We start from the raw sequence: 56,964 nt of genomic DNA on the forward strand, positions 1-56,964 counted from the left end.
GCCGCCGGCGGCACCGACCCCGTGATCGACGCGACCGTGTCCCCGAGCCGCGCGCGCCGGGGATCCCACGCGACGGGGGCGGCGGAGTCATCGTTGTGTGCACTCTCCGTGGACGCGGCGGCCCTGAGACCACGATGTGTGCACAGACCGGGGCCCCAGCGCACAGACCGGGCCCCCAGCGCCACGACGCCGTCATCTCCCCGCGCGAGTGACGGCAACCCGGCACACGCCTCGAACTGGACCCGGGCGCAGGCCCGCGTCAGGCCCCACCCGCACGTCGAACAGGCCCTCCACGGGCAGGGCGACGATGGCGTCGAGCGCCGTCCGGACGGGTCAGGGCAGGATCGCGTCCACGTAGCCGCCGTCGACCCGCACCGCGCCGCCGGTGGTGGCCGAGGCCAGCGGCGAGGCCAGGTAGACGCACATGTGGGCGATCTCCTCGGGCTCGATCAGCCGCTGCAGCAGGGACTGCGGGCGGTGCAGCCGCATGAACTCCCGCTGCGCCTCCTCCCACGGCAGGGCGCGGTCGACCAGCGAGTAGACGAAGTCCTCGACCCCGCCGGTGTGCGTCGGCCCGGCGATCACCGAGTTCACCGTCACGCCGGAGCCGGCAGCCTCCTTGGCGAAGCCGCGGGACACCGCCAGCAGCGCCGTCTTCGTGACGCCGTAGTGCACCATCTCGGCCGGGACGACGACCGCCGAGTCGCTGGCGATGTACTGCACCCGCCCCCAGCCGCGCTCCCGCATGCCGGGCAGGTAGGCGCGGGTCAGCCGGACGGCGGTCAGCACGTTGGTCTCGAAGTAGCGCCGCCACTCGTCGTCCGGGATCTCCAGCACCGGCTGCGCGCCGAAGACCCCGAGGTTGTTGACCAGGACGTCGACGTCCGGCACGGCGTCCAGCAGCGCGGCGGTGCCCTCGTCGGTGGTGACGTCGCCGGCCACGGTGCGCACCCGCGCGCCGTCGACGCCGCTGCGCACCCCGGCCGCCGCGGCGTCGAGCCTGGCGGCGTCCCGGCCGGTGAGGACGACGGAGGCGCCGGCGCGCGCCAGGCCGGTGGCGATGGCCAGCCCGATGCCCTGGGAGGAGCCGGTGACGACGGCCGTGCGGCCGCCGAGGTCGATGCGCACGCCGCTTCCAAGGCGGCCGCGCAGACCGGTGTTCCGGCGGCCGGGACGCCCGCCGGTCAGCTCCGGGCGCTCAGGTCGGCGCTGATCCGGTCGGCCGTCTCCACCAGCAGCGGGACCACCTCCCGCTCCAGCCGGGCGACCGTCGACCGGCCCGCGGAGGTGGACGACGCCAGCGCGGCCACCACCTGCCCGGAGCGGTCCCGGACCGGCGCGGACGCCGACAGCAGGCCGGCCTCCAGTTCCTCGTCGACGATCGACCAGCCCCGCTCGCGCACCCGGGCCAGCTCCGCCCTCAGCGCGGACGGGTCGGTCACCGTGCGGCGCGTGATCGCGCGCAGCGGCCGGCTGTTGAGCGCCGAGTCCACGACCTCCGTCGGCGCCCACGCCAGGAGCACCCGCCCCATGGAGGTGGCGTACGCCGGCACCCGGGTGCCCACGGAGACGTTGATGCTCATGATCCGGCGCACCGGTACCCGGGCCACGTAGACCACCTCGTCGCCGTCCAGGTTCGCCAGCGAGGCCGACTCGTGGGTCTCCTCGGCCAGCTTGAGCAGGTGCGGCTGGGCGAGGTCGATGAGCGCGTTGGACGCCGTGTAGTGCTGGCCGATGCTGAGCACGCGCGGCGTGAGCGACCAGCGCCCGCCCGCGCCGCGCACGTACCCCATCCGCTCGAGGGTGATCAGGAAGCGCCGCACCGCCGGCCGGGACAGGCCGGTCAGCTGCGCGAGCTCGGCGAGGGTCGGCTCGGGGTGGTCGGCGTCGAAGGCCAGGAGGACGGCGAAGCCGCGCTCGAGGCTCTGCACGACGTCACGGTCCCCGTTCGTGGAGTCGCCACCCTCGCCGGTCATCGCCATCACCCCCCATCTTCCTGCACGAGGGGGTTGACGGTCGTTCGTGACCCGGAGCACACTCCCTGAACGCTGAGCGGACAGCACGTACGCAGTGCGTACGCCATCCCGCGAGGAGGAGCACGGATGCTCGACTCACGCACGGTCCGCAACGCCTTCGGACGGTTCGCCACGGGCGTCACCGTCGTCACCTGCGCCAAGGACGACGGCGTGCCGCACGGCGCCACCGTCAACGCCTTCACCGCCGTCTCCCTCGAACCCGCGCTGTGCCAGGTGACGCTCACCCGCCAGTCGAAGGCGTGCAGGTACCTCGAGGGCGCCCCGTTCGCGGTCAACGTGCTGGCCAGCGGCCAGCTCGACACCGCGTGGCACTTCGCCGGCCGCCCGCAGGACCCCGAGCCGGCGTGGGCGGAGGGCCCCACCGCGCCGGTCCTGGTCGGCAACGCCGCCACGATCTCCTGTCGGCCGTGGCGCACCTACGACGGCGGCGACCACCTGATCGTCATCGGCGAGGTCGTCGACCTCGACGTCACCGACAGCGATCCGCTGCTGTTCTTCGGCGGCCGGTTCCGCGAGCTGGCCGCCCCGGCCACCGGCGTGCACTGGAGCGGCTCCCTCGACTGCCCGGAGCTGGGCTGGTTCGACGCCGGCTCGTCCTTCACCACCCTGCGCCCGCACCGCGCGGCGTCCTGACGCGCGCCCGGCCGCCTCCGCACCCCCTCTCCGTTCCACCGCACGGCCGCAGTCCCCTGCTCCACCGACGAAGGAGGGTCCCCTGTGACGCTCGAGCAAGAACGCGAAGTCCCCCGCCCCCGCGGTGCCGAGGGTGGCGCCCCCGACGCCGGGACGCCGACGGCGACGCGGCCGATGACCGGCGACGAGTACATCGAGAGCCTGCGCGACGACCGCGAGGTGTGGATCTACGGCGAGCGCGTCGCCGACGTGACGACGCACCCGGCCTTCCGCAACCCGGTCCGGATGACCGCCCGCCTCTACGACTCCCTGCACGACCCCGCCCACCGGGACGTCCTCACCACGCCCACCGACACCGGCTCCGGCGGCTTCACCCACCCGTTCTTCCGCGCCCCGCACTCGGTGGAGGACATGGTCCGCGACCGGGACGCGATCGCGACGTGGGCGCGCATGACCTACGGCTGGATGGGGCGCGCCCCCGACTACAAGGCCGCCTTCCTCGGCACGCTCGGCGCCAACAGCCAGTTCTACGACCCCTACGAGGCCAACGCGAAGCGCTGGTACAAGGAGTCGCAGGAGAAGGTCCTCTACTGGAACCACGCGATCATCAACCCGCCGGTCGACCGCAACCTCCCGCCCGACGAGGTCGGCGACGTCTTCATGAAGGTGGAGAAGGAGACCGACGCCGGGCTGATCGTCTCCGGCGCCAAGGTGGTGGCCACCGGGTCGGCGATCACCAACTACAACTTCATCGCCCACTACGGCCTGCCGATCAAGAAGAAGGAGTTCTCCCTCATCTGCACGGTGCCGATGGACGCACCGGGCGTGAAGCTGATCTGCCGCTCCAGCTACACGCAGCAGGCCGCCGTCATGGGCAGCCCGTTCGACTACCCCCTGTCCAGCCGCATGGACGAGAACGACACGATCTTCGTCTTCGACAAGGTGCTGGTGCCGTGGGAGAACGTCTTCCTCTACGGCGACCCCGAGAAGACCAACGGCTTCTTCCCGGTGTCCGGGTTCCTCCCCCGGTTCACGCTGCACGGCTGCACGCGCCTGGCGGTCAAGCTCGACTTCATCGCCGGCCTGCTCATGAAGGCCCTGGAGGCCACCGGCAGCAAGGACTTCCGCGGCGTGCAGACCCGCGTCGGTGAGGTCATCGGCTGGCGCAACGTCTTCTGGGCGCTGACCGACGCGATGGTCCACACCCCCGACGAGTGGGTCGGCGGCACGCTGCTGCCCAAGCTCGACTACGGGCTGACCTACCGCATGTTCATGATCCACGGCTATCCGCGGGTCAAGGAGATCATCGAGTCCGACGTCGCCAGCGGGCTGATCTATCTCAACTCGCACTCCGTCGACTTCAAGACCCCCGAGGTGCGGCCCTACCTCGACAAGTACGTCCGCGGCTCCAACGGCATCGACGCCGTCGACCGGGTCAAGGTCATGAAGGCGCTGTGGGACTCGGTCGGCACCGAGTTCGGCGGCCGGCACGAGCTGTACGAGCGCAACTACTCCGGCAACCACGAGAACGTGAAGGCCGAGCTGCTCTTCGCCGCCGAGGCCCAGGGCACGACCACCGCGATGAAGGGGCTGGCCGAGGCCTGCCTGGCCGAGTACGACCTCGACGGCTGGACGGTGCCGGACCTCATCGGCAACGACGACGTCTCCTTCTTCTCCCGTTCCCGTTGACCGCGACCCCCACCCACCTCGAGGAGCACGTGTCATGACCACGACCGACCCCAGCGCCCAGCAGGCCGGCATCCCCGCGGCCCGGGCCACCACCGAGCAGGCGTCGCCGACTGCGGCCGGCTCGGGCGCCAGCGCCACCGCCTCCTTCCGGACCACCGAGCAGTACCACTCGGGGTCGGCGGCGGTGTCCCCCGAGCGGGTCAGCGCCGTCGTCTCCGCCGTCCTGGCCGGTGTGCACCAGGCGATCCGCGACCACGACGTCACCTATCCGGAGTTCCAGGCCGCCAAGGCCTGGATGATCGAGGTCGGCGAGGGCGGCGAGTGGCCGCTGTTCCTCGACGTCTTCGTCGAGCACGTCGTCGAGGAGGTCGCCGCCCGCACCCAGACCGGCACCAAGGGCAGCATCCTCGGCCCCTACTACCTCCCCGGCCAGAAGCGCCTGCCGGCACGGGCCACCCTGCCGATGCGCGACGACGAGCAGGGCACGCCGCTGGTCCTCTCCGGCCAGGTCCGCGACGTCGACGGCACGCCCCTGGCCGGCGCCGAGGTCGACATCTGGCAGGCCGACCACCTCGGCTACTACTCCGGGTTCGCCCCCGGCATCCCCGACGGCAACCTGCGCGGCGTCGTCGTCACCGACGGGGACGGGAGGTTCGAGATCCGCACCATCCAGCCCGCGCCGTACCAGATCCCGACCGACGGGCCGACCGGCAAGCTCATCACCGCCGCCGGCTGGCACCCGTGGCGCCCGGCCCACCTGCACCTGCTGGTGCGCGCGCCCGGGCACCGCACGATCACCACGCAGCTGTACTTCGCCGGCGGCGAGTGGCTCGACAGCGACGTCGCCGAGGCGACCAAGCCCGAACTCGTCCTCGACCCGCAGGACACCGGCGACGGCACCCGGGCGGTCACCTACGACTTCGTGCTGGAGCCCGAGCAGCGGTCCGCGGCCGCCTGATCGCACCACCCGGGCCGTGCGGGTTCCCCCGCACGGCCCGGGTCCGTCCCTCGACCCCAGCAAAGGAGCCCCCGCATGCTCTTCCACGTGCGCATGGACGTCGCCATCCCCCGGGACCTCGACCCCGAGGAACGCACCCGGCTGGTGACCACCGAGAAGGCCCGCGCACTGGACCTGCAGCGCAGCGGCAAGTGGGTGCACCTGTGGCGAGTGGTCGGCGCGTACAGCAACGTCAGCGTCTTCGACGTGGAGGGCACCGACGAGCTGCACGACATCCTGTGGAACCTGCCGCTGTTCCCCTTCATGACGATCGCGGTGACGCCGCTGACCGAGCACCCCTCGGCCCTCTCCGCCAACCCGTGAGCTCCGTCGAGGAGCGGCTGCGACGGCTTGAGGACGTCGAGGAGATCCGCCGGCTCGACGCGGTCTACTGCCGGCTGCTGGACGACGGCGACTGGCCGGCCCTGGTCGCGCTGTTCACCGAGGACGGCGTGTTCGACGGGCTGTCCCGGGTGAGCGGCCGGGCCGACCTGCTGGCCTTCTTCTCCGGGCTGGCCGACGGCGGGCTGACCGCCTTCTGGCACCACGTCTCCAACCTGGAGGTCGAGGTGGCCGGCGACGCGGCCACGGTGCGCTCCCTGCTGTGGCAGCCGTGCGTCGTCGACGGCGTCCCGCACGTGGCGGCCGGGCGGTACCGCGACGAGCTGGTGCGCACCGGCGAGGGGTGGCGCTACCGGGTCAAGCAGGTCCGGTTCTCCTACTGGGCACCGCTGACGGTTGGATGGGACCAGCACCGGTTCAGCCTCGAGGCGGCTCGCGCCGCCGCCGTCCCCAGGGGAGTCCACCCATGACCGCACAGCTGTCCGCCGTCGTCGACGGCCCGGACGACGCCCCCGTCCTCGTGCTCGGCCCGTCGCTGGGCACCGACACCGGACTGTTCGACGCCCAGGCCACCGCGTTCGCCGGCGACTTCCGCGTGGTCCGTTACGACCTGCGCGGGCACGGCGGCTCGGAGGTCGTCCCGGGCCCGTGCACGATGGCCGACCTCGCCGGCGACGTGGTGGCCCTGCTCGACCGGCTCGGGGTCGACCGCTTCTCCTACGCCGGGGTCTCCATCGGTGGGGCGATCGGCCAGCAGCTGGCCCTGACCGTGCCCGAGCGGCTGGAGAAGCTGGCGATCATCGCCTCGGCGGCGCAGTTCGCCGACCCGCCGTCCTGGGCGGTGCGCGCCAAGCAGGTGCGCGAGCACGGCACCGAGACGCTGGTCGGCTCCCGCACCGGCACCTGGTTCACCGCGGCCTGGGCGGAGAAGAACCCCGACGAGGCGCTGCGGCTGCTGCAGATGCTGCGCGACACCCCCGACGAGGGCTACGCCGCCTGCTGCGAGGCGATCGGCGCCTTCGACGTCCGTGACCGGCTGGGCGAGATCACCGCGCCGACGCTGGTCGTGGCCGGCGAGGAGGACCCCGCCACGCCGCCGGACATGGTGCGGCTGATCGCCGACGGCATCGGCGGCGCCCGGTTCCTCGTCGTCACGGGTGCGGGCCACCTGCCCAACGCCACCGACCCGGAGACGGTGAACGCCGCGCTGCGCGGCCACCTGGCCTGAGCCGCTCGACCCTGCGCGAGATCGGCGATCTGGTGGCGATCAGCGGCTGATCGCCACCAGATCGCCGGTCTCGCGCCCGGGGTCAGCGGGAGTAGTACTCCACGACCAGCTGCTCCTCGCAGACCACCGGGACCTCGTCCCGGCCCGGCGTCCGCTCGTAGCGGGCGACCAGGTCGGCCAGCCGGACCTCCAGGTAGGCCGGCGCGGTGGCGTGCCCGCCGGACGCCGCGACGACGAACGGGTCCTTGGTGCGCGACTTCTCGGCGATCTGCACGACGTCCCCGGGCCGCAGCCGGTACGAGGGCCGGTCCACGCGCCGGCCGTTGACCAGCACGTGCCGGTGGGTGACGAACTGGCGGGCCTGGTAGATGGTGCGCGCGAAGCCGGCCCGCAGCACCGTGGCGTCCAGCCGTGACTCGAGGTCCTGGATCAGCGCCTCGCCGGTCTTGCCGCCGGCGCGCCTGGCCCGGTCGAAGGCCGCCCGCAGCTGGGTCTCGCTGATGTCGTACTGCGCCCGCAGCCGCTGCTTCTCCTTGAGCCGGGTGGAGTAGTCGCTGTCCTTGCGGCGCTTGCGGCCGTGCTCGCCCGGCGGGTAGGGACGCCGCTCGAAGTACTGGACGGCCTTCGGCGTGAGCGGGATGCCGAGCGCGCGACTGATCCGGATCTTCGGACGCGGGGTGTTCACGGGACCTCCTGGTTTGGTTAGGCTCACCTTACTCCCGCTCGACACCCCGACGTCCACCCCGAGGAAGCCATGACCGCTGGTCCCCGTCCCGTCCCCCGGACGCCCGCCGACGCCGGCTCCACCCCCGCGTCCGACGCCGCCGAGCGGGCCCGCACGGTCGCCACCAGGCCGGCCGCCTCCCTCACCGCGCTCGGCCTCGGCACCAGCCGGCTCCTGGCCGCCACGACCACCGACGACGGGGACGTGCTCGTCGTCGTCCCGCGCTCGGGCGGGCTGGCCGCCGCCGTCACCGCCGCGCCCGAGGGCGACCTGCCCGCGCGGGTCACGGTCACGTCCCGTTCGTCGCTCCCCCTGCGCAACCCGCTGCGGGCACGGCTGGAGCTGGCCGGCTGGCTCACCCCGGTGCCGGCCCGCGACGAGCCCGAGCGGGTGCTGGCCTTCGCCGCCGCGCAGCCCACCGACGTGCTGCTCGACGTCGGCCTCACCGCGACGCTCCTGCGCCTGGACCTCGCCGAGGTCCTGCTGCACGAGGGCGGCGGCTGCACCGAGATCACGCCGGAGGAGTACGCCGCGGCCCGCCCCGACCCGCTCGGGACGGTGGAGTCCGACCTGCTCGCCGACTCCGCCGGTCCCCTGGCCGAGCTGTGCGCCCGGGTGCGGGCGTGGACCGGGGACGACGACGTCCACCTGCTCGGCGTGGACCGCTTCGGCGTCGTGTTCCGCGTGGAGCACCGGCGCGGCTGCTACGACCTGCGGACGCCGTTCCCTGCACCGCTGGCCGGCCCTGGCGAGTTCGCCGCCGCCGTCGACCGCCTGCTGGCCTGCGCCCGGGCATGAGCACGCGCGAGACCGGCGGTCTGGTGGCGATCAGCGGTCGATCGCCACGAGACCGCCGATCTCGAGGAGGGGGCGGGTGCGTCAGGCCGCGGTGCGGGTCTCCTCGGCCAGCGCCCGCAGCGCCTGCTCGAAGCACTGCTGCGGCGGCTGGACCAGCCCGGCGCCGACCTGGCCGGTGCCGGCCACCCGGCCGGCCATGCCGGTGTTGATCTGCGGCAGCCAGCCCGAGCGCGCCACCTTGAGCACGTCGATGCCGGTCGGCGAGCCGCGGAAGCCGAGGATCGGCACCTGCATCGCGGGGTTCTCCGCCAGGGTCAGCTGGTACATCCGCTCGGTGGTGGCCAGCGCGTCGGGCACGGTGCCGCCGACGAACCGGACGATCGCCGGCGCCGCGGCCATCGTGAAGCCGCCGACGCCGTAGGTCTCCATGATCGCGGAGTCGCCGATGTCGGGGTTGGCGTCCTCGGGGCCGTAGTCGCCGAGGAACAGGCCCACCGGGGTGTTGGCGGGGCCGGTGAACCAGCGGTCGCCGGTGCCGGCGGTCTGGATGCCGAACTCCGTCCCGTTCCGGGCCATCACGGTGACCATCGACGAGCCGGGGATGTCGCGGGCGGCGTCCATGGCCAGCTTCGCCGTCGGCATGCCGAGGTTGAGGAAGAAGTGCTCGTTGCCGCCGGCGAACGTGAGCACCGCGGCGATGTCGGACGACGGCACGCCCTCCACCGCGACGATGGCCGGGGAGAGCTCGCGGAGGGTCATGAGCGAGCCGGCGCGGTTGCGGTTGTGCCCCTCGTCGCCCATCTGCAGCATCTGCGCGAGGATCGCCTTGACGTCCAGCGGCTCGGCCATCGACCGCACCGCCTTCTGCAGCACCGGGCCCAGCACGTCGCGCATCCAGCGCAGCCGGGTGATGACCTCGTCGTTGTAGGCGCCCATCCGCAGCACCTTGCCGAGGCCCTCGTTGAGGTTGGAGAACGCCTGGCCGCCGTGGACCGGGTCCTGCAGGCACCACATCCACATCGACGGGCTGGTCACCCCGGCCATCGGCCCGACGGCGCGGTGGTGGTGGCACGGGTCGAGGGTGATCTCGCCCGCGGCGAGGATCCGCTCGGCCTCCTCGACGGTGTCGGCCCAGCCCTCGAACAGGCAGGCGCCGATCAGCGCGCCGCGCAGCGGCCCGCTGGCGTCGGCCCAGCCGATCGGCGGGCCGGCGTGCAGCAGCATGCGGTCGGGCAGACCGAGCACCTCACGGGCCGGGCGGACGTCGACCAGCTGGGAGCCGGCGGCCATGACCCGCTCCACGGCGGTCCGGTTGGCGGCGGCCCGGCGGCGGTCGAGGGCGAGCGCGGCGAGGTCGGCGGGGTCGCCGAAGCCCGGCGGGCGCCAGTCGACGTCGTGCACCTCGGCGCCCTGGGCGCGCAGCGCGTCGGAGAAGACGTCGACGCCGGCCGCGACGATCGCCGGCGGGGCGGAGAGCAGGTCGGCGAGGCTCACGCGTCCTCCTCGCTGGCGCTCGTCGGACGAGAGAGCCAGGCTGCTCCGTCGATTGATGAGATCGCAAGCACGCTCATGATGCAGCTCCCAGCAGGTCGAGGGCGTGCCGCGTCGCCGCGGCGTTGGAGGCGAAGACGGCGGCGCCGGCGGCGGAGAGGGCGTCGGCCTGCCGGGCCCAGCCCTGCGGGTCGTCCTCGGTGCCGACCAGCGCGACCACGACCGGCAGCGGGGTGGCCGAGGCCTCGCGGGCGGCGGTCAGCGCCGGCACGAGGGAGGCGGCGGGGTCGCTGTCCGCCCCGTAGCCCAGGACGACGTCCAGCAGGAGGACGGCGGGCTCGTCGGCGGCGGCCACCCCGGCGAGGGCCTCCAGGCGCAGCGTCGGGTCGATCATCGGGTGGGCGCGGCCCACGGTCAGCGCGTCGTCCCCGAAGTCGATGACGACGTGGCCCGGGGCGGACAGGTCCGTACCGAGATCGAGCTCCGGGCGCAGCGGGGTGTTGGAGCGGATGTCGCCGAGTACGGGCGCGGCCAGCAGCATCGCCTCGTCGGCGAGGGTGCCGCCGGAGTAGAGGCCCTTGAGCACCGCGCCCGGGGCGGCGGCGACGCCGTCGCCGGGGCGCGACGGCCACTCCGGCACCGCGACGCCCATGTCGGCGAGCAGCGCCTCGACGGCGGCGGTGAGGTCGGGGGTCTCCGCGGAGAGGGCGGCGGAGCGGACCGGGACCGACAGCTGCGCCGCCGCCTCCGACACCGCGGCGGCCACCGACGGCGCCGGGGGCTTGGAGACCAGCAGCACCCGCTCGGTGGCCGGGTCGGCGTCCAGGGCGGCGAGCGCGTCGAGCGTGGCCAGGCCGCCGACGGCCTCGGAGAGGTCGCGGCCGCCGACGCCGAGCACGTGGCTGACCCCGATCCCGGCCATGTCCAGCAGGCAGGAGACCTGCTGGGCGCCGGTGCCGCTGGCGGCCACGAGCCCGACCGGCCCGGGGCGGACGACGTTGGCGAAGCCCAGGGCGACCCCGGAGACGATCGCCGTGCCGCAGTCGGGGCCCATGACCAGGACGCCGGCGTCGTGCGCGGCCCGCTTGAGCGCCACCTCGTGCTCGACGGGCACGCCGTCGGAGAAGACCAGCACGCTGCGGCCGGCGGCGATCGCGTCGGCGGCCTCGGCGACGGCGTACTGCCCGGGCACGCTGACGATGGCCAGCGCCGACCCGTCGGTGGACAGGGCGTCGAGGCCCGCGCCGATGGTGCGCGCCGGGATGGCGTCGGCGGTGGTGCCGGCCCGCTCGCGCGCGGTGAGGGCGGCATCGACGGCGGCGACCGCGGCGCCGAGCACGTCGTCGTCCACGGCGGTGATCGCGATGAGGAGCTGGTCGGGCGAGACGTCGCCCTCCGGGGCGAGGCCCATGTTCCGGGCCAGCTCCAGGTTCAGCGGGGTGGCCATCGCGACCAGGACGGCGGAGACGCCGTCGCGGGCGCCGATGTCACGGCTGACCTGCATCAACTTGACCGAGTCGGCGTAGACGCCGCTGCGGAGGGAGACGTGCCGGGCTCCGGCGTCGGATGGGGCGGTCACCCCGCGAACCGTACCCGCATGTTGCCTCAGCGTTAAGACATCTCGTGCAATAACGATTTAGCACTGAGGTACTTCCGCCGGCTGACCTGCGGTGACACATTGGCGCCCAATCTGGTGCCGGGGCACGCCATCATCCGGTTGCCGGCCCGGTCTGTGGTGCACATCGAGGAGGCACTCATGGCGTTCAGCTGGAAGCTCTACGGGGACGGCAAGACCCCGCCACTGGGGGAGGCCGTCGCCCCTGACGAACGGCTGTCGTGGCCGCTCACCATCGGCATCGGCGCGCAGCACGTCGTCGCGATGTTCGGTGCGACCTTCGTCTTCCCGCTCGTCATGGGGCTGGACGCGAACCTCGCGATCATGATGAGCGGCGTCGCGACGATCATCTTCCTGCTCATGGTCAGCGGGAAGGTGCCGAGCTACCTCGGCACCAGCGCCTCGTTCGTGGGCGGCGTCGTCGCGGTACGCGCGGCCGGGGGCGACTCCAGCGACGTCGTGGGCGCGATCCTGGTCTCCGGCGTCATCCTGGCCCTCATCGGCGTGCTCATCCACTTCGCCGGCGTGCGGTTCCTGCACGCGATCCTGCCGCCTGCCGTCACCGGCGCCGTGGTGCTGCTGATCGGCTTCAACCTGGCGCCGGTCGTCGCGGGCATCTACTGGCCGCAGGACCAGTGGGTCGCGCTGGCCACGATGGCCTTCGTCATCGTCGCCTCGCTGGCACTGCGCGGCTTCTGGGCCCGCATCTCCATCCTGCTGGGCCTGATCTTCGGCTACCTGCTCTCGTGGCTGCTCGACGTCACGGCCGGTCCGATCACCTCGGTGCTCGGTGGCGCGACGGAGGCGACCACCCACGACCGCCTCGTGAACATCGCCGCGGTCGGTGACGCGCCGTGGATCGGGCTGCCCGACTTCACCGCACCCAGCTTCTCGCTGAACTTCAGCCTGCTGGTGCTGCCCGCCGTCATCGCGCTGGTCGCCGAGAACACCGGTCACGTCAAGGCGGTCGCCGCGATGACCAAGCGGGACCTCGACCCGGTCATGGGCCGCGCCATCGCCGCGGACGGTGTGGGCACCGTCGTCGCCTCGGCGGTCGGGGGTTCGCCGACGACGACCTACGCCGAGAACATCGGCGTCATGGCGGCCACCCGCGTCTACTCGACCGCGGCGTACTACGTGGCCGCGATCGTGGCGATCCTGCTCGGCCTCTGCCCGAAGTTCGGCGCCCTGATCAACGCCATCCCCGGTGGCGTGCTCGGCGGCATCACCGTCGTCCTCTACGGGATGATCGGCCTGCTCGGCGCGAAGATCTGGAAGGAGAACCGGGTCGACTTCGCCAACCCGATCAACCTCGTGCCGCTGGCCGCCGGGATCATCATCGCGATCGGCAACGTCACGATGGTCTTCAGCGACAACTTCTCACTCGGCGGGATCGCCCTCGGCACCATCGTCGCCGTGGCCGGCTGGCACATCGCCCGCGCGATCGCACCGGCCGAGATGAAGGAGGCGCTGCTCCGGGAGGGTGTCCACCCGGCTGCCGCCTCCACCTTCGGACACGTGCACGGCGACGAGGTCACCCCCGACCCGTCGTCGGTGGACGAGGTCGGCCGCCCCGGGATCCCGGGCTCGCGCACCCCGGGCGAGAACCGGATCGAGAAGTGACGCCGGCGCCGGGTCCTGAGCACCCGGCGCCACCGCTCGACGGAGGGGACCTCGCCGGTTGCCGGCGGGGTCCCCTCCTCGTTCGCGGGCTCCTCACAGGAGGGGAGACAATTTAGCGCTGAGGTACTTCCGTCCCGGCTGACCACGTGAAACATTCGGATCTCCGGCCAGCACCGCTCCTGAGCGGCACCTCCACCCGGACCCGTACGACAGAGGAGGCACTCGTGGCGTTGCACCAGACGTCGCACCGCGGTCGCGGTCAGGGAATCGGCGCCCGGTGAAGCCCGCCCCGTTCCGGTACGCCGACCCGCGCACGCTGGAGGAGGTCCTCGAGGTCCTCGCCACGGAGGACGGCGCCAAGGTCCTCGCCGGCGGCCAGTCGCTGCTGCCGCTGCTGTCGATGCGGCTGGCGGCGCCGGCCACGCTGGTGGACATCAACCGGGTGCCCGGCCTCGACGCCGTCGAGGTCACCGGGGACGGCGTCCGGGTGGGCGCCCTCGTCCGGCACGCCACCCTCCTGCACGACCACGCGGCCGCGGGCGTCCAGCCGCTGCTGGCCCGCGCCACCGCGAACGTGGCCCACCCCGCGGTCCGCAACCGCGGGACGACGGTCGGCTCGATCGCGCACGCCGACCCCTCCGGCGAGATGACCTCCGTCCTCGCCCTCACCGACGGCTCGGTCACCGTGGCCACGCCCGGCGGTGTCGAGACCGTGCCGTGGCGCGACTTGTTCGTCGGACCGCTGGAGACCTCGCTGTCCGGGCCGTCCCTGGTCACCTCCGCCTTCTTCCCGGCGCTGCCCGAGCGCTCGGGCACCGCCTTCGCCGAGGTCGCCCGCCGCAAGGGCGACTACGCGGTCTGCGGCGCCGGCGTCGTCGTCACGCTCGACGGCTCCCGTCGCGTGTCGGCCGCCCGCGCGGCCTACATCTCCGTCGGGCTGGTGCCCGAGGTGCACGACCTGACCGACGCCGTCACCGGCCAGCCGGTGGAGAAGGCCGACTGGTCCGCGGCCGGCGAGCTGGCCCGCACGCTGGTCGAGCCGGACGGCGACCTGCACGCCAGCGCGGAGTACCGACGCCTGCTGGTCGGCGTGCTGACCGAACGAACCCTGGGCCAGGCCGCAGCCGAGGCAGCCGAGAGGACCGACGCATGACCGTCTCCGTCGACACCGAGCGGACCGTCACGATCACCGTCAACGGGGTGCCGCGTAAGGCGACCGTGCCGGTGCGCCGGCTGCTGTCCGACGCGCTGCGCCACGACCTCGGGCTGACCGGCACCCACGTCGGCTGCGAGCACGGCGTCTGCGGGGCGTGCACGGTGCTGGTGGACGGCGCCCCGGTGCGCTCCTGCCTGGTGCTCGCCGTCCAGGTCGACGGCGCCGAGGTGGAGACCGTCGAGGGGCTGGCCCGCGAGGACCACCAGGGCGGGCAGGTGCTGCACCCGGTGCAGGAGGCCTTCCGCGAGTGCCACGCGCTGCAGTGCGGCTTCTGCACGCCTGGCTTCCTCATGACGATCAAGGCGGGGCTGGAGAACCGGGACGCGTCGGCCGAGCTCACCGAGGAGGAGGTCGACGAGATGGTCGGCGGCAACCTCTGCCGGTGCACCGGCTACGCCAACATCAAGAAGGCCGTCCGCCACGCCGCCGCGGCCATGGAGGGTGACCGGTGACGACGAAGCTGTTCGGCGAGCCGGTCCGCCGGCGCGAGGACGCCCGCCTGATCACCGGCAGGGGCCGCTACCTCGACGACATCGGGCACACCGCCCTGGCCGCCGCCTTCGTGCGCAGTCCGCACGCGCACGCCCGTGTCGTCGACATCGACGTCGAGGCGGCCCTGGACGTCGAGGGCCTGGTCGCGATCTACACCTACGAGGACCTCTCCGGCCCACTCGCCGAGCCGTTGCCGGTGCTGATCCCCCACCCGCAGCTGACCGCCCCGCGCACCGGTTACCCGCTGGCCAACGGCGTGGTGAACCACGTGGGCGAGCCGGTGGTCATGGTGGTGGCCACCGACCGGTACGTGGCCGAGGACGCCGCCGAGCGGATCGTCGTCACGTACGAGGAGCTGCCGGTCGTCGTCGGGGTGGACGCCGCCCGCGAGGCGAGGGTCGCCGTCCACGCCGACGTCCCGGACAACGTGGCCGCACGCCACCACCAGGAGACCGGGGACGTCGAGCCGGCCCTGGCGAAGGCCCCGCACACGCTGTCGTTCACGCAGTACATCGAGCGCAGCGCCTGCATGCCGATGGAGGGCAAGGGCGTGCACGCGCGGTGGGACGCCGCCGACCGCTCGCTGCGGGTCTACACCAGCACCCAGGCCTCGACGTCGGTGCGCGCGGCGATCGCCGCCAAACTGCAGCTGCCGCTGGACAAGGTCGAGGTCGTCGCGCCCGACGTGGGCGGCGGCTTCGGCGTGAAGATCGTGCACCCGTGGCCGGAGGAGCTGCTGGTGCCGATGGCCGCGATCGCGCTGGGCCAGGAGGTGAAGTGGGCCGAGGACCGGCGCGAGCACTTCATCTCCAGCGCGCACGAGCGCCAGCAGCGGCAGGAGATCACCGTCGGGTACGACGACGACGGCCGGATCACCGCCCTCGACGTCCACATCTGGCACGACAACGGCGCGTACACGCCCTACGGGATCATCGTGCCGATCGTGACGGCGACCCAGCTGGTGGGCCCGTACGTGATCCCGGTGTACCGGGTGATCGTGGAGAGCGTCTTCACCAACACCGTCATCGTGACGCCGTACCGCGGCGCCGGGCGGCCGCAGGGCTGCTACGCGATGGAGCGGACGATGGACCGCATCGCCGACGCGCTCGGCCTGGACCGCGCGCTCGTGCGGGAGCGGAACCTCATCCAGCCCTCGCAGTTCCCGTACGACCACAAGCTGACGTTCCAGGACGGCCGGCCGGTCATCTACGACTCCGGCGACTACCCGGGTCTGCTGGACAAGCTGCGCACGCTCGTGGGCTGGTCGGAGGCGGAGTCGCTGCGGGCGGACGCCGAGGCCCGCGGCCGGCTGCTCGGCGTCGGCATGGCGCTGTACGTCGAGGGCACCGGGCCCGGCCCGTACGAAGGCGGGCACGTGCAGGTGCTCGGCAGCGGCAAGGTGCTGGTCTCGACCGGGCTGACCTCGCAGGGACAGGGCCACGAGACCGCGTTCGCGCAGATCGTCGCGTCCGAGCTCGGGGTGCCGATCGAGGACGTCGAGGTGACCACCGGCGACACCCGGCGCTTCGGCTACGCCGTCGGCACGTTCGCCTCGCGGGCGGCGGTGATGAGCGGCAACGCGATCGCCCTGGCCGCGCGCGGCGTCCGCGAGAAGGCGCTGCGGATCGCCGCCGACGTCCTGGAGGCCGACCCCGGCGACCTGGAGATCGAGGACGGCGTCGTCCAGGTGCGCGGCACCCCCGGGGCGTCCATCCCGCTGCGGACGGTCGCCGTCCTGTCCAACCCACTGCGCTACGCGTTCGACGAGGCCGCCAAGCAGGCCACCCAGTTCGCCACGCACGACGACACGAAGCCGCCGGTGGCCGAGGGCGACGCCCCGGGCCTGGAGCACCGCGACTACTACTCGCCGATCCGGTCGACCTTCGCCTCCGGCGCGCACGCCGCGATCGTGGAGATCGACCCGACGACGTGGGAGATCGACGTCGTGAAGTACGCGGTGGTCCACGACTGCGGCAACATCGTCAATCCGATGATCGTCGAGGGCCAGGTGCACGGCGGCGTCGCGCAGGGCATCGGCGGCGCGCTGTACGAGCGGATGGCCTACGACGACTCCGGGCAGCTGCAGAACGCCTCGTTCATGGACTTCCTGATGCCGTACGCGTCCGAGATCCCGGACGTGGTGATCGACCACCAGCAGACGCCCTCACCGCTGAACCCGCTGGGCCTCAAGGGCGCCGGCGAGGCCGGCGTCATCCCGGGGACGGCGGCCATCGCCTCGGCCATCGAGGACGCGACCGGACGCCGCATCGCGGCGATGCCGATCTCGCCCACCCAGCTGTACGACCTGATGCGATCCCCCGATTCGGAGAAGACCGCTGCGGCCGCGCGCCGGGCGAGGACAGGAGTGTCTGCGTGAACCTCGACGGCTCTGCGGTGCTGCACGCCGACCCGGAGAAGGTGTGGTCGGTCATCACCGACCCGGCGGTGCTGGCGCGCACGATCCCGGGGTGCGAGTCGCTGGAGCGCACCGGGGACGACGAGTACCGGATGAACGTCTCGGTCGGCGTCGGGGCGATCAAGGGCACCTACGCCGGCGAGGTGCGCCTCTCCGACCAGCAGCGGCCGACGTCGTACGTGATGCACGCCTCCGGCGCGGGGGCGCCCGGCAACGCGCGGGCGACGGTGACGATCAACCTCGAGCCCGCCGACTCCGGGACGACGACGCTCACCTACTCCGCGGACGCCGTGATCGGCGGGCCGGTGGCGGGCGTGGGCCAGCGCATGATCAGCGGCGTCGCCAAGCGGATGGCCGGGCAGTTCTTCAAGGCGATCGACGACGAGCTGACCGGGGTGGCCGCTCCCGCGCCGGCGGCTGCCGCTCCTGCCGCTGAGGCGCCCGCTCCCGCTGCCGGGGTGCCCGCCGTCGCTCCCGCGGCTCCGGCCGCCGCACCCACCGTCTTCGCGGGCCGGGCCGCGGCTGCGGCTCCGGCCGCCTCCGACGTCCGCACGCTCGTGACCGGGGCGCTCGGCGGCGCCGGGCTGACCCTGCTCGGTGTCCTCGTCGGCTGGCTGCTGGGCCGCCGCCGGGGCTGACGCTCACCCGGACACACGGCGAGGGCCCCCTCGATCGGGTCGAGGGGGCCCTCGGCGTGTGTCCGTCACGAGGCGCGGGCCTCCGCGCGCAGCTGCACCGCGGCCAGCAGCTCCCAGCGGATCGCGGAGCTGCCCGGCCGGATGACCTGCCAGTAGCGGGCGAAGCGCCGCCGCGCGGCCGGATCGGTGGCCACCACGCGGGTCTCCGAGCTCAGCTCCGTCCGCCGCGGCACGGCGTCAGCCGGAAGTCCATCGCCGCCTTCACCCAGCCCGGCTCGTCCGGCGCCGCCCCCGGCCGGGACCGCACACGCACTCCCGGTACCCACCTGACCGTCAGGCCACGATCTTCCAGTAGGAGTCCTTGCGCCGGATGCGACCGTCCGGCGCGAGGTCGAGCAGGTCGCAGCCGCGGACGCGCACCTTCTCGCCCTCGGTGGTCGTGCCCGTCAGGAGCCAGCGGGAGACCGCGTGGTCCCCGCACGTCCAGTGCTCGTCCTCGCCGTAGTGGACGTCGGGGATGCCGGTGAACCGCGCCGTGAGCCCCTCCCGCACGGCCGCCCGGCCGCTGTAGCGCGTCCCCCACGGGTCGGGGCCGCGCGGGGTCTCCAGCACGCAGTCGTCGGAGAAGAAGTCCATGATCCGGTCGAGGTCGTGCGCGTTGAACGCCGCCACGAACTCGCGGAGCCCTGCCTCGTCGGTCATGCGGGCAGTGTCCGCCGGGAGGGCGGCCGGGACGAGGGTCCACCCGCGCGTCGTGGGTCAGCCGGCCTTGAGCGTCGGGTAGTCGGTGTAGCCCTCGGCGCCGGCGGCGTAGAAGAGGTGCGGCTTCGGCTCGTTCTCCGGGTGCTCGCCGGCCCAGCGCTCGACCAGGTCGGGGTTGGCGATCACGGGCCGGCCGACGGCGACGGCCTCGGCGTGCGCGGCCTCGATGAGGGCGACCGCCTCCTCGCGGGTGGTGACCGACCCGAAGCCGCTGTTGGCGATCAGCGGGCCACCGAAGCGCCGGCGCAGCTCCTGCACCAGGTCACCGGCGGGCTCCCGGTGCAGCACGCTCAGGTAGGCCAGGCCCAGCGGCGCCAGCTGGTCGAGGAGCGCGCCGTAGGTGGCGAGGACGTCGGCGCGGTCGGTCTCGAACGCGTCCTGGATGTTGTGCTCCGGGGAGATGCGCAGCCCCACCTTGCCGGCGCCGATCGCCGCGGCCACCGCCGTCACCACCTGGACGACGAAGCGCGCGCGGTTCTCCGGGGAGCCGCCGTACTCGTCGGTGCGCTCGTTGGACGCGGGCGAGAGGAACTCGTGCAGCAGGTAGCCGTTGGCGCCGTGGATCTCCACGCCGTCCAGCCCGGCCTCGACGGCGCGGCGGGAGGCGGAGACGAAGTCCTGCACCGTCGCGCGGGCCTCCTCGACCGTCAGCGCGTGCGGCACCGGGTAGGCCTGCTTGCCCTTCTCGGTGTGGCCCTCGCCGTCGATCGCGACGGCGCTCGGGGCGACGACGCGGCGTCCGCCGTTGACGTCGGGGTGGGTGACCCGGCCGCCGTGCATGACCTGCATGACGATGCGGCCGCCGCGGGCGTGCACCGCCTCGGCGACCCGGCGCCAGCCCTCGACCTGCTCGTCGGTGACGATGCCGGGCTGGCCGACGAACGCCTGCGACTCGTGGTTCGGGTACGTGCCCTCGGTGATGATCAGGCCGAGGCCGGCGCGCTGCCGGTAGTGCTCGACGACGAGGTCACCGGGGACGCCGGACGCACCGGAGCGCATGCGGGTCAACGGGGCCATGACGACGCGGTTGGCGAGCTCGAGGTCGCCCAGGGTCACAGGGGAGAACAGGTCCACGGAGGGTTCCAAGGACCTGCGCCGGGCAGCCCATTCCGGAACGCGACGGGCATCACGGCGAGAAGGCGCTCGACTCCCCGTGCCTGCATGCCGACAGCCCGCACGAGATCGACATGAGATGTGGGGAGCGATGAGGCCCTGGCTCCTGGCGCTCCGGGGAGCCGCCCTCCTCGGACACTCCGGCCCTGCGCCCGCCGGAGGGGCACCTCCACGCACGCTCGTGCTCTGCCCACCATCGTGGGCAGAGCACGAGCTGCCGCAGAGGGCGGCGCCCGGCGAAGCGGTGCTGGTGGGTACGGGGTCAGCCGGAGTGTCCGGCTCAGGCGGCGACGAGGGACATCGCCTCGGCGGTGAGCTCGACCGAGCGCAGCCGGCCCTCGGTGCCCGGGAACTGGTGGGCGACGATCAGCTCGTCGGCCTCGACCGAGCGGGCGAAGCCGGTGAGGTACTCGCGCACCTCGGCGGGGGTGCCGACGGCGGTGTGGGTGAGCATCGTGTCGACGTGCAGGCCCGCGCCGCCGTCGAGCAGCAGCTGGGCCTCGTCGTCCGACAGCGACCGACCGCGGCCGAACAGGCCGACGGCGAGGGTGCGGCGGACGGCGGCGAGCGCGGCCTCGGCCTCGGCGCGGGTGTCGGCGGCGACCGCGTTGACCCCGGCGATCACGTACGGGGCGTCGAGCTGCTCGGACGGCTTGAACTCGCGCCGGTAGACCGCCACCGCGGGCTCGAGCATCGCCGGGGCGAAGTGCGAGGCGAACGCGTACGGCAGGCCGAGGGCGGCGGCCAGGGAGGCGCCGAACATCGACGAGCCCAGGACGTACAGCGGGACGTTCGACCCCTTGCCCGGGATCGCGTCGACACCCGGCACCCGCGTCGAGCCGGCCAGGTAGGCCTGCAGCTCGAGGACGTCCTGCGGGAAGCGGTCGGCCGAGCGCGGGTCGCGGCGCAGGGCGTACATCGTGTTCTGGTCAGAGCCGGGGGCGCGGCCCAGGCCCAGGTCGATCCGGCCCGGGTACATCGCGTCGAGGGTGCCGAACTGCTCGGCGATCGTCAGCGGCGAGTGGTTGGGCAGCATGACGCCGCCGGCGCCGAGCCGGATGGACGACGTCTGCGCGCCGACGTGCGCGATGAGCACGCTGGTCGCCGACGAGGCGATCGTCGGCATGTTGTGGTGCTCGGCGTACCAGACCCGGCGGTAGCCGGTCTCCTCCGCGCGCCGGGCGAGCGCGACGCTCGCGGCGATGCTGTCCGCCGCGGTCGTCCCACGGGCGATCGGCGCGAGGTCGAGGATGGACAGCGGGATGCTCATGTACAGGCCTCTCAGGTGGTGTTGCCCTGAGCAACCGTCGCCCGCCCCCGACCCTTCCCCGAGCCCGCTCAGCCGCTGACCGCCCCCTCGTACTCCGGCCCCATGGACCCGGTCTCCACCTCGCCGGCCCGCTGGTAGGAGGCGACCAGCACGCCGGAGGCGGTGACCCGCGAGGCGGTCAGCCGCCAGGCCCGCGGGATGGTCCCCTCGCCGAACAGCCGCTTGCCCTGCCCGAGCGTCACCGGGAACACCACCAGCCGGAGCTCGTCGACGAGGTCCTCCCGCAGCAGGGTCTGCACCAGCCCCGGCGAGCCGTGCACCTGCAGCTCCCCGCCGTCGGCGGCCTTGAGCGCACGGACGGCGTCCGGCACTGGCCCCTCGATCAGCCGGGCGGTCTCCCACTCGACCGAGGGAAGGGTGCGGGAGGCGACGTACTTGGTCTTGTCGTTGAGGCCCGTGGCGACCGCGCTGTCCTCATCGCGCATCTGCGGCCACGAGGCGTGGAAGATCTCGTAGGTCCCGCGGCCGAGCAGGAAGTCCTGGGCGCCGGTGAACCACTCCTCGATCTGGGCGCCGAGGTCGTCGTCGAAGTGGGGCACGACCCAGCCCTCGTGGACGAAGCCGCCGGAGGGGTCCTCGCCCGGCCCGCCGGGGGCCTGCATGACGCCGTCCATGGTCAGGAACGTGGTGACGACGAGCGGTCGCACGGGTGCCTCCCGAGGGTCCGGGGTGGCCGGGTGGGCCACCCTCTGCTCCTAGGACGCCGCGGCCGGCTGTGGCTCATCGCCGTCCCGCGGATCCGTCCGCGGGAGACCGATTCGTCGCAGTGAGCGATATGCGTGCTCACGAGGCGTGACGACACGTCCGAACGTCCCCACAGGATGGGGTGGCGTAGGGGACGGAACGGGGGGTGTCCCTCCGACCCGGCACGCCCGAGATTGGGAGCACGGAAGGAGCGGCGATCCGCTCCAGGGGAATCCGTCCATCTGATCACGGGGGTCCATCGATGAAGCGCACCACCAGCCTGTTCACCGCCGGCGCCATGGGGCTCGGCACGTTCGCACTCGTCAGCGCGGTCGCGCCGAGCATCGCCTCGGCCAACGGCTGTGGCGTCACGACGCTCGACATGGCCGGCCTCGAGGCGGCCTTCAACGGCTCGCTCTCCGGCTTCGGCGACGGCGGCAACGCCGAGATGCGACCCGACGGCCTGCACATGACGACCGACGCGTCGGAGAACGCCTGGGTCGGCTACTTCATGGACGGCCTCGGCATCCCGCTGGCCGACGCGACCGCGCCGTCGAACTACGCCCTCGACGTCACCCAGGCCGCGGGCCAGCCCCTCGCGAACCACCCGACCTACGAGATGTGGGTCGACCTCGACGGGCCGGACGGCGAGCTCCCCTCGTGGCTGGTGTACTACCAGCCCGCCACGGGTGACCCGGAGGGCCTCTGGTGGAGCGAGACGGCGCTGACCGAGGTCGACCCGGAGGCGTCCGAGGCCACCGACGAGGCCACGCTCGTCGACATCAGCGCCGCCTACCCCGACGCGACGATCGAGACGATGGGCTTCCAGATCGTCTACTCGCCCGACGCCGACGCCGTCGTGCACGGCATGACCTTCGGCTGCAACGACTTCGTGTTCAGCTCGGGCCCCGAGACGGACCCGCAGAACGTGGCTCCGATCGCGGCCTTCACCGCCACCGCCACGGGTGCGGACGTCGCCGTCGACGCCAACGCCTCGTCCGACGCGGACGGCACGATCGCCACCTACGCGTGGGACTTCGGTGACGGGGCCACCGGCACCGGGGCCACGGCGAGCCACACGTACGCCGCCTCCGGCACGTACACCGTTTCCCTGACCGTCACCGACGACGCGGGCGCGACGGGTTCCTTCTCGCAGCAGGTCACGGTCACCGTCCCGGGCAACGGCGGGGGCGACCCGACCGACCCGACCGACCCGGCCGAGCCCACCGAGTACGACACCCCGCTGCCGAACACCGGTGCCGACGTGCTGGGCATGGCCGCCATCGGTGGTCTGGTCCTCGCCGGTGGTGGCGCCGGCCTGGTCGTGAGCCGTCGCCGCAAGGCCAACTCGGCCTCCTGACCGCCAGCACCCGCGTCCCGCCCGCCGGCACCCGGCGGGCGGGACGCACCCATCGGGACATCAGGGGGACCGATGATCCGCACGTTCTTCAGCGGGCTGTGCCAGCTCGCCATCACGGTCGGGGCCGTGATGCTGCTCTACGTCGCCTACGAGATCTGGATCACCGACCTGTTCAGTGACCAGGCGCAGGAGCAGGTGGCCGAGGACCTCCGCGAGGACTGGTCCACGCCGGCCCCGGAGACCGAGCCCGACTTCGGCGAGGCCTTCGCCTTCGTGCACATCCCGCGCTTCGGGGCGGACTGGGAGCGGGCCGTCGTCGAGGGCACCGACCCCGACGAGCTCGAGGACGGTCCGGGGCACTACGTGGGCTCCGCGATGCCCGGCGAGCAGGGGAACTTCGCCATGGCCGGCCACCGCGTCGGCCGGGGCAGCCCGTTCATCGCCCTCGACGTCCTGGAGCCGGGGGACCCCGTCGTGGTGGAGACGGCCGACGCCTGGCACGTCTACCGGGTGACCACGACGACCGTCGTCGACCCGAGCGAGAGCAGCGTCGTCGCGCCCACACCGGGCGGCCCCATGAACGGGGAGGCGACCGGCGCGGTGCTCACCATGACGACCTGCCACCCCAAGTTCTCCACCAAGCAGCGGCTGGTCGTGCACGGGGTGCTGGACAGCACGGTGTCCAAGGCCGAGTCGCCGGACGGGCCGGCGGCACTCGAGGAGGTCTGAGCGTGTACTCCTGGATCTGGCGCCACCTGCCCGGCAGCACCGGGACCCGCGCCGTCACCGCGCTGCTCCTGGTCCTGGCGGTGGCGGCGCTGCTGCTGTTCGTGGTCTTCCCCGCGGTCTCGTCCCACGTGGAGCTGTGGACGCCGACGCTCTGAACGCCGCGCGCGAGCGGGGCGGAGCGGGACCGTCCGGTCCCGCCCCGCTGCGTTCCGCGTCAGCGCTGCAGCGACGAGTACAGGGCCGTCTCGAACTCCAGGTAGCCGCCGAAGGAGGTGGCGTCCCCGAAGGGCAGCACCTGGGTGGCCCAGAAGCCGCCGTACCCGTTCTCCCGGTCGACCCAGTAGAAGAGGTTGGCCAGCCCGGCCCAGCCGAGTGCACCGGCCGGCCGGCCGGTGGGGGCCGGCTCGTCGTTGACCATGAACGGCAGCGACCACGACTTCGACAGCCCGGGGAAGAACTCCGCGTCGTTGGACAGCGACGGGATGACCCCCGGGAGCATCGTCACCTTGAGGTCGCCGAGGTGGTTCTGCACCGCCATCCGCACCGTCTCGGGCCTCAGGACGGCTCCGCCCTCGCCCCGGCCGTCGTTGAGCCACATGCGGATGAAGCGCATGTAGTCCCCGACCGTGCCGTAGAGCCCGTGACCGCCCATGTGCGCCTCGGGCGGTTGGGGCAGCTCGAAGTCGTCCATCGGCGTGAGCGACCCGTCGTTCCCGCGGGCGTGCACCGTCGCCCGCCGCTCCCGCAGCCGGTCGTCGAGCTCGAAGGACGTGTCGGTCATGCCGAGCGGCTGGAAGATGCGGGCGGCGAAGACGTCGCCGAGGCGCTCGCCGGTGATGCCCTCCACCACCTGGCCGGCCCAGTCGATGTTGCTGCCGTACTCCCACCGCTCCCCCGGGTCGAACAGCAGCGGGGTCTGCAGGCAGGCCTTGGTCGCCGTGATGACGCTGGGCTGCCCGTGCTCGGTGGCCAGCCTGTTGTAGTGCTCGTTGAAGAAGTCGTAACCGAAGCCGGCCGTGTGGGTGAGCAGGTGCCTGGTGGTGATCTCCCGCTTCGGGGCACGGGTGCGGGGTCGGCCGTCGTCGCCGAAGCCGTCGAGCACCTGCAGCTCTCCGATCGCCGGAGCGTAGGTGCTGGCGGGAGCGTCGAGGTCGAGCCGCTCCTCCTCGACCAGCTGGAGCGCCGCCGTCGCGGTGATGGCCTTCGTGGTCGAGAAGAGGGCGAAGACCGTGTCGGTGGTCATGGCGACGTCCCCGCCGAGGCGCCGGGCACCCGCCGCCCCCTCGTAGACGTCGGCCTCCCGGTCGGTGGCCATGGCCACCACGCCCGCGACGGGGGCGTCGGCCTCGACGGCTCGGGCGAGGATCTCGTCCGCCGCCTGCGTGAAGCGCTGCGTCGTCTGCGTCATCGCAGTCCTCCGGTGGCTCGGTGGGACGGTGCGCCGCCGCTCCGGCGCACCGCAGAGGGTGTCAGCGGATCTCGAATCCCGGGTAGCCCGCGGCGGCCACCTCGTCGCACTTCTGCCGGTAGGTGCCGACACCGCCGGTGTAGGACAGCACCCGCCGGGGCTTGCCCGGCACGTTGGAGCCGACGTACCAGGACGTCGTCCTCGAGATGAGGTTGGCCGACGCCGTCTCGTCGTGGTGGGCCACCCACGCGTCCTCGGCGTCCGCGGTCGGCTCGATGACCGTCGCGCCCCGCTCCCGCATCGACCGGAGGAGGTCGGTGATCCACTCGGTCTGCTGCTGGAGGCAGGTCGTCATGTTGCACAGGGCGGCCGACGGGGCCAGCGGCACGGCGGTGGTGAGCAGGTTGGGGTAGCCGTGCACCATCAGGCCCATCGTGGTGCGGATGTCGCGGCCCCAGTCCTCGGTGAGCGACCGCCCGCCGCGGCCGCGGATGTCGATGCGGGTGAGTGCGCCGGTGCCGGCGTCGAAGCCGGTCGCCAGGACGATCACGTCCAGCTCGTGGACGGTGCCGTCCTCCAGCTGCAGCCCCTGGGGGACGACGCGCACGATCGGGTTGTCGCGGACGCCGACCAGCTCGACGTTCGGCCGCAGGTAGACCTCCAGGTAGTCCATCTCCAGCGGTACGCGGTGGGTGCCGAAGCCGTAGTCGGTCGGGACCAGCACGTCGCACAGGTGCCGGTCGTGGCGCAGGCGGGCGCGCATCTTCTCCCGGACGAACTCCGAGACCTCCTCGCTGGCCGCCTCGTCGAAGAAGATCTCCGGGAACGAGGCCAGCCACAGCTTCAGCGAGCCGTTCTCGTAGATCTCCTCGAGGAGCTCACGGCGCTGCTCCGGCGTGAGGTCGCCGTAGGAGTGCTCGAAGTCGTACTCGAAGCCGGTGAACGTGCGGGGGAGGGTCGTGCGCAGGTCGGCGAAGCGCGCCTTGTACGCGGCGACGTCCTCCGGCCCGTAGTGCGGGTTCTTCATCGGCAGGGCGTACTGCGGCGTGCGGGCGAAGACGGTCAGGTGCCCGACCCGGTCGGCGACGGTCTGGATCACCTGGATGCCGGTGGCGCCGATGCCGACCACGCCGACCCGCTTGCCCGCGAGGTCCACGCCCTCCGCGGGGTAGCGCGAGGTGTGCACGATCGTGCCGCGGAAGTCGGCCTGCCCCGGGAAGATGTCGGCCATCGGCGCGGACAGCATGCCGGCGCAGGTGATGAGGAACTGGGTGTCGACGGTGTCGCCGCGGTCGGTCTCGACCGTCCAGCGCCCCCGCTCCTCGTCGAAGCGGGCGGCAGTGACCGTCGTGGAGAACTGGATGTCCCGGCGCAGGTCGAGCCGGTCGGCGACGTAGTGCATCCACCGCTCGATCTCCGGCTGGTCGGGGAACCGCTGGCTCCAGCTCCAGTCCTTGTAGAGGTCCTCGTCGAACAGGTACTGGTAGATGTAGGCCTCGGAGTCGAACCGCGCCCCCGGGTAGCGGTTCCAGAACCAGGTCCCGCCCACGTCGGCCCCGGCGTCGAAGGCGCGCACCCGCAGGCCGAGCCCGCGCAGCTGGTGGAGCTGGTAGAGCCCGGCCACCCCGGCGCCGATGACCAGGGCGTCGAGCTGCTGGACCCCGGAGGCGTCATCGACCTGGGCCGTCGTCGCTGTATCGACGCTCATCTCTCATCTACCTTCCTCGATGTGGTCCGGGTCACTGTCGCCATCCCAGCGGCGTCCCACCTGGTCGAGGCGTCCCAAGTTGGGACAGTTCGGCCAGGCGCGGCCGCTGCTGCGGGCACCGCGGACCGGTGACGGGGGACGCCGCCCCCGGCGTCCCCGCTGGACGGGCTCCCGGCGACGGGCGGGGCCCGGCGTGGAGGTGGTGATGCACCAGGGATCGGAGGACCGGCTGCGCGTGGCGGCGGCCCGCGCCGACTTCCTCGAGCGCGGCGCCGGAGCAGCGGGTGTGCGCGACCTCGTGGCGGCGTCCTGGCAGCGCAGCCGGACGGCCGGCGTCGACGCCGACGAGTACCGGATCACCTTCCACGAGGACGTCGACCTGGACTCCCGGCTCGTCCGGTGCGCCAGGCCGGTCATCGAGCGGCTGGCCGAGGAGATGGTCGACGTCCCGATCGCCATCGCCCTGTCGGACGCACGGGCCCGCATCGTGCACCGGCTGGACTGCTCGACGTCGGTCGGCCGGCTGCTGGACCGCGTCGACTTCACGGCCGGGTTCAGCTTCGCCGAGGGCGGCGTCGGCACCAACGGGATCGGGACCGTCTTCGAGGCGGGGTCGTCGGTCGCCGTCGTGGGGGCCGAGCACTTCACCGAGGCCCTGGTGAAGTTCGCCTGCACCGGCGCCCCGGTGCTCGACCCGGTCACCGGCCGGGTGGAGGGCGTCCTCGACGTCAGCTCGCTGGCCGAGAGCTGGACGCCCCTGATGCACGCGCTCGTGCGGCGGGCCGCCGCCGACATCGGTGAGAGCCTGCTGCTCGACCGCGGGCACGCCAAGCGGGCCCTGTTCGAGGTCTTCGCCCGGGCCGACGCCCGCCCCCGGCAGGCGGTCATGGCGGTGGGCGGGTCGCTGATGGTCAACCAGCGCGCCCAGCAACTGTTCACCGCCGCCGAGCAATCCGTGATCCACCAGCACGCGCTGTTCCTGATGGGCTCCCGCGACCGGGTGCGTGAGACGGTCACCCTCGACTCCGGCCGCCGGGTGCGGATGCGCGCGCGGCGGGTCGTCGTCGGCGACGAGGTCGCCGGCATCGTCCTGCTGCTCGACGAGGACCCCGGTCACCCGTCGGTGCCGGCACCCCGCAGCGCCCCGCCCGGGCGGCGCCCGGAGGACCCCGCCTCCGGCGGCTGCTCCCCAGGGTGGGTGACCGCGCGCACGCAGCTCGCGACCGGCCTCGACCGCGGCGACCACGTGCTGGTCATGGGTGAGCCGGGCACCGGCCGGCGCACGCTGGTCACCGACGTGTTCCACCGGCTCCACCCCGCGGGGGTCGTCGTGACCGGGCCGGCGGGCCTGGAGCCCGGCGGGCTGCCCGGTCTCCCGGCGCTCGTCGTCCTGGAGGACGTCGACCGGCTCGACGCCGCAGCGGTCGGCCGCGTGGGTGCGTCCCTCCCCACCGTCGACCGCGGCCGGGTCCTCGTCGCGGCGACGCTGGCGGAGGAGAGCGTCAGCGCCGACCTGCCGTTCCGGGCGCTGCTCGGGCAGTTCGACCAGGCGGTGACGGTGCCGCCGCTGCGCTTCCGCGGTGAGGACCTGCCAGTCCTCGTCGCCCACCTGCTCGCCGAGCTCGCGCCCGACCGGAGGGTCCGGCTGCACCCGGAGGCGAGCCGGCTCATCGGCCGCTACGCCTGGCCGGGCAACCTCACCCAGCTGCGGGAGGCACTCGAGGTGGCGTTGCGGGCCCGCCCGGTGGGGGAGATCCGGCCGGAGGACCTGCCCGGCTACTGCCGCACCGCCGGCGGCCGCACGCTGACCGCGATCGAGGCGGCGGAGCGCGACACGATCGTCCGGGCGCTGCAGCGGTGCGGAGGCAACCGGGTGCACGCGGCGGCGTCGCTGGGAATGGCCCGCAGCTCCCTCTACCGGAAGATCCGGAGCTACGCGATCACCGACGTGTGACCGCCGGTCAGGCGGCCAGGGCGACGTCCCGGTCGGCGGCCGCGACCAGCTCGGCGTAGCGCCCGCCGGCGGCCAGCAGCTGCTCGTGGGTGCCGGACTCCACCAGGCGGCCCGCGGCGAGGACGGCGATGCGGTCGGCGTCCCGGATCGTGGACAGCCGGTGCGCGATGGTGATCGTCGTCCGGCCGCGGCTGGCCTCGTCGAGCGCCGCCTGCACGGCCCGCTCGGTCGCGGTGTCCAGCGCGCTGGTCGCCTCGTCGAGCACCAGCACCCGCGGGTCCCGCAGCAGGGTGCGGGCGATCGCCAGCCGCTGCTTCTCCCCGCCGGAGAACCGGTGCCCGCGCGCGCCGACGACGGTGTCGTAGCCCTCCGGCAGCGCGGCGATCACGTCGTGCACCTGCGCGCGGCGGGCGGCGTCCACGATCTCGTCGTCCGTGGCACCGGGACGGGCGTGCCGCAGGTTCTCCCGCACCGTGGTGTGCAGCAGGTAGGTCTCCTGGGCGACGACGCCGACGACCTGCGCGAGCGTGGCCAGCGACAGGTCCCGGACGTCGACGCCGTCGATCGTCACCCGCCCCGCGGTCGGGTCGGCCAGCCGCGCGACCAGCGAGGCCAGGGTGCTCTTGCCCGACCCGGTCTGGCCGACCAGCGCCAGTGACGAGCCCGCGGGCACGGCGAGGTCGACGCCGTCCAGCGCCGGCCGGTGCCCGTCGGGGTAGGTGTGGGAGACGCCCTCGAAGCGCACCTCGCCGCGGACGGCGGCCGGCTCCAGCGGCACGGGGTGGGCCGGGTCGTCGATCTCCACCGGCAGGTCCAGGTACTCGAAGACGCGGCTGAACAGCGCCATCGAGCTGGTCACCGACACCCCGACGTCCAGCAGCTGCATGAGCGGGCGGAACAGCGCCGTCTGCAGGGTGGTGAAGGCGACCAGCGTGCCGATCGTCATCCCCCCGGACGTCGCCGGGAGCCCCGCGGCCAGGTAGATCACCGCCGGGATGCCCGCGAAGACGATGCTCATCGTGGCCATGCGCCAGCGCCCGGCCAGCTGCGAGCGCACCTCGAGGCCGACGAGGTCCTCGGAGGTGTCGGCGAACCGCCGGGACTGGGCCGGCCCGGCGCCGAGGGTCTTGCCGAGCAGCACGCCGCTGACCGACAGGCCCTCCTCCACCTGCGCGTGCAGGTCGGCCAGGCGCCGCTGCCGCTGCGCGGTGACCCGCCGGCGCATCCGCGCCACCCGGCGGGTGAGCAGCACCGCCGGCGGCAGGACGACCAGGGACAGCAGCGACAGCCGCCACGACAGCGCGACCATCGCGATCACCGTGCCGACGACGGTGGTCGCGTTGGAGGCCAGCGAGGTGGCGGTCGAGGTCACCACCGACTGCATGCCGGCGATGTCGTTGGTCAGCCGGGACTGCACCTCCCCGCCACGGGTGCGGGTGAAGAACCCCAGCGACTGCCGCTGCAGGTGGGTGAAGACCGCCGTCCGCAGGTCGTGCATGACCCGCTGCCCGACGCTCGTGGACAGCCACGTCTGCACCACCCCCAGGACGGCGGTGGTGGCGGCGACCGCGACCATCCCGGCCACCGCCCAGGCCAGCAGGCGCACGTCCTGCTGCGGCAGCGCCTCGTCGATCACCAGGCGGACCAGGAACGGCGAGGCCAGCGCCACGACCGACGCGGCCACGATCAGCACCACCACCGTGGCCACCTGCCAGCGGTGCGGCGCGAACAGCGCGGCCACCCGGCGCAGCGGCACCGGGGAGCGCTCCAGCTGGGCCCGGTCGGCGGGGTCGACGGTTCGCCCCGAGCGCCCGCCTCCGCCGCCCGCCCCTCTCATCCCGTCGTCGACGACGACCACCTCCATCGCTCCGGGCCCCCGGCGGATTGCTGAGGTTGCCTCACGATGAGGTAACCGTACGACACTGGGTACGATTCCCGCGTGCCGGACGACGACGCCTCCCTCGGCGAGCTGCTCATGCGGGCCGCCCGCACCCAGCGGCGGCGCTGGCGGGAGACGCTGGCCCCGTGGGAGCTGCTCCCCCACCACGCCCGCGCGCTGCGGGTGGTCTGCGAGCGGGACGGCGTCCGGCTCTCCGACCTCGCCGAGGCGCTGTCCATCGCGCCCCGCTCGGCCACCGAGGTCGCCGACGCGCTGCAGGCCCGCGGGCTGGTCGAGCGCGGCCCCGACCCGGCCGACCGGCGGGCCGTCGTCCTGACACCCACCACCGCCGGCCGGCAGGTGCAGCGCGAGGTGGCCGCGGCGCGGGCGGCCGACAGCCGCGATCTGTTCGCCCGGCTCGACCCGGCCGACCGGGCCGCCCTGGCGCGGATCCTGCGCAGCCTGACCGACGACTGAGCGGACGCCGCCGGATCAGGTGGCCGATCGATGCGTAGACCCCGCCACGGGGGGTTACGGGGTCCGGAGGTGACGGACCCGTCACGAGCCAGCAGAGGGAGAGGTCGCCGTCGTGCTGTCCGACAAGTCCCGGCCCGTCATCGAGGCCACCCTGCCCGTGGTCGGTGAGAACATCGGGAAGATCGCCGAGCGCTTCTACCAGCACCTCTTCGGCGAGCACCCCCAGCTGCTCGACGGCATCTTCAACCGCGGCAACCAGGCCGAGGGCACCCAGCAGCAGGCGCTGGCCGGCTCGGTCGCGATGTTCGCCAGCGCGCTGGTCAACCACCCCGACCGGCTGCCCGAGCAGCTGCTCAGCCGGGTCGCGCACAAGCACGCCTCGCTCGGCATCCAGCCCGCGCAGTACCAGGTGGTGTACGACAACCTCTTCTGGGCGATCGCCGACGTCCTCGGCGACGCCGTCACCCCCGAGGTCGCGGCGGCCTGGACAGAGGTCTACTGGCTGATGGCCTGGGCGCTGATCAACCAGGAGCGCGGGCTCTACAGCGCCCGGGGGGTCCGCCCGGAGACGGTGTGGCGCGACTGGGAGGTCGTGGAGAAGCGCCGGGAGACCGACGACGTCGTCGCCTTCACCGTCAAGCGCATCGACGACCGCCTGGTGAAGACCTCGCTGCCCGGCCAGTACGTCACCGTGCGGATGCCGATGCCCGACGGCGTGCAGCAGCCCCGGCAGTACAGCCTCACCCGCGCCGACGACGGCGAGCACCGCTCCTTCGCCGTCAAGCGGGTGCACGGCAACGGCAAGCCCGACGGCGAGGTCTCGAACCTGCTGCACGACAGCGTCGACGTCGGCGACACGATCACCACGTCCCTGCCGTTCGGTGACGTCGTGCTCGACGACTCCCGGCCGGCCGTGTTCGCCAGCGCCGGCATCGGCGTCACCCCGATGGCCGGGATGATCTCCCACCTGGTCGCGGCCGGCTCGCACCTCGACGTCACGCTGCTGCACGCCGACCTCGACGAGTCCTCCTGGCCGCTGCGCCGGCAGCTCGTCGACGACGTCAAGGGACTGGCCGACGGGAAGCTGCACGTGTGGTTCGAGCGCGGCGCGCAGTGCAGCCTGCCGGTGGACGGCGTGCACGAGGGGATGATGGACCTCACCGAGGTCGACCTCCCCGACGACGCCGTCTACTACCTCTGCGGTCCGCTGCCGTTCATGAAGGCCGTCCGCAGCGCGCTCATCGACCGCGGCGTGGCCCCCCGCGACATCCAGTACGAGGTCTTCGGCCCCGACCTCTGGCAGGCCGACGCGGAATGACCGTGTGAGCAGTACGGATGCCCTCCCGCGGTGACGGAGCGGCAGGGGGCGAGCACGGCACGGATGGTGCAACCCCCTGGATCCGGGGGAACACCACCCCATGACGGGGCTGCCGGTCCCGTGCGCCGGCGCGCAGGCTCTGCTCGCGCGCTGGCGGCCCACCAGCGGGGGGACGAACCGGGGAGATCGATGTCGATCAGAGTGCTCATCGCCGACGACCACGCGCTCATCCGCGACGCGCTCGTCGACCTGTTCTCCGGAACCGGCGACATCGAGGTCGTCGCGGAGTGCTCCGACGGCAGCCAGGTCCTCGACGCGGTGAGCCGCACCCGGCCCGACGTGGTGCTGATGGACCTGAAGATGCCGTGCGTGGACGGCATCGAGGCCACCCGGCAGGTCCTCCGCGCCCACCCCGGCGTCCGGGTCGTCATCCTCACCGGCGCCCTCACCCCCGCCACGGCGCGCGAGGCGCACGCCCTGGGCGCGGCCGGCTACCTGCTCAAGGAGGGCGACCCGGGGGAGATACCGGCGCACGTCCGGGAGGTGGCCGCCGGCGGGACCGCCTGGAGCCCGGCCGCGCTCGCCGTCGCCGAGCAGGGGTGGGACACCGCGGCGCACCCGGACGGCGACCGGACCGCCTCGCCCTACGTCGAGGAGAGCCCGGCCCGGTACCGCCGCTGAGGCGCGGCCGTCAGTCGGCGAAGGCCAGGCCCTGCCCGGCCAGGGCCTCACGGAGCCGGGACACCGCCTTCGGGCCCACCCCGTGCCAGGACAGGAGCTCCCGCTCGCTCAGCGACGTGAGATCGCGGAGATCCCGGAGGCCCCGCTGCAGGAGGGCGCTGGCGGCCGGCGCACCGATGGACGTCGGCAACGGCAGCGGCGTCCCCGCGTGCGCCTGGGCCACCTCGTACTCCGCGACGTCGGCCCGCAGCAGGACGGCGGCCTGCCCGTCGGACGGACCCGCCCCGCGGAACGCCTCCAGCTCGGCCCGGGTCCGCCACCGCTCGAACACGTCGATCCGCCCCGGCTCGAGCAGGTCCGCGGAGATCGCGAAGTCCAGGCAGCCGGGAGCGGAACGCGCCTGCTCGACCACGGTGCGGCAGCCGGCGAGGTAGTCCGGCCGGTCCTCCGGCCGCACGGTCAGGGTCCCCGCCACGATGATCACGACGGTTCGACCGTCGCGCCGGCCCGGACTCATCGGTGCGCGGGGATCGACGCGCCGACGCGCCGGGGAGCGCCGGTGCAGCCCGACCGCGCGGCGGCGGGTGCCACGATCGGGCCGTGGACGAGCCCGTGCGCCCGGACGACATGCGCGTCTCCGACCCCGAGCGGGCCGCCGTCCAGGAGCGGCTGCGCCGGGCGGTGGCCGCCGGCCAGCTGGACCTGCACGAGTTCGACACGCGGGTGCAGACGGTGTGGGCGGCACGGACCCGTGGCGACCTCGCCCGGGTCACCCGCGACCTGCCCGAGCCGCCGCCACCGCCGCCGCCACCGCCGCCGCTGGGCCGGGTGTTCAGCGACGACGCCGGCGGCGTGGCCATGCGGGTGCTGACCATCGTCTGGGCCAGCGTCGTGGCGGTGAACCTGGTGGTGTGGGGCCTGGTCTCGCTCACCACCGCGGAGTTCGCGTACCCGTGGTGGCTGTGGGTGGCCGGTCCGCCCGGGGCCGTCCTCGCGGTGCTCTACGGCGTGGGCATCGGCCGGCCTCAGCGCTGAGCGGCGCGGTCGCCGGCCGTGCGCCGCCGCCGGTGGGTCTTGCTGCCGTACATGGCGCGGTCCGCGCGGGCGATGAGGTCGTCGGGCGGGTCGCCGGGCCGGCCCACCGCCGCACCGACGCTGACCCCGATCGACAGAGATCCGCACGCCGTCTCGAACGGCGTGGCCAGCGCGGTGGCCACGTGCCCGGCCAGGGTCGACACCCGTTCCGGGTCGTCCCCGGGCACGAGGAGGACGAACTCGTCCCCGCCGAACCGGGCCACGAGCTCGCCCGGGCACAGCAGCCCCGCCAGCCGGGCGGCGACCTCGCTGAGCAGGCGGTCGCCGACCCCGTGCCCGTGGTCGTCGTTGACCAGCTTGAACCGGTCCAGGTCGCAGAAGAGCACCGTGCAGCCGGCACCGTCGACCGGGTCCAGGTGCCGGCGGAGGCTGTCGAAGAGCGCGCCGCGGTGCGGGATGCCGGTCAGCCGGTCGGTCTCGGCCCGCTCGTGCAGCCGGGCCTCCCGCTGCCGCTGGTCGGTCACGTCGACGCCCACGCAGGCGATCGCGAACGGCCGGCCGTCGGAGTCGAGCAGCACGTCGTTGTACATGGCGACCCGCCGCCGACCGCCGTCCCCGCTGATCCACTCAGCCTCCTGCGGGGGCGCGACACCGCTGGCCATGGACCGGGCGACGGCGTCCTTCGCGAGCTCGACGTGCTCGGGCAGCACCCAGACGTCCCAGAAGAACCGGCCCAGCAACTGCTCGGGCGACCGGCCGGTGAACCGCTGCACCGCCGGATTGGCGAGCAGGATCCGGCCGTCGGCGGCCACCACGGTCAGCAGCACGCCGGTGGCCGCGATGAACGCCTCGGAGAGGGAGCACTCCACGCGGCCGCCTCCTCGTCGCGCGCCCCCCGCGCGATCCCGCATGAGACCACGATCACAGTCGGGACGCCACCGTGCCCCGCGGCGCCGGCCCCCGCCGCTAGCGTGCGGGCGTGACCCGCTCCCTGACCCGCCGGCAGGCGCTCGACCTGCGGGTGCACGCGCAGCAGCTCGACCGGGCGGCCGGCGGCCCCGACGACACCGCCGTCCTCGACCTCGGCGTCCAGGACACCGGCCCCGACGGCGGGCTGTGGGCGCTGGCGCTGCGCGGCGTCGACGTGGCGGGCCTGCCCGAGGACGCGCTGGCCACGGTCTGGACCATCCGCGGCGCCCCGCACCTGTACCGCCGGTCGGACCTGCCCGACGTCGCCGCGGCCACCGCCCCGTTCTCCGACGCCGACGCGGGCAAGCGCGTCTACGACGCGGCCAAGCCGCTCAAGGCCGCCGGCATCCCGGTGCTGACCGCGCTCGACACGATCGCCGGGGCCATGCGCTCGCTGGTCACCTCGCCGATGGTCAAGGGCGAGGTGTCCGGCCGGCTGGCCCAGGTGCTCGACGAGCCCCACCTGCGGTACTGCCGCCCGTGCGACGCCACCCACCCCTGGGAGCAGCCGTTCCGGCTGGCCGCGCTGCGGGCCGGGCTGGAACTGGAGCCGGGCACGTCGCCGCCGGTGCTGCGCCCGGTGCCGGGGCTGACGCCGAGCGCCACCGTCCCGCCGCGCTTCGACGTGGTCCGCGGCTGCCTGCGGCTGCTCGGCCCGACGACGCCGAAGCTCGTCGCCGGGTACCTCGACGCCCCGGTCAGGGAGGTGCTGGCGCGGTGGCCGGAGGACGCCGTGGAGGTCGACCTGGACGGCGAGCGCCGCTGGCTGCTCACCGCGGACGCCGACCGGCTCGACGACGTCCCGCCGGCGTCGGGGACGGCGCTGCTCGGCCCGTTCGACCTGTTCCTGCAGGCACGCGACCGCGACCTGCTGGCCCCCGACCCTGCCCGTGCCAAGGCCCTCTGGCCGGTGCTGGGCCGGCCCGGCGCGGTGCTCGCCGACGGGGAGGTGGCGGGCGCGTGGCGGCCGCGGAAGTCGGGCCGCTCGCTGACCGTGGCGGTCGAGCTCTGGCACGACCCGACGCCGGCGCTGCGGGCGTCGGTCGACGCGGCCGCCGAGCGGCTCGCCGCGTTCCGGCAGGTCGCCCTGAAGGAGGTCACGCTGGACTGACCGCCGTCCACGCTGTGTGCACACACCGTCGTGCCGGCCGCCTCGGGACCACGATGCGTGCACAGATCGTGAAGTGGCGGCCGGACCTTCCGCCAGGCGGTATCTCAGCGCTAAGGTATCTGCCATGAGTGCGCCACCCCGCCGGGTCCGCATCGGCATCGACACCGGGGGGACGTTCACCGACGTCGTCGCGGTGGACGAGGAGACCGGTCAGACCACCACCACCAAGACGCCGTCCACGCCCGCCGACCCCGCCGAGGGCTTCCTCAACGGCGTCCGCAAGGTGCTGGACCTGATGGACCTGTCCGGCGAGGCGGTCACCGCCGTCAGCCACGGCACGACGGTCGCCACGAACCAGCTGCTCGAGGGCAAGCTCGACCGGATCGGGTTCGTCACCACCGAGGGCTACGAGTCGGTGTTGGAGATCGCCCGGCAGTCGGTGCCCGACGGGTACGGCAACAGCTACTTCTGGGTCAAGCCGCCGCGGATCGTGCCGGCCGACCTGGTGCGGACCGTCCGCGGCCGCCTCGACCACACGGGCGAGGAGGTCCGCCCGTTCGACGAGGACGACGCCCGCGCCGCGGCCCGCTTCTTCAAGGACGCCGGCATCACCACCCTCGGCGTCTGCTTCCTGCACGCCTATGCCAACGACGCCCACGAGCGCCGCATGCTCGAGGTCATCCGCGAGGAGCACCCCGGCGCCGTCGTCTCGCTGTCGAGCGAGGTGCTGCGCGAGTACCGCGAGTACGAGCGCTCGGTCACCACGCTGGTCGATGCCGCCGTGAAGCCCAAGGTCGGTGCGTACGTCACCAACATCCGCACCCGCCTGGACGAGATCGCCCCCGGCGTGCCGTTCTACGTGATGAAGAGCAACGGCGGCGTGCTCAGCGCCGCCGAGGTCGTGCACCAGCCGATCACCACGATGCTGTCCGGCCCCGCGGCCGGCGCCCTGGGTGCGGCGCTCATCGCCGGCACCGCCGGGTTCGACCGGGTGCTCACCTGCGACGGCGGTGGCACCTCCACCGACGTCACCGTGGTCATCGACGGCGAGCCGACGCTGACCACCGAGGGCTCGGTCGGCGAGTACCCGTCGAAGATCCCGATGATCGACGTCGTCACCGTCGGCGCGGGCGGCGGCTCGATCGCCTGGCTCTCGCCCGAGGGCACGCTCAAGGTCGGCCCCAAGTCGGCCGGCGCGGACCCCGGCCCCATGTGCTACCCGAACGGCGGCGACCAGCCCACCGTCACCGACGCGCACGTCACCCTCGGCCGGATCCCCCCGCACCTGCTGGGCGGCGAGATCCCGCTGTCGGTGGACGCCGCCCGCGACGGGCTCGAGCAGCTCGGCGCGAAGCTGGACCTGTCGCTGGAGAAGACGGCCACCGGCATCCTCGAGATCTCCGCGTGGAACCAGGCCAACGCGCTGCGCCAGGTCACCGTCGCCCGCGGCCTCGACGTCCGCGACTTCACGCTGACCACGTTCGGCGGCTCCGGCTCGCTGCTGGCCTGCCGGCTCATGGACATCCTCAACCTGCCGCGCACCCTCGTGCCGCCGAACCCGGGCAACGTCAGCGCGTTCGGGCTGCTCACCGTCGACGTGCGCAACGACTACGTGCAGACGGTGGTCAGCCGGCACGCCGACCTCGACCTCGCCCGCGTGCAGGGCGTCTACGCCGACCTCGAGGGCCAGGCCCAGGTGGCGCTGGACGGCGAGGGCTTCGGCCGCGACCAGCAGCGGATGCAGCGCACCGCGGACCTGCGCTACGTCGGGCAGGCGTTCGAGGTGCGGGTGCCGGTGGCCGACGGCGAGCTGGACGCCGACTCCGCCGAGGCGGTCGCCCAGGCCTTCCACGCCGCCCACCGGCAGCTCTACGGCTACGACTTCGCCGACGACCCCCGCCAGGCCGTCGAGTGGGTCAACCTGCGGGTGAGCGGGATCGGGCCGATCCGCCGTCCGGACATGGTGGAGCTCGCCCCGAAGGACGGCGGGACGGACCGGGCCGTCACGGGCTCGCGGCGGGTGTTCTTCGACGACTGGGTGGACACCCCGACCTACAACCGGCCCGACCTCGGCCCCGGGGACGTCGTGACGGGCCCGGCGATCATCCAGGAGTTCGGCTCGACGGTGCCGGTGCACCCGGGCTTCCTCGCCACCGTGGACGCCCACGGCAACCTGCTGCTCACCAAGGAGGACGTGCGATGAAGGGCCAAAATGGCCATTTTGGCCCTGACGGGACGCTCACGGACGGCAAGGTCGCCGCGGACCCCGTGCTCGTCGAGATCGTGGCCGGCACGCTGGCCGCGATCGAGAAGGAGGTCGAGACCTCCATCGGCCGCACCTCCCGCTCGCCGATGATCCGCGACGCCCACGACTTCCGCGCCGGCATCCACGACCGCCAGCTGCGCAAGCTCACCGGCCGCTCGTACTCGGCGCTGGTGCACCCGGTGGTGCGCGACTACCCGATCGACGAGATGAACGTCGGCGACGTCTTCTTCCACAACGACGTCTACCTGTCCGAAGGCGGGATCGGCCACCTGCCCGACCTGTGCGTCACCGTGCCGGTCTTCGCCGAGGTGGAGGGCCGCGCGCAGGTGGTCGCCTTCATCCAGGCGTTCGGCCACCACGACGACATCGGCGGCGCGGTGCCCGGCTCCATGCCGTCGGCGGCGACCAGCGTGTACGAGGAGGGCCTGATGGTCCCCCCGATCAAGCTGTGGGACCGCGGCGTGCCCAACGAGTCGGCGCTGAAGATCATGACCCGCAACTCGCGGATGCCCGACTCGCTGGCCGCCGACCTCGACGCCGAGTGCTCCGCCTGCCTGGCCGGTGCCCGCCGGCTCGGTGAGCTGTTCGACCGGTACGGGGTCGAGGCGGTCGAGGCGTGCTTCGACGCGATCCTGGCCAACTCCACCGAGGTCTACCGGCGCGAGATCCTCTCCCAGATCCCCGACGGCACCTACGTCTGGGAGGACTACGCCGAGCACGACGGCGTGGAGGAACCGCAGCTGCACCGCCAGCGGATCACGCTGACCATGGACTCCTCGAAGGAGACCCCCCTGGTCATCGACTTCACCGGCACCGGCCCGCAGGCGAAGGGGCCGATCAACCACTGCGGCGACTACGCCGACGGCAACTTCCTCAAGAAGTGGCTCGCGCCGATCCTGCGCAACCTGGCCGAGACGCCCGAACGCATGGCCGAGCTGGACGTCAACGAGGGCGTCGTCCCGCTGATCGAGATGCGGTTCCCCGAGAAGGGCACGCTGCTCACCCCGATCTTCCCGGCGCCGACCAACGCCCGGACCTTCGTCATCCTGCGGCTGCTCGGCGTCCTCGCCGGCGTGCTGGCCAAGGCGACCGGCGGCCGGATGCCCGCCGACCAGGAGACGATCCGCTACACCGGCGTCTACGGCACCGACCACGAGGGCCAGCCCTACCTGATGCGCGAGGTGCTGGGCGGCGGCTCGGGCGGGCGGTACTACGCCGACGGCGAGGACACCATCCACGTCGTCCCGGACTCGCGGAACCTGCCCACGGAGTTCACCGAGGGCCGCTTCCCGCTGCGGGTCGAGCGGCTCGGGCTGGCGATGGACTCCGGCGGCCCCGGCCGCTACCGCGGTGGCTGCGGGTACGAGAAGCACATCCGGGTGCTGCGCGACGCGCACTTCATGTCGATCGCCGACCGCTCGATCCTCGCCTGCTGGGGCGTCAAGGGCGGCAAGGCCGGCCGGCCGTTCCAGATCACCGTCGACCCGGGCGGCCCCGACGAGCACGACGTCGACGCGCTGGCCGACGCCGAGCCGCTGAAGGCCGGCACCGTCGTCCGCATCCGGACGACGGGCGGCGGCGGCTGGGGCGACCCGCTGGACCGGCCGGTGGACGAGGTCCTGCGGGACATCGCCTGGCGGAAGGTGTCGGTGACCGGGGCACGGGAGGACTACGGCGTGGTCGTCCTGGAGTCCGGTGAGGCCGACCTGGCCGCGACGTCGGCGCTGCGCGAGCAGCTGCGGGCCGACCGCACCGGCGAGGAGCCCTTCTTCGACCGCGGCCCCGGCTACGCCACCCTCTCCGGCGGCGCGGCGTTCAACGAGTTCGACGTCCTGTAGAGAAAGGACCCCGTCCTCCTCACCGCTCGCACGCTCGCGGCGAGCCTCTGGACGGGGCCGCGCGATCACGGCGCGGGAACCACTCCCCGGTCGTCCGGGACGGTTCCCGCGCCATGTTCGTCTCGGGATCGGTGCAGCACCTCGGCGGTGTGCGCGTCGGCGGGCAGGAACGCCTCGACCGACAGCTCGGCCGCGGTGAGGTCGACCGCGGTGCCGAACGTGGTCACGGTGCTCAGGAACGACAGCACGTCGTCCCCGTGCCGGATCCGCAGCGGGACGGCGATCCCGTCCGGCGGCCGCCGGTCGGACCCGCCGGGCAGCGCCGCCAGCTCCCGGTGCAGCGCAGCCAGCCCCGGGTCGGCGGTGAGGTGCGCCTCGCGGGCCAGCCGGGTCAGCAGGGCGGTGCGCCACTGCGGCAGGTTGAGGATCCGCGGCGCCAGCCCGCGCGGGTGCAGGCCCAGCCGGAGCACGTTCACCGGCGGCTCGAGCAGCGCCGGGTCGGCGCCCGCGGTGAGGAGCGCCAGGCTGCGGTTGCCGGCCACCAGCTGCCAGGCCCGGTCCACGACCACGGCGGGGTACGGCTCGTAGGCGGCCAGCACGTGGTCCAGCGCCGTCCGGACGGCGGCCATGTCGGGGTCCTCCAGCCGCCGGCGCCCGTAGACCGGTGCGTACCCGGCGGCCAACAGCAGCTCGTTGCGCTCCCGCAGCGGCACCTCCAGCTGCTCGGCCAGGTGCAGGACCATCTCCCGGCTCGGCCGCGCCCGGCCGGTCTCGACGAAGCTCAGGTGCCGGGTGGAGACCCCGGCGTCACTGGCCAGGTCCAGCTGGCTGAGCCGGCGCCGCTGCCGCCAGTCGCGCAGCAGCGCCCCCACGGGAGCCCGGGTCTCGACGGCGGTCACGGTCCCGACGCTAGCGACCGAGCCCCTCCGCGTCGCTTACCTCGCAGGTAATCGACCGGCCGCGCGACCGGGGCCAGCGTGGACGTCGTTCCGCAACCGACCGATCGAGAGGACGACGACCATGACCGCCACCCCGCAGCTCGCCGAGCGCTACCTCGCCGCCTGGAACACCACCGACCCCACCGCCCGCCGCGCCGCGGTCGCCGAGGCGTTCACCGAGGACGCCCGCTACACCGACCCGCTGGCCGACGTCACCGGGCGAGACGCCATCGAGGCGACCATCGCCGCCGTCCAGCAGCAGTTCCCCGGCTTCGTGTTCCGCCTCGCCGGCCCGGTCGACGCCCACCACGACCAGCTGCGTTTCACGTGGATCCTCGGGCCCGAGGGGCAGGACGCCCCGATCGCCGGGTTCGACGTCGCGGTGACCGACGGCGACGGCCGGATCGCGACGGTGCTGGGCTTCCTCGACCGGGTGCCCGCCGCAGTCTGACCGGTCTGACCGCCCACCAGTCGGCCGACCACCGGTTGACCGCCTCCCGAGATCGGCGGTCTCGTCGGGTTCCCACCCCGGGAAGCCACGAGATCGCCGATCTCGTCGAGGTTCCACCCCGCCAGGTGCCCACCGCGGTGTGGGCGCTGTCGTAGAGGTCCTGGCCGGTCAGGCGGCCCCGCGTCGCCGCCACCAGCGGCGCCGGCGCTCCGGCGGGGGTGCCGGCTCCGGCGGCGGCGCGGGCGGGGGGCGGGTGGCCCGCCAGTTCTCGACCAGCGCGTCGACGTCGGCCAGCCCCGGGACCGGCGCCCACCGGCTCTCCTGCGGACGGCGCCAGAAGGCCTCGACCCGGGCGTTGTAGTCCTCGGCCAGGGCCCGGACGGCGCTCTCCGACTCCAGGCCCCGCGCCCGGGCCGGCAGCTCGTCCCGCTCCCGGCGCAGCGCCAGCCCCGGCGGCAGCATCGCGCCGGTGTCCACGCCCTCGCGGCGGGCCTTGGCCACCGCCCAGTCGTAGGCGGTCTCCTCGCGGTCCCGGCGGGGCAGCGGCTTGCCGGCACCGGCGAGGCCCTCGAAGTCACCGCGGGCCAGGCCGCGGCTGATCTGCGACTCCACCCAGGACTCGAACGACATCCCGGTCGGCTTGCGCTCGGTCATCGCCCCCATGGTCACCCGGGCGGAACGACCGGTCACCTCGTCCTCGATGCACCGCTGCACCGCTGCACCGCGCCGGCACGGCGATGTACACCGCCGAGCGGCAGGGCGAGGACGCCTGCGTGCTGGTCGGCGGTGACCCGATCGTGACTTGACCCCGCGGCCGGGATCGTGCGTCCTGCCCGGTCCCTCGCGGAGGGTGGCGACCTGCCACGAAGGGGTGAAGCGGCAGCTCAGCGCGCTGCGGGACGGCCCCGGACGCCCCAGGCTGGCCGACGTGCCGCTGTCCGTGCCCGGGTTGCCCGACGTGCCACCCGAGCTCGCCGGCCCGGTCGCGGTGGAGCTGGCCAAGCCCGTCCGGGACCTCCCGCGGCCCGACGCGCTTCCCGGCGGCGTCCTCTACGAGCCCAAGTGGGACGGCTACCGGCTGGTCGTCGTCCGCACGGGCGGCACCACCCGGGTGTGGTCGAAGCAGGGCCGAGACCTCACCGACCGCTTTCCCGACGTCGTGTCCGCCGCCGTCGCCCAGGTGCCGCCGGGCACGGTCGTCGACGGCGAGGTCGTCGTCTGGAACGGCACCCGGCTGGACTTCGGGCTGCTGCAACGCCGCCTGGTCACCCCACCGGGCCGCATCGGCGCCCTCGTCGCGACCGCTCCCGCCTCCTACGTCGCCTTCGACCTGCTCGCCCTCGGCGGCGCGGACCTGCGGGCGCGCCGCCTGCGCGAGCGGCGGGCCGCGCTGGAGGAGCTCGCGGCGCGCTGGGCGCCGCCGATGCAGCTCTCCCCCGTCACCACCGACCCCGCCGAGGCCCGGCAGTGGTCCACCGACTGGCGCCCGGCCGGCGTCGAGGGGCTGGTCGCCAAGGGCGCCGGCACCCGGTACGCGCCCGGCCGCCGCGAGTGGGTCAAGGTCAAGTCCTGGGAGACGACCGAGGTGCTGGCCGGTGGCGTCATCGGTCCCCTCGAGCGGCCCAGCCAGCTCGTGGCCGGCCGCTACCGCGACGGCGAGCTGGTCGTGGTGGGGCGCACCAGCCCGCTGTCCCCCGCGCACGCAGCCGAGCTGGCCGCCGTCCTGCGCCCCGCCGGCGACGACCACCCCTGGCCGGACCGGATCGGCACCGGCCGCTTCGGCGGCGGCCGGCTGTCGGTGCCACTCACCCGGGTGGAGCCCGACGTCGTCGTGGAGGTCAGCGCGGACGCCGCGCTGCAGGCCGGCGTCTTCCGCCACCCGCTGCGCTACGTGCGGGTCCGCGCGGACCTGCTGCCCGGGGACGTCCCCGGGATCTGACCCGCCTCAGGGCTGCTGGGGCGTGCGGCCCAGCGCCACCAGGAGGCGGCGCAGCAGGTCGGCCAGCAGCTCGCGGTCGGCGCCGGATAGCCCCTCGAGCAGCCGGCGCTCGGTCTCCAGGTGGTCGGGCAGGGCGGCGTCCAGCGCGGCGCGGCCGGCCTCGGTCAGCGTGACGACGACGGCCCGCCCGTCGGCCTCGCTGCGCTCCCGGGTGATCAGCCCCTTCTCCTCCAGCCGGTCCAGCCGCTGCGTGATCGCCCCGGAGGTGACCAGGGCCGTGCGCATCAGCGCGGTCGGCGTCAGCTGGTACGGCTCGCCGGCGCGGCGCAGGGCGGCCAGCACGTCGAAGGACGGCGCGTCGAGGCCGTGGCGGGCGAAGGTGGCCCGCTGCGCGAGGAACACCTCCCGCTGCAGCTGGGTGATCCGGCCGATCACGCCCATCGGCGCGCAGTCGAGGTCGGGGCGCTCGCGGGCCCACTGGGTGAGGATCAGGTCGACGGCGTCCTGCGCCGGGCGCGCGCCGCCGCTCATGCCGGCAGCGCCACGTCGGCCAGGTGGTCGGCGTAGCCGCGTGGCGGGCGGCCCAGCAGCGCGGTCAGCACCCGGGGGCTGCCGGCGAAGCCGTGCGCCCGGTAGTGGTCGAACATCAGGCGCCGGCAACGCCCGGCGTAGGCCTCCGGCACCTCGCCCCGGGGGACGACGTCGTCGGCGACCACCTCGCGGCCGAGCCACTCCCCCACGAGCTCGGCGATCCGGGGCGCGGTGAGGGGCTCGGGCCCGGCCGCCTCGAAGGTGCCGCCGTCCAGGCCGTCCTCGGTGAGCAGCACGGCGGCGGCCTGGGCGACGTCGGCGAGGTCGACCAGCGACTGCCCGGTGCGCAGGCCCCAGGTGCTGCGCAGCCGGCCGGTGCGGGCCGCCTCGGCCACCTGCTCGTCGAGGTTCTGCGCGTAGGCGCACGGCTGCAGCACCCGCCAGGCCAGGCCGGCGGTGTCGAGGGCCTGCTCGGCGCGGTCCTTGGCGGCGTGGTGGGGCATCGTGCGCGCCTGCGGCCGCAGCACCGAGTGGTAGACCACGCGGGGGACGCCGGCCCGCCGCGCCTCGCCGAACAGCGCCCGGGCCCCCTCGGACTCGTCGGGGTCGAAGTTGGGCCAGATCAGGTAGAACGCGTCGGCCCCGGCCAGGACGTCGGCCCACGGCAGCGGCTGGGTGAGCTCGGCGACGACCACCTCGGCCCCGAGGGCGTCGAGTTCGGGGCGGGGGCGGGGCCCGGAGACGACCGCGCGCACCTGCTCGCCGCGCTCGCGGAGGGCGCGGACCACGGCGGTGCCGGTCTGCCCGCCCGCCGCCGTCACCACGATCACACCGGTACCTCAGCAGTGAGGTATCGCGGCGTCAAGACCGGTGCACCCTCAGTGCAGCCGGGTGCTGAGCCGGACGGTGAAGCCGGTGGGACCGGGCAGCAGGTCGACGCCGTCCCACAGCTTGCGCGCCAGCCACAGCCCCATGCCGCCGCGGCCGAGGTCGTCCCCGTGGGCGGGCTGGAAGCCGGCCAGCGGGTCGTCGAAGGTCTTCCCGGCGTCGGTGATGGCGCACACGATGCGGCGGCCGTCGCTCCAGATCCGCGCGGACACCGGCCGCCGGCCGTGGCGGAACGCGTTGGCGGCGACCTCGCTGGTGGCCAGGTGGAGGTCCTCCCGCTGCTCGACGTCGGGGACCGCGACGGCCAGCACGTCGCCGATCCGGTGGCGCAACCCGGCGAGGGTGGGGGCGTCGTCGACGACGAGCAGCGGCGGGGTGTCCTCGACAGGCTCGTGCGGCGCGGGGAGGCCCGCGATGTAGGCCGCCGGGTCCTGGAAGGCGGGGTTGGGTGCCCAGGTCCCCCCACGGACGAGCGTGTCGTGGGTGGCCGTGGCGCTGTCGACCACCTGGGGCGGCAGCCGTCGCCGGTCGTACAGGCACACCGAGGTGAGCGCGCTGTCGGCCAGGATCCGGTTGGCCACCGACTCGAACCGCTGCCCCTCGCGCCAGCCGGCCGGATCCTCCCCGAAGTCGACCTCCGAGAGCACCCGCAGCCGGCCCGTCCGGTGTGCCGCCGCCCGCGCCGCCTGGCTGCGGAGCAGGCTGATGGCATCGGGAGCGCGCGCGCCGAGCAGGGTCAGCCCGGGGTCGTTGTCCAGGGCCAGCCCGCGCTCCCCCAGCGCCCCGCAGACCAGGGCCGCCGTCTCCGGTGGGCAGGCCAGCCCGACCAGGTCACCGGCGCGCAGCCCGTCGTCCAGGAAGGGCAGCGCGGTGGCGAGCAGGTCGGCCGGGCCGTCCACGATCGCGGCCGCGTGGCGGAGACCGGTGGCGGGGGCGACGTCGGCCGCGGGCAGCGCGGCCCCCTCGTCTACCCCTCGGTGCACGGTCCCCGACCTCTCCCTGGCCGGGGAACTCCGGCCGACAGCTCCGACATCCTGGTACACGCGGGCCGGGTCCCCGCCACCGGGGAGGGCTGTGCGCGCCGTCACGAGGACGGCGGCACGGCTGTTCCGGTGGTCTGTACCCCCACCCCGGCCAGCTCGAGTATGCGGGCCGGGGCGGTGCCCTCGCTCGTCCGGACGCGGAGCCCGACGCCCGCATCACCCGCACGGGCGAGGGCCTCCAGCACCATGCCCACCCCCGCGCTGGCGAGGTAGGTGGTGGGCCCCAGGTCGAGGACCGCCGAGGAGCCGGGTGGCAGCCGGTCGACGCAGCGCAGCAGCTCCTCGCGCACCGGACCGGTGGTGGCGAGGTCGAGCTCGCCCAGCACCTCCAGGCGCACCTCGGCCGCGCCGTCGTGGACCCGCAGCTGCGCGACGCCGCCGTCCTCGGGCGGGTGGGACCGCTGGCGGGGGACGAACCCGCCCACGCCGGCGGAGGCGACCCGGAACCGGACGGTGGTGCCGGAGGGGCCGTGGCCGATCTCGACGTCGGTGCCGAGGGCGTGGATGAGGTCCAACCCGCGCCCGCGGTAGCCCTTGTCCGCCGGCGGCGGCCGCCACGCGCCGGAGTCGTGGACCTCCACCCGGATACCGCCGTCAGCGTCCCGGGCGAGCCGGTAGGAGCACTCCCCCGCCCCGTCGCCGGCCGTCGTGTACGCGTGCTCGACGGCGTTGGCCAGGGCCTCGCCCAGCGCCAGCTGCAGGTCCTCGGCGATCTCCTCGGGCACCCCCGCGGTCGCCGTCCACGCCGCGACGGCCCGCCGGACGCCCGCCAGCCGCGCCGGGTCGGCCGGCAGCCGCGCCGCCAACGGCGGGGGCAGCACGCGGGCGGCGATCACGGCGACGTCGTCGGGCTGGTCGGTGTCGGCCAGGACGTCGTCCAGCAGCCGGGTGGTCAGCCGCACCGGGTCCGCCGCGGCGTGCCGGGCGGCGGCGGCGCGGACCCGGTCCAGGCCCTCGTCCAGCACCTCGCCCCGCCGCTCCACCAGCCCGTCGGTGTAGAGCAGCAGCGTCGCGCCGGGCGGGACCTCCGTGGTGCCCTCGCGGTAGGGCGGGCGGCCCGGGGCGCCGAGCACCGCGCCGGACCCGGCGCCGTCCAGGAACCGGCTGCCGCCGGGGGTCAGCAGCAGGGGCGGCAGGTGGCCGGCCCGGGCCCACCGGACCGTGCCGGCGGCAGGGTCGACGACCAGGCAGGCCGCGGTCGAGGCCAGCGCGCCCGGCAGGCGGGCGGCGAAGCGGTCCAGCAGCTCCAGCGCCTCGGCCGGCGTGCAGCCCTGGAGCAGGGCGGTCGACAGGGCGCTGCGCAGCTGTCCCATGACGGCCGCCGCGGCCGGCCCCTGGCCGACGACGTCGCCGACCGCGATCGCCACGCGCCCGTCCGGCAGCTCGACGACGTCGTACCAGTCGCCGCCGGCCTGGGCCCCCTCGGCGCCGGGCAGGTAGTGCGCCGCCAGCGCCAGCCGGTCCAGCCGCGGCAGCTCGGCCGGCAGGAGGCTCAGCTGCAGCGTCTCGGCGATGCCCCGCTCGGCACGGAACAGCCGGGCGCGGTCCAGCGCCTGGGCGCACTGCTCGGCGACGGCCAGCAGCATGGCGCGGTCGACCGGGGAGAAGCGCTGCACGGTGGGCCAGGCGACGGCGAGGACGCCGACCACCCGGCCGGCGACGACCAGCGGGATGCCCACGTTCGCGGCCAGCCCGTAGGCCTGCAACGACTCCGCGAGCTCCGGCGGCAGCGCGCGGCCCGCCGCGGGCAGGACGGCGACGTCCTCGATCCAGATGGAGCGGCGCTCGGTGACCGCGGCGGTGGCGACCAGCGGGGCCGACAGCGGCAGGCTGCTCCACCGGCGGCGCCCCTCCTCGCTGCCGCCGCTGATCGCCAGCGCCGACAGCCCGCGGTGGGAACCGTCGAGCTCGTAGACGGCGACCCGGCTGTCCGGGCCGGTGAGGGCCCGCACGTGGCCGGCGGCGGCCGTGGCGACCTCGACGGGCGTGGTCGCCGCCGACAGCTCCGCGGTGGCCCGGTGCAGCAGCGCCAGCCGGTGCGCGGCGGCGCGCTCGTCGGCCAGCAGCATGGCGTTGTCCACGGCGAGGGCGGCGCGGGCGGCGATCTCCTCCAGCAGCGCCCGGTCGTCCTCGGTGTAGGCCGGCGCGTCGCCCCGCCGGCCCAGCGCGAGGACGGCGAGGACGCGGCCGCGCACCGTGAGGGGGAGCGCGAGCACCGAGGCGACCGCGAGCGGCGGCGCGACCGCCGGGTGGTCCTCGCCCAGGTCGGTGGCGCCGGCCAGGGCCGCGTGCACGACCGACCGCCCGAGCCGCGCGACCTCCGGCCCGACGCCGACGTCGGGGTCCAGCTCGGCCAGCGCGGCCTCGGTGGTGGCGTCCAAGCCGGCGATGCCGGCCCAGCGCAGCCGGCCGTCCTCGCCGACCAGCCGCACGGTGCACAGGTCGGCCAGCCGGCTGGTCACGACCAGCCGGGCCAGCGCGGCGACCTGCCCGTCGACCGTGGTCTCCCGGTCCATGGTGGCCCCGACGTCGGCCAGCAGCGTCTGGCGCTCGGTCTCCCGGATGCGCGCGTTGACGTCGGTGCAGCTGCCGACGTGGCCCGCGGGGGTGTCACCGGTGCCGATCGGCGCCGCCCGCTCCAGCAGCCAGTGGTAGGCGCCGTCGGCCCGCCGGAGCCGGAACTCCACCTCCCAGCCCTCCCGGCGCTCGCGGGCCTCGGCCACGGCGGCGGCGTACCGGTCGCGGTCCTCCGGGTGCAGCCGGTCGGTCCAGCCCTCGCCCAGCTCCTCCCGCGCCGGCCGGCCGGTGAACTGCGTCCAGCCGCGGTTGACGAACGTCCGCCGTCCCTCGGCGTCGGCCAGCCAGATCAGGGCCGGGGCGAGGTCGGCCATCGCGGTGAACCGCTCCTCGGCGGCCCGGCGGGCCTGACCCAGGTGCAGGTGCGCATCGACGCGGGCGACGAGTTCCTGCGCGGAGAACGGCTTGACCAGGTAGTCGTCGGCGCCGGCGGCCAGCCCCTCGACCGCCGCCTCCTCCCCGGCCCGTGCGGACAGCAGGACCACCGGCACCCGCGCCGTCCGGGGGTCGGCGCGCAGGGCGGCCAGCAGCCCGACGCCGTCCAGCTCCGGCATCATCACGTCGCTGACGACGAGGTCCGGCGGGTCGGCGAGGGCCGCCTCCAGCGCCTGACGGCCGTCGCCGACCGCCCGGACGGCGTAGCGCGGGGCCAGCAGCCGCACCACGTAGGCGCGCATGTCGGCGTTGTCGTCGGCGACCAGCACGCGGCCGGCCGCGGTCCGGGCCGGCTCCGGCGCCGTCTCCTCGTCCTCGTCGGGCAGCCAGCGCAGGGCCTCGGTGACGAACGGTGCGGCGGCCGGCGACCCCGCGGGGGCCTCGGGCGCCGGGTCGGCCAGGCGGTCGGTGGGCAGGTGCGCGGTGCCGAACGGCATCGTCACGGTGAACGTCGTCCCGACGCCCGGGGTGCTGTCGACGTCGATGCTGCCGCCGTGCAGCGCCACCAGCTCGCGGACCATGGCCAGGCCGATGCCGCTGCCCTCACCCGAGCGGCCGCGGGCGTCCGCGACGCGGTGGAAACGCTCGAAGAGCCGGGGCAGCTCCTCGGGCGGGATGCCGGTGCCGGTGTCGCTCACGGTGAGCCGCACCGCCCCGCCGTCGCGCCGGACCCGCACGGCGATGCCGCCGGTGAAGGTGAACTTCAGCGCGTTGGAGAGGAGGTTGAGGACGACCTTCTCCCACATGTCCCGGTCGACGTGCACCGGTTCCTGCAGGGGCGGGCAGTCGACGGTGAACTCCAGCCCGGCGCGGGTGACCGCCGAGCGGAACACGCTGGCCAGCTCGGCGGTCGCGACGGCGAGGTCGACCGGCTCGAAGCGGGCGTCGATGCGCCCGGCCTGGATGCGGGAGAAGTCCAGCAGGGTGTTGACCAGCCGGCCCAGCCGCAGCGCGTTGCGCTCGATGACCTCGAGCTCCTCGCGGATGCGGGGGTCGGCCTGGGCCGCCGGGTGGCCCCGCAGCTCGGCGACCGGCCCGGCGATGAGCGTCAGCGGGGTGCGGAACTCGTGGCTGACGTTGCTGAAGAAGTCGGTCTTGGCGCGGTCGAGCTCGGCCAGCGACTCCGCCCGGCTGCGCTCGGCCTCGTAGCTGCCGGCGTTGAGCAGACCGGAGGCGAGCTGGTTGCCCACGAGCTCGATGAACCCGCGGTAGCGGTCGTCGTAGCGCCGGTGCGGGTTGAGGCCGGCGACGAGGAATCCCGACACCGGCCCGGCGTCGTGGGCCGAGGAGGCGATCGGGACGGCGACGGCCTCGCTCGGCGGTCGCCGCCAGGCACCGGTGGGCAGGCCGGGGAAGCGCCGGTCGAGGTCCCGCACGAGCACGTGCTCACCGGCAAGGACGCGGTCCAGCGGCCACACGTCGTCCCCCGGCGCGATGACCTCGGGGGCCGCCGGCGAGCCCCCGTCGATCCCGGAGGCGCAGCCGAGCCGGGCGGTGCCGGTCGGGTCGAACAGGTAGGTGAGGCTGAACGGCAGGTCGGCGGGGTCCCGGCCCAGCTGCTCGCAGGCGGCGGCGAGGACGTCGTCCCGCGTGCGGGCGGTCGCGATGGCCGCGGCGAGGTCCCGGAGGGCGGTCATGCGGCGTTCGCCGACCACGCGCTCGGTGTTCTCGGTGACCACGCAGAGCATCCCGCGGGCGCGGCCCTCGGCGTCGTCGATCGGGCTGTAGGAGAAGGTGTGGTACGTCTCCTCCGGGTACCCGCTGCGCTCCAGGAAGAGCAGCAGGTCCTCGTCCCACGTGGCGACGCCGGTGTCGAGCACCGACCGGATGCGCGGCCCGATGTCGTGCCAGATCTCCGACCACATCTCGTTCGCCGGGCGGCCCAGCGCCCACGGGTGCTTGGCCTGGAGCGTGTCGTGCTTGTAGGCGTCGTTGTAGAAGGTCGTCAGCTCGGGGCCGTAGGCGGCCCACATGGGGAACCGTGACGTCAGCACGATGCGGACGACGTTGCGCAGCTCGGACGGCCAGCCCTCGGGCGAGCCGAGCGGGGTCTGCGTCCAGTCCCGCGCGGCCATCGCCCGGCCGACCTCGCCGCCACCGGCGAACAGCGACCAGCCGGGCTCGTGCTCGGTCACCGTGCGCTCACGAGGGGATGGTAGGTGGCCGAACGGCCGCGGCGCCCGTGTGGGACAGGACGGCGGAGCGCCCGGCGAGCCGGTCGAGCACCTCCCGGCCGACCCCCACCTCGCCGGCGTCGAAGGCGCCGCAGTCCAGCCCGCGCAGCAGCACCGCGGCCAGCGCCCGCGCGGTGGCGGGCTCGTCGAGGACGCCGCTCGCGGTGCGGTCCAGGTAGGCGGTCAGCCGCGCCTCGGCGTCCGGGAGGGCCGCCCGGGCGGAGGCGTACGTGACGACGTACCGGGTGACCAGCTGGGCGGGGTGCAGGTCCCAGCCCTGGTGCAGGCCCCGCTCGAGCGCCCGGCGCACCAGCCCGGCGTGCCGTCGCCAGGCGGCGTGCACCTGCTCCCGGGAGCCGACGGGCAGCAGGTTGCTGGAGCCGTCGACGGCGCGGGCCCCGGTGCCGGCGACGGCCACCTGGACCACCTGCTTGGCGAAGTCGGCCGCCGGGTGGTCGGAGGCCTGGGAGGCCGCGGGGACGCCGAGCGCGGCGGTGTAGTCGTAGGTGCCGAAGTGCAGCCCGGTCAGCCGGGGCCCGGCGGCGTGCACCATCGCGGCGGCGGTCACGGCGCCGTCGCGACCCACCACCGCCTGCGGGGTCTCGACCTGCAGCTCCAGGTCCAGCGCGACGCCGTGCGCGGCCTCGAGCGCGTCCAGGACCGGCAGGACGGCGCGCACCTGCTCGACGCCGGTGACCTTGGGCAGGGTGACGGTCGCGCGCGCCGCCACGCCCGCGAGGCCGCCGAGGAAGAGGTCGAGGCTGCGGACGCCGCGGCGCCGGGTGGCCTCCTCCAGCGAGCCCGCCCGGATGCCCACCGAGGGCGGCCCGCACCCGGTGGCGAGGTCCGCGGCCACCGCGGCCGCCGCCCGCCGCACGTCGTCGTCCTCCGCGTCGGGGGTCCCGCGGTAGCCGTCCTCGGCGTCCACCCGCAGGTCCTCGACCGGCTCGGTGGCGAGCTTCGCCCGGACCCGCGGGAGCACCTGCTCCACCAGGGCGGCGTCCAGGCCGAGGTCCGGGAGGCCGTGCTGGTCGAGGGCGGCGAGGGCCGCCGTCCCCCAGGCCGCGGCGAGGCCGGGCGTCACCGCGTCGGCCGGCACGTAGCAGGTGTGCACCGGCTGCCGGTCCCCGCGCTCGCCGGGGTAGGCGGCCCGCCGGGCGGTGTCCACCGGCGCCAGCCGGCGGTCGAGCTCCGCGTAGACCGCGTCGTCGAGGCCCATCGGGCGACCCTGCCACGCCGACACCGCCGCTGGCATCCTCCCTCCATGGGAGCCCTCGACGACTTCAACGCCGAGACCGCCGACCTCGCCGTCCAGCAGCTGCGGGCCTGCAACGCCGCGCCGCGCTTCGCCGCCGAGGTGGTCGCCGGCCGTCCGTATCCGGACGCCGATGCCCTGGTGGCCCGCGCCGAGCAGGTGGCCCGCGGCCTGCCGTGGGAGGAGGTCGAGCTGGCGATGGCGGTGCACCCGCGGATCGGCGAGCGGCCGGAGGGGGCGTCGGCCGAGGCGGCGGCCTCCCGCCGGGAGCAGGGCGCGATGGGCGGGGCGGACGCCGACACCCGGGCCGCCCTCGCCGAGGGCAACCGCCGCTACGAGGAGCGCTTCGGCCACGTCTTCCTGATCCGGGCCGCCGGCCGGTCGCCGGAGGAGGTGCTGGCCGAGCTGCACCGCCGGCTCGACGCCGACGAGGAGGCCGAGCGGGCCGAGGCCACGGAGCAGCTGGCGCAGATCACGGCGCTGCGGGTGCGGGAGCTCGTGTCATGAGCGTGTCCACACACGTGCTGGACTCGGTGCGCGGCCGGCCCGCCGCGGGCATCGCCGTCCGCCTCTACGCCGACGCGGAACTGGTCGCCGAGGGCGTGACCGACGCCGACGGCCGCTGCCGGCTGGTGGAGGGGGCCACGGGGGCCGGCACCCATCGGCTGGTGTTCGCCACCGGGCCGTGGTTCGCCGGGCAGGGGCGGGAGACCTTCTACCCGGAGGTCGTGCTCTCCTTCGACGTCCGGGAGCCCGGCGAGCGCCACCACGTACCCCTGCTGCTGGCCCCGTTCGCGTACTCCACCTACCGCGGCTCCTGACGGCCCCCTCCAGGGCACCGCCCCGAGCGTGCGAGGGGTGGGGAGGAGGGGGTCCATTCTGTGCAACAGTCGCGCATGGGGATCCGGCTCGGACCGAACCAGTACGGCAAGGCGGAGGTCCGGGTGGTCGCCGTCGACCGCAGCGGCCCGCAGCACACGCTGGCCGACCTCACCGTCAGCACCAGCCTGCGCGGCGACTTCACCGCCGCGCACACGGCCGGCGACAACGCCCACGTGCTGCCGACCGACACCCAGAAGAACACCGTGCTGGCCTTCGCCCGCGACGGCGTCGGTGCGATCGAGTGCTTCGGCCTGCGGCTGGCCCGCCACCTCGCCGGCGCCCACCCGTGGATCACCGGGGCGCGGGTGGTGGTCGACTCCGCCGGCTGGGCGCCCATCGCCGTCGGCGGCCGACCGCACGGGCACGCCTTCCGCCGCGACGGCGGCGAGGTGCGGACGGCGGTGGTGACGGTGGACGGGGACGACGAGCACGTGGTCGCCGGGCTGTCGGACCTCGTCGTCCTCAAGACCACCGGCTCGGAGTTCTCCGGCTTCCCGCGCGACCGCTACACGACGCTGGCCGAGACGCGGGACCGGATCCTCGCCACCGCCGTCACCGCGCGCTGGCGCTACACGGCCCTCGACCCGGACCCCGACGCGGTGTTCGCCGGCGTGCGCACCGTGCTGCTGGAGACCTTCGCCGCGACCCACTCCCTCGCGCTGCAGCAGACGCTGTACGCGATGGGCGAGGCGGTGCTGCAGCGGTTCCCGCAGGTCGCCGAGGTGCGGTTGTCGATGCCGAACCGGCACCACTTCCTGGCCGACCTCTCCCCGTTCGGGCTGGACAACCCCGACGTCGTCTACCGCGCCGAGGACCGCCCCTACGGGCTCATCGAGGGCACCGTGCTGCGCGACGACGTCCCGCCGGCCGACGCGGCCTGGTCCTGAGCTCCGGCGCCCCGGCCCCGTCGGGTTCCTGACCGCCGCAACGTCCTGTGCACACATCGTGATCCGGTGCGCCCCTGGACCACGATGTGGGCACGGAACGCGGCCCGGTCCTCGCCCCTAGCGCCCCGGACCCTCCACCCCGACGCCGCCGAACAGCACGGCGGCGTGGATGCGCAGGTCGGCGCCGCGCTCGTCCTCGGTCCGGGTGACGCCGGCGCCCTCGTCCAGGCCGATCCCGCCCACGCCACGGAAGGCCCACCACACCCGCCACCCGGCCGGCACCCGCACGCCCATGCCACCCATGAGCGCCCGCACGGTGAGGTCGATGCCACCGGGCACCCGCGGCAGCTCGGTCAGGTCGATCTCGGCACCGCCCATCACCAGGTCGACCCGCACCCGTGCCAGCTCGGGGTTGACCGGCCGCAGCTGCAGGCCGCCCACCGCGACCACGCGCCGGATGCCGGCGGTGCTCTCGTCGCCCTCGTCCTTGCGGCGGGCCACCAGCCGGCCGGTCAGCGCCACCGCCCCCTGCAGGGCCCACCAGCCCAGCAGCCAGGGCAGGACCTTGCGGAGGGCAGGCGGCAGCGCGCGCGGCGTCGTCATGGGCCCAGCCTGCCCGCCGTCCCCGCCGCGGCCCAGGGGGTGCGGCCCTGGCACGGCCGGCGGGCGTGGGCGACGAGCGCGCGAGGTCCTGACCTCAGTAGCGGAACCGGCCCACCGCGGAGCTCAGCGCCGCCGCCATGCGCGCGACCTCGTCCATCGCCGTCCGGGCGTCGGTCATGGCACGGGTCGTGGCACCGGCTGCCCCGGCCACGGCGCTGATGTTCTCGGCGATCTGACCGGCGGAGACCGCCGCCTCGGCGACGTTGCGGTTCATCTCCGTGGTCGTCGCCGTCTGCTCCTCGACGGCGGCGGCGATCGTGCCCTGCGAGTCGTTGATCGCGCCGATGATGCGGCCGATCTCCCCGATGGCCCGCACCGCGCCGCCGGCGTCGGCCTGGATCGCCTCGACCCGCGCGGTGATCGTCTGCGTGGCCCGGGCGGTCTCCTGCGCGAGCTCCTTGACCTCGCCAGCCACGACGGCGAAGCCCTTGCCCGCCTCGCCGGCCCGGGCCGCCTCGATGGTGGCGTTGAGCGCCAGGAGGTTGGTCTGCTCGGCGATGGCGGTGATCACCTGCACCACGCCGGCGATCTCCCGCGAGGACTCCCCCAGCTTGGCCACGGTCGCGGTGGTGCTGTCGGCCACGGTCACCGCCTGCGCCGCCACGCGCGCCACCTCACCGGCGTTGCGGGCGATCTCGCCGATCGAGGCACCCATCTCCTCCGAGCCCGCGGCCACGGTCTGCACGTTGCGCGACACCTGGCCGGCCGCCTCCGCGACCACGGCGCTCTGCTGCGCCGACCCGTCGGCCAGCCGGGTCATGTCCTGCGCGGTCACCGCGAGCTCCTCGGTCGCCGAGGCCAGCGTCGTCGTGGTGTCGCCGATGGTGCTCACCACGCCGCGGAGGTGCTCCAGCGAGGTCTCCAGGGCCGCCGCCATCCGGCCGACCTCGTCCCGGCTGGTGACGCCGGTGACGCCGCGCAGGTCGCCGTCGGCCAGCCCGGCCAGGACCGCACCCACCCGGCGCACCGGCCCGACGACCGACCGCGTCACACCCCAGCCGAGCCCCGCCAGCACCAGCACCCCGCCGACCGCGACCAGCACGGCCAGCGTGATCGCCGTCCCCCGCTGCTCGGCGCTGGCCGCGGCCGCTGCCGTCGCCGCCTCGTGGACGGCGGCACCGACGGCCGGCAGCTCGTCCTCGAGGACGGCGAAGGCATCGGTGAAGGCCGGGGCGGCGGCGCGGGCGGCGGCCGGGTCGGTGCCGGCGAGGGCGACGATCCGGTGGGCGGTGGCGAGATAGGCGTCGACCGCCGGGAGGACCTCCTCGACGGCCGCGGCGACCTCGGCGTCCAGTCCGGCGCCGGCCACCGCGGCGAGCACCTCGCGCAGGGTGGCGTCGTGGGCGGCGAGGTCGGCCGCCGCCGTCCCGCCGGCCGGGCCGTCGAGCAGCGCCTGGAGCACGTCGCCCCGGACGGCGTCGTGCATCATGTCGGCCTCCAGCGCGGCGGCGGTGGCGCGCGTGGTCCCCAGCAGCTCGTCGGTGCGCTCGCCGGTCCCCCGCAGGGCCTGCACGGTGAGGACGGCGAAGGCCGACAGGACGACGGCCCCGGCGGCGACGAGGGCGGCGAGCTTGACGCCGAGCGGACGGTCCGACCAGAGGTTGCGCGCCATGGGGCACTCCTGCGTCGCGGCGATCGGCGCGGAGGTGCGCACCGTTGGCACCTCGATCGGCACGTCGGTGGAGCGACTACAGCGGAAGTGCTCCGATCTTCATGGACTTGTTCGTTCCGGAACGTGTCA

The 56,964-nt window shown here is 74.4% G+C and carries 52 protein-coding genes; 28 read left to right on the plus strand and 24 right to left on the minus strand.

The window, feature by feature from the left end; all coding sequences use genetic code 11:
* Positions 1–333: 333 nt before the first annotated feature.
* Both ACI78Q_RS14900 and ACI78Q_RS14905 read right to left on the minus strand, forming a co-directional pair.
* A complete protein-coding gene (locus ACI78Q_RS14900; protein WP_456924178.1) occupies positions 334–1,128 on the minus strand; it encodes an SDR family NAD(P)-dependent oxidoreductase in 795 nt (264 codons plus the stop codon).
* A gap of 56 nt (positions 1,129–1,184) precedes the next feature.
* Positions 1,185–1,976, minus strand: a complete 792-nt coding sequence (locus ACI78Q_RS14905; RefSeq protein ID WP_456924179.1) for an IclR family transcriptional regulator domain-containing protein — start codon at positions 1,974–1,976, stop codon at positions 1,185–1,187.
* Positions 1,977–2,102: 126 nt separating this feature from the next.
* On the opposite strand from ACI78Q_RS14905, the gene ACI78Q_RS14910 reads away from it, so the two are divergent.
* From ACI78Q_RS14910 to pcaD, 6 genes are all read left to right on the plus strand, one after another.
* Positions 2,103–2,669 carry a flavin reductase family protein gene (locus ACI78Q_RS14910; RefSeq protein WP_456924180.1) on the plus strand — a complete coding sequence of 189 codons (567 nt, stop codon included), beginning with the start codon at positions 2,103–2,105 and terminating at the stop codon, positions 2,667–2,669.
* A gap of 84 nt (positions 2,670–2,753) precedes the next feature.
* Positions 2,754–4,358, plus strand: a complete 1,605-nt coding sequence (locus ACI78Q_RS14915; RefSeq protein ID WP_456924181.1) for a 4-hydroxyphenylacetate 3-hydroxylase family protein — start codon at positions 2,754–2,756, stop codon at positions 4,356–4,358.
* 34 nt (positions 4,359–4,392) lie between these two features.
* Complete coding sequence (gene catA, locus ACI78Q_RS14920; RefSeq protein WP_456924182.1) at positions 4,393–5,316, plus strand: catechol 1,2-dioxygenase; 924 nt, start codon at positions 4,393–4,395, stop codon at positions 5,314–5,316.
* Positions 5,317–5,391: 75 nt separating this feature from the next.
* A complete protein-coding gene (gene catC / locus ACI78Q_RS14925) occupies positions 5,392–5,679 on the plus strand; it encodes a muconolactone Delta-isomerase (RefSeq protein WP_456924183.1) in 288 nt (95 codons plus the stop codon).
* Positions 5,676–6,167, plus strand: a complete 492-nt coding sequence (locus ACI78Q_RS14930) for a nuclear transport factor 2 family protein (RefSeq protein WP_456924184.1) — start codon at positions 5,676–5,678, stop codon at positions 6,165–6,167. The genes catC and ACI78Q_RS14930 overlap by 4 nt, the downstream gene beginning before the upstream one ends.
* Positions 6,164–6,925 carry a 3-oxoadipate enol-lactonase gene (pcaD, locus tag ACI78Q_RS14935; RefSeq protein WP_456924185.1) on the plus strand — a complete coding sequence of 254 codons (762 nt, stop codon included), beginning with the start codon at positions 6,164–6,166 and terminating at the stop codon, positions 6,923–6,925. Before ACI78Q_RS14930 ends, pcaD begins: the two co-directional genes overlap by 4 nt.
* 82 nt (positions 6,926–7,007) lie before the next feature.
* Here pcaD and rpsD read toward each other — a convergent pair whose 3' ends face one another.
* Positions 7,008–7,610 (minus strand): 30S ribosomal protein S4, encoded by a 603-nt coding sequence (gene rpsD, locus ACI78Q_RS14940; protein WP_456924186.1) that lies wholly within the window; start codon positions 7,608–7,610, stop codon positions 7,008–7,010.
* Between the two features lie 69 nt (positions 7,611–7,679).
* Between rpsD and ACI78Q_RS14945 the strand changes: the two genes are divergently transcribed.
* Positions 7,680–8,447 (plus strand): DUF2470 domain-containing protein, encoded by a 768-nt coding sequence (locus tag ACI78Q_RS14945; protein WP_456924187.1) that lies wholly within the window; start codon positions 7,680–7,682, stop codon positions 8,445–8,447.
* An 81-nt stretch (positions 8,448–8,528) separates the two neighbouring features.
* Here the strand turns inward: ACI78Q_RS14945 and ACI78Q_RS14950 are convergent, their stop codons facing one another.
* On the minus strand, positions 8,529–9,941 hold the full coding sequence (locus ACI78Q_RS14950) for a DUF1116 domain-containing protein (protein ID WP_456924188.1): 1,413 nt from the start codon (positions 9,939–9,941) through the stop codon (positions 8,529–8,531).
* A gap of 73 nt (positions 9,942–10,014) precedes the next feature.
* The gene (locus ACI78Q_RS14955) at positions 10,015–11,517 is read right to left on the minus strand and encodes an FdrA family protein (RefSeq protein ID WP_456924189.1); all 1,503 of its coding nucleotides are present in this window, start codon (positions 11,515–11,517) and stop codon (positions 10,015–10,017) included.
* Positions 11,518–11,694: 177 nt separating this feature from the next.
* Between ACI78Q_RS14955 and ACI78Q_RS14960 the strand changes: the two genes are divergently transcribed.
* The 5 genes from ACI78Q_RS14960 to ACI78Q_RS14980 all read left to right on the plus strand — a co-directional run bounded on the left by ACI78Q_RS14960 (position 11,695) and on the right by ACI78Q_RS14980 (position 17,938).
* Positions 11,695–13,176, plus strand: coding sequence for a uracil-xanthine permease family protein (locus ACI78Q_RS14960; protein WP_456924190.1), 1,482 nt, complete (start codon positions 11,695–11,697; stop codon positions 13,174–13,176).
* A gap of 277 nt (positions 13,177–13,453) precedes the next feature.
* Positions 13,454–14,329: an FAD binding domain-containing protein gene (locus ACI78Q_RS14965; protein WP_456924191.1), complete on the plus strand. Its 876-nt coding sequence runs from the start codon at positions 13,454–13,456 to the stop codon at positions 14,327–14,329.
* Positions 14,326–14,844, plus strand: a complete 519-nt coding sequence (locus tag ACI78Q_RS14970) for a (2Fe-2S)-binding protein (protein ID WP_456924192.1) — start codon at positions 14,326–14,328, stop codon at positions 14,842–14,844. The genes ACI78Q_RS14965 and ACI78Q_RS14970 overlap by 4 nt, the downstream gene beginning before the upstream one ends.
* Entirely contained in the window at positions 14,841–17,261 is a 2,421-nt protein-coding gene (cutA, locus tag ACI78Q_RS14975; protein ID WP_456924193.1) for an aerobic carbon-monoxide dehydrogenase large subunit, read from the plus strand. Before ACI78Q_RS14970 ends, cutA begins: the two co-directional genes overlap by 4 nt.
* A complete protein-coding gene (locus ACI78Q_RS14980; RefSeq protein ID WP_456924195.1) occupies positions 17,258–17,938 on the plus strand; it encodes a CoxG family protein in 681 nt (226 codons plus the stop codon). Before cutA ends, ACI78Q_RS14980 begins: the two co-directional genes overlap by 4 nt.
* A 65-nt stretch (positions 17,939–18,003) precedes the next feature.
* Here the strand turns inward: ACI78Q_RS14980 and ACI78Q_RS14985 are convergent, their stop codons facing one another.
* The 5 genes from ACI78Q_RS14985 to ACI78Q_RS15005 form a co-directional block, all read right to left on the minus strand.
* A complete protein-coding gene (locus ACI78Q_RS14985; protein WP_456924196.1) occupies positions 18,004–18,171 on the minus strand; it encodes a hypothetical protein in 168 nt (55 codons plus the stop codon).
* A 100-nt stretch (positions 18,172–18,271) separates the two neighbouring features.
* Complete coding sequence (locus ACI78Q_RS14990) at positions 18,272–18,640, minus strand: nuclear transport factor 2 family protein (protein WP_456924197.1); 369 nt, start codon at positions 18,638–18,640, stop codon at positions 18,272–18,274.
* Between the two features lie 57 nt (positions 18,641–18,697).
* The gene (locus ACI78Q_RS14995) at positions 18,698–19,774 is read right to left on the minus strand and encodes an alkene reductase (protein ID WP_456924198.1); all 1,077 of its coding nucleotides are present in this window, start codon (positions 19,772–19,774) and stop codon (positions 18,698–18,700) included.
* A gap of 319 nt (positions 19,775–20,093) precedes the next feature.
* The gene (locus ACI78Q_RS15000) at positions 20,094–21,083 is read right to left on the minus strand and encodes an LLM class flavin-dependent oxidoreductase (RefSeq protein ID WP_456924199.1); all 990 of its coding nucleotides are present in this window, start codon (positions 21,081–21,083) and stop codon (positions 20,094–20,096) included.
* Positions 21,084–21,151: 68 nt separating this feature from the next.
* Positions 21,152–21,790 carry a dihydrofolate reductase family protein gene (locus ACI78Q_RS15005; RefSeq protein ID WP_456924200.1) on the minus strand — a complete coding sequence of 213 codons (639 nt, stop codon included), beginning with the start codon at positions 21,788–21,790 and terminating at the stop codon, positions 21,152–21,154.
* 299 nt (positions 21,791–22,089) lie between these two features.
* Between ACI78Q_RS15005 and ACI78Q_RS15010 the strand changes: the two genes are divergently transcribed.
* The 3 genes from ACI78Q_RS15010 to ACI78Q_RS15020 all read left to right on the plus strand — a co-directional run bounded on the left by ACI78Q_RS15010 (position 22,090) and on the right by ACI78Q_RS15020 (position 24,071).
* Positions 22,090–23,187 (plus strand): PKD domain-containing protein, encoded by a 1,098-nt coding sequence (locus ACI78Q_RS15010; protein ID WP_456924201.1) that lies wholly within the window; start codon positions 22,090–22,092, stop codon positions 23,185–23,187.
* Between the two features lie 72 nt (positions 23,188–23,259).
* Entirely contained in the window at positions 23,260–23,916 is a 657-nt protein-coding gene (locus tag ACI78Q_RS15015) for a class E sortase (protein ID WP_456924202.1), read from the plus strand.
* A gap of 2 nt (positions 23,917–23,918) precedes the next feature.
* Positions 23,919–24,071: a hypothetical protein gene (locus ACI78Q_RS15020; protein WP_456924203.1), complete on the plus strand. Its 153-nt coding sequence runs from the start codon at positions 23,919–23,921 to the stop codon at positions 24,069–24,071.
* A gap of 59 nt (positions 24,072–24,130) precedes the next feature.
* On the opposite strand, the gene ACI78Q_RS15025 is transcribed toward ACI78Q_RS15020, so the two are convergent.
* Both ACI78Q_RS15025 and ACI78Q_RS15030 read right to left on the minus strand, forming a co-directional pair.
* Positions 24,131–25,324, minus strand: a complete 1,194-nt coding sequence (locus ACI78Q_RS15025; RefSeq protein WP_456924204.1) for a serine hydrolase domain-containing protein — start codon at positions 25,322–25,324, stop codon at positions 24,131–24,133.
* Positions 25,325–25,385: 61 nt separating this feature from the next.
* The gene (locus ACI78Q_RS15030; RefSeq protein ID WP_456924205.1) at positions 25,386–27,032 is read right to left on the minus strand and encodes a flavin-containing monooxygenase; all 1,647 of its coding nucleotides are present in this window, start codon (positions 27,030–27,032) and stop codon (positions 25,386–25,388) included.
* A gap of 205 nt (positions 27,033–27,237) precedes the next feature.
* On the opposite strand from ACI78Q_RS15030, the gene ACI78Q_RS15035 reads away from it, so the two are divergent.
* Positions 27,238–28,986, plus strand: coding sequence for a sigma-54-dependent Fis family transcriptional regulator (locus ACI78Q_RS15035; RefSeq protein WP_456924206.1), 1,749 nt, complete (start codon positions 27,238–27,240; stop codon positions 28,984–28,986).
* Positions 28,987–28,993: 7 nt separating this feature from the next.
* On the opposite strand, the gene ACI78Q_RS15040 is transcribed toward ACI78Q_RS15035, so the two are convergent.
* Positions 28,994–30,850 carry an ABC transporter ATP-binding protein gene (locus ACI78Q_RS15040; protein ID WP_456924207.1) on the minus strand — a complete coding sequence of 619 codons (1,857 nt, stop codon included), beginning with the start codon at positions 30,848–30,850 and terminating at the stop codon, positions 28,994–28,996.
* A 75-nt stretch (positions 30,851–30,925) separates the two neighbouring features.
* On the opposite strand from ACI78Q_RS15040, the gene ACI78Q_RS15045 reads away from it, so the two are divergent.
* From ACI78Q_RS15045 to ACI78Q_RS15055, 3 genes are all read left to right on the plus strand, one after another.
* Complete coding sequence (locus tag ACI78Q_RS15045) at positions 30,926–31,342, plus strand: MarR family winged helix-turn-helix transcriptional regulator (RefSeq protein WP_456924208.1); 417 nt, start codon at positions 30,926–30,928, stop codon at positions 31,340–31,342.
* A 112-nt stretch (positions 31,343–31,454) separates the two neighbouring features.
* Complete coding sequence (locus ACI78Q_RS15050; RefSeq protein WP_456924209.1) at positions 31,455–32,660, plus strand: globin domain-containing protein; 1,206 nt, start codon at positions 31,455–31,457, stop codon at positions 32,658–32,660.
* A gap of 189 nt (positions 32,661–32,849) precedes the next feature.
* Complete coding sequence (locus ACI78Q_RS15055; RefSeq protein ID WP_456924210.1) at positions 32,850–33,341, plus strand: response regulator; 492 nt, start codon at positions 32,850–32,852, stop codon at positions 33,339–33,341.
* A 10-nt stretch (positions 33,342–33,351) separates the two neighbouring features.
* On the opposite strand, the gene ACI78Q_RS15060 is transcribed toward ACI78Q_RS15055, so the two are convergent.
* Entirely contained in the window at positions 33,352–33,825 is a 474-nt protein-coding gene (locus ACI78Q_RS15060) for an antibiotic biosynthesis monooxygenase (protein WP_456924211.1), read from the minus strand.
* 116 nt (positions 33,826–33,941) lie between these two features.
* Between ACI78Q_RS15060 and ACI78Q_RS15065 the strand changes: the two genes are divergently transcribed.
* Positions 33,942–34,376 carry a DUF1707 SHOCT-like domain-containing protein gene (locus tag ACI78Q_RS15065; RefSeq protein WP_456924212.1) on the plus strand — a complete coding sequence of 145 codons (435 nt, stop codon included), beginning with the start codon at positions 33,942–33,944 and terminating at the stop codon, positions 34,374–34,376.
* On the opposite strand, the gene ACI78Q_RS15070 is transcribed toward ACI78Q_RS15065, so the two are convergent.
* The gene (locus ACI78Q_RS15070) at positions 34,367–35,245 is read right to left on the minus strand and encodes a GGDEF domain-containing protein (RefSeq protein WP_456924213.1); all 879 of its coding nucleotides are present in this window, start codon (positions 35,243–35,245) and stop codon (positions 34,367–34,369) included. The genes ACI78Q_RS15065 and ACI78Q_RS15070 overlap by 10 nt on opposite strands.
* A gap of 110 nt (positions 35,246–35,355) precedes the next feature.
* Between ACI78Q_RS15070 and ACI78Q_RS15075 the strand changes: the two genes are divergently transcribed.
* From ACI78Q_RS15075 to ACI78Q_RS15085, 3 genes are all read left to right on the plus strand, one after another.
* Complete coding sequence (locus tag ACI78Q_RS15075) at positions 35,356–36,456, plus strand: DNA glycosylase AlkZ-like family protein (RefSeq protein WP_456924214.1); 1,101 nt, start codon at positions 35,356–35,358, stop codon at positions 36,454–36,456.
* A 124-nt stretch (positions 36,457–36,580) separates the two neighbouring features.
* Entirely contained in the window at positions 36,581–38,659 is a 2,079-nt protein-coding gene (locus ACI78Q_RS15080) for a hydantoinase/oxoprolinase family protein (RefSeq protein WP_456924215.1), read from the plus strand.
* Entirely contained in the window at positions 38,656–40,560 is a 1,905-nt protein-coding gene (locus tag ACI78Q_RS15085; RefSeq protein WP_456924216.1) for a hydantoinase B/oxoprolinase family protein, read from the plus strand. The genes ACI78Q_RS15080 and ACI78Q_RS15085 overlap by 4 nt, the downstream gene beginning before the upstream one ends.
* A 65-nt stretch (positions 40,561–40,625) precedes the next feature.
* Here the strand turns inward: ACI78Q_RS15085 and ACI78Q_RS15090 are convergent, their stop codons facing one another.
* Positions 40,626–41,459: a helix-turn-helix domain-containing protein gene (locus ACI78Q_RS15090; RefSeq protein WP_456924217.1), complete on the minus strand. Its 834-nt coding sequence runs from the start codon at positions 41,457–41,459 to the stop codon at positions 40,626–40,628.
* Positions 41,460–41,580: 121 nt separating this feature from the next.
* Between ACI78Q_RS15090 and ACI78Q_RS15095 the strand changes: the two genes are divergently transcribed.
* Entirely contained in the window at positions 41,581–41,949 is a 369-nt protein-coding gene (locus ACI78Q_RS15095; protein WP_456924218.1) for a nuclear transport factor 2 family protein, read from the plus strand.
* Positions 41,950–42,117: 168 nt separating this feature from the next.
* Here the strand turns inward: ACI78Q_RS15095 and ACI78Q_RS15100 are convergent, their stop codons facing one another.
* On the minus strand, positions 42,118–42,603 hold the full coding sequence (locus tag ACI78Q_RS15100; protein ID WP_456924219.1) for a DnaJ family domain-containing protein: 486 nt from the start codon (positions 42,601–42,603) through the stop codon (positions 42,118–42,120).
* A 274-nt stretch (positions 42,604–42,877) separates the two neighbouring features.
* Between ACI78Q_RS15100 and ACI78Q_RS15105 the strand changes: the two genes are divergently transcribed.
* Positions 42,878–43,888, plus strand: coding sequence for an ATP-dependent DNA ligase (locus ACI78Q_RS15105; protein ID WP_456924220.1), 1,011 nt, complete (start codon positions 42,878–42,880; stop codon positions 43,886–43,888).
* A gap of 6 nt (positions 43,889–43,894) precedes the next feature.
* Here the strand turns inward: ACI78Q_RS15105 and ACI78Q_RS15110 are convergent, their stop codons facing one another.
* The 5 genes from ACI78Q_RS15110 to ACI78Q_RS15130 form a co-directional block, all read right to left on the minus strand.
* The gene (locus ACI78Q_RS15110; protein ID WP_456924221.1) at positions 43,895–44,419 is read right to left on the minus strand and encodes a MarR family winged helix-turn-helix transcriptional regulator; all 525 of its coding nucleotides are present in this window, start codon (positions 44,417–44,419) and stop codon (positions 43,895–43,897) included.
* A complete protein-coding gene (locus ACI78Q_RS15115; RefSeq protein WP_456924222.1) occupies positions 44,416–45,249 on the minus strand; it encodes an SDR family oxidoreductase in 834 nt (277 codons plus the stop codon). Before ACI78Q_RS15115 ends, ACI78Q_RS15110 begins: the two co-directional genes overlap by 4 nt.
* Before the next feature lie 48 nt (positions 45,250–45,297).
* Complete coding sequence (locus tag ACI78Q_RS15120; RefSeq protein ID WP_456924223.1) at positions 45,298–46,290, minus strand: anti-sigma factor RsbA family regulatory protein; 993 nt, start codon at positions 46,288–46,290, stop codon at positions 45,298–45,300.
* A gap of 101 nt (positions 46,291–46,391) precedes the next feature.
* Positions 46,392–51,497 carry a SpoIIE family protein phosphatase gene (locus tag ACI78Q_RS15125; protein WP_456924224.1) on the minus strand — a complete coding sequence of 1,702 codons (5,106 nt, stop codon included), beginning with the start codon at positions 51,495–51,497 and terminating at the stop codon, positions 46,392–46,394.
* Between the two features lie 7 nt (positions 51,498–51,504).
* Positions 51,505–52,755: a DUF6986 family protein gene (locus tag ACI78Q_RS15130; protein ID WP_456924225.1), complete on the minus strand. Its 1,251-nt coding sequence runs from the start codon at positions 52,753–52,755 to the stop codon at positions 51,505–51,507.
* Positions 52,756–52,800: 45 nt separating this feature from the next.
* Here ACI78Q_RS15130 and uraD point away from each other — a divergent pair, with 45 nt between their 5' ends.
* Genes uraD through pucL form a run of 3 tightly spaced genes read left to right on the plus strand, consistent with a single transcriptional unit; the run spans position 52,801 to position 54,560 of the window.
* Entirely contained in the window at positions 52,801–53,298 is a 498-nt protein-coding gene (uraD, locus tag ACI78Q_RS15135; RefSeq protein ID WP_456924226.1) for a 2-oxo-4-hydroxy-4-carboxy-5-ureidoimidazoline decarboxylase, read from the plus strand.
* Positions 53,295–53,612, plus strand: a complete 318-nt coding sequence (gene uraH / locus ACI78Q_RS15140) for a hydroxyisourate hydrolase (protein WP_456924227.1) — start codon at positions 53,295–53,297, stop codon at positions 53,610–53,612. The genes uraD and uraH overlap by 4 nt, the downstream gene beginning before the upstream one ends.
* Positions 53,613–53,672: 60 nt before the next feature.
* Positions 53,673–54,560 carry a factor-independent urate hydroxylase gene (pucL, locus tag ACI78Q_RS15145; RefSeq protein ID WP_456924229.1) on the plus strand — a complete coding sequence of 296 codons (888 nt, stop codon included), beginning with the start codon at positions 53,673–53,675 and terminating at the stop codon, positions 54,558–54,560.
* A 117-nt stretch (positions 54,561–54,677) separates the two neighbouring features.
* On the opposite strand, the gene ACI78Q_RS15150 is transcribed toward pucL, so the two are convergent.
* Both ACI78Q_RS15150 and ACI78Q_RS15155 read right to left on the minus strand, forming a co-directional pair.
* Positions 54,678–55,163: a hypothetical protein gene (locus tag ACI78Q_RS15150; RefSeq protein WP_456924230.1), complete on the minus strand. Its 486-nt coding sequence runs from the start codon at positions 55,161–55,163 to the stop codon at positions 54,678–54,680.
* 94 nt (positions 55,164–55,257) lie between these two features.
* Positions 55,258–56,835 carry a methyl-accepting chemotaxis protein gene (locus ACI78Q_RS15155; protein WP_456924263.1) on the minus strand — a complete coding sequence of 526 codons (1,578 nt, stop codon included), beginning with the start codon at positions 56,833–56,835 and terminating at the stop codon, positions 55,258–55,260.
* Between the last annotated feature and the right edge of the window lie 129 nt (positions 56,836–56,964).

It is taken from the genome of Geodermatophilus sp. SYSU D00705 (assembly GCF_054050135.1).

Bases quoted from the DNA above. Each gene is read 5' to 3' on its own strand.
- ACI78Q_RS14990 (WP_456924197.1), bottom strand. From the start codon at position 18,640: ATGACCGACGAGGCAGGGCTCCGCGAGTTCGTGGCGGCGTTCAACGCG.
- ACI78Q_RS14945 (WP_456924187.1), top strand. From the start codon at position 7,680: ATGACCGCTGGTCCCCGTCCCGTCCCCCGGACGCCCGCCGACGCCGGC.
- ACI78Q_RS15035 (WP_456924206.1), top strand. From the start codon at position 27,238: ATGCACCAGGGATCGGAGGACCGGCTGCGCGTGGCGGCGGCCCGCGCC.
- ACI78Q_RS15085 (WP_456924216.1), top strand. From the start codon at position 38,656: ATGAAGGGCCAAAATGGCCATTTTGGCCCTGACGGGACGCTCACGGAC.
- ACI78Q_RS15015 (WP_456924202.1), top strand. From the start codon at position 23,260: ATGATCCGCACGTTCTTCAGCGGGCTGTGCCAGCTCGCCATCACGGTC.
- uraH (WP_456924227.1), top strand. From the start codon at position 53,295: ATGAGCGTGTCCACACACGTGCTGGACTCGGTGCGCGGCCGGCCCGCC.
- ACI78Q_RS15000 (WP_456924199.1), bottom strand. From the start codon at position 21,083: ATGAGCATCCCGCTGTCCATCCTCGACCTCGCGCCGATCGCCCGTGGG.
- ACI78Q_RS15040 (WP_456924207.1), bottom strand. From the start codon at position 30,850: ATGGAGGTGGTCGTCGTCGACGACGGGATGAGAGGGGCGGGCGGCGGA.
- ACI78Q_RS15025 (WP_456924204.1), bottom strand. From the start codon at position 25,324: ATGACGCAGACGACGCAGCGCTTCACGCAGGCGGCGGACGAGATCCTC.
- ACI78Q_RS15100 (WP_456924219.1), bottom strand. From the start codon at position 42,603: ATGACCGAGCGCAAGCCGACCGGGATGTCGTTCGAGTCCTGGGTGGAG.
- ACI78Q_RS15110 (WP_456924221.1), bottom strand. From the start codon at position 44,419: ATGAGCGGCGGCGCGCGCCCGGCGCAGGACGCCGTCGACCTGATCCTC.
- ACI78Q_RS14960 (WP_456924190.1), top strand. From the start codon at position 11,695: ATGGCGTTCAGCTGGAAGCTCTACGGGGACGGCAAGACCCCGCCACTG.
- ACI78Q_RS15155 (WP_456924263.1), bottom strand. From the start codon at position 56,835: ATGGCGCGCAACCTCTGGTCGGACCGTCCGCTCGGCGTCAAGCTCGCC.
- pcaD (WP_456924185.1), top strand. From the start codon at position 6,164: ATGACCGCACAGCTGTCCGCCGTCGTCGACGGCCCGGACGACGCCCCC.
- ACI78Q_RS14905 (WP_456924179.1), bottom strand. From the start codon at position 1,976: ATGACCGGCGAGGGTGGCGACTCCACGAACGGGGACCGTGACGTCGTG.
- ACI78Q_RS15010 (WP_456924201.1), top strand. From the start codon at position 22,090: ATGAAGCGCACCACCAGCCTGTTCACCGCCGGCGCCATGGGGCTCGGC.
- catA (WP_456924182.1), top strand. From the start codon at position 4,393: ATGACCACGACCGACCCCAGCGCCCAGCAGGCCGGCATCCCCGCGGCC.
- ACI78Q_RS15130 (WP_456924225.1), bottom strand. From the start codon at position 52,755: ATGGGCCTCGACGACGCGGTCTACGCGGAGCTCGACCGCCGGCTGGCG.
- ACI78Q_RS15055 (WP_456924210.1), top strand. From the start codon at position 32,850: ATGTCGATCAGAGTGCTCATCGCCGACGACCACGCGCTCATCCGCGAC.
- ACI78Q_RS15150 (WP_456924230.1), bottom strand. From the start codon at position 55,163: ATGACGACGCCGCGCGCGCTGCCGCCTGCCCTCCGCAAGGTCCTGCCC.
- ACI78Q_RS14910 (WP_456924180.1), top strand. From the start codon at position 2,103: ATGCTCGACTCACGCACGGTCCGCAACGCCTTCGGACGGTTCGCCACG.
- ACI78Q_RS15095 (WP_456924218.1), top strand. From the start codon at position 41,581: ATGACCGCCACCCCGCAGCTCGCCGAGCGCTACCTCGCCGCCTGGAAC.
- ACI78Q_RS15080 (WP_456924215.1), top strand. From the start codon at position 36,581: ATGAGTGCGCCACCCCGCCGGGTCCGCATCGGCATCGACACCGGGGGG.
- ACI78Q_RS15030 (WP_456924205.1), bottom strand. From the start codon at position 27,032: ATGAGCGTCGATACAGCGACGACGGCCCAGGTCGATGACGCCTCCGGG.
- uraD (WP_456924226.1), top strand. From the start codon at position 52,801: ATGGGAGCCCTCGACGACTTCAACGCCGAGACCGCCGACCTCGCCGTC.
- ACI78Q_RS14970 (WP_456924192.1), top strand. From the start codon at position 14,326: ATGACCGTCTCCGTCGACACCGAGCGGACCGTCACGATCACCGTCAAC.
- catC (WP_456924183.1), top strand. From the start codon at position 5,392: ATGCTCTTCCACGTGCGCATGGACGTCGCCATCCCCCGGGACCTCGAC.